This window comes from Kineosporia sp. A_224 (assembly GCF_002198655.1).
Classification (GTDB): Bacteria; Actinomycetota; Actinomycetes; order Actinomycetales; family Kineosporiaceae; genus R-H-3.
In genome coordinates this window covers 54,576-112,246 of sequence record NZ_MWLN01000107.1, presented here as the reverse complement: position 1 = coordinate 112,246, position 57,671 = coordinate 54,576, and the positions used below count along the sequence as shown (strand labels likewise).

The 57,671-nt window shown below is 71.3% G+C and carries 44 protein-coding genes and 1 pseudogene (1 of these 45 only partly in view); 24 read left to right on the top strand and 21 right to left on the bottom strand.

Annotated features, from left to right (window positions below; all coding sequences use genetic code 11):
* Positions 1-356 precede the first annotated feature (356 nt).
* Positions 357-1,160, top strand: a complete 804-nt coding sequence (locus tag EDJALFJO_RS09115; RefSeq protein WP_233149763.1) for a L,D-transpeptidase family protein — start codon at positions 357-359, stop codon at positions 1,158-1,160.
* Between the two features lie 6 nt (positions 1,161-1,166).
* Here EDJALFJO_RS09115 and EDJALFJO_RS09110 read toward each other — a convergent pair whose 3' ends face one another.
* Entirely contained in the window at positions 1,167-1,688 is a 522-nt protein-coding gene (locus tag EDJALFJO_RS09110) for a hypothetical protein (protein ID WP_088284351.1), read from the bottom strand.
* Between the two features lie 92 nt (positions 1,689-1,780).
* Between EDJALFJO_RS09110 and EDJALFJO_RS09105 the strand changes: the two genes are divergently transcribed.
* The gene (locus tag EDJALFJO_RS09105) at positions 1,781-2,647 is read left to right on the top strand and encodes a LysR family transcriptional regulator (protein WP_088284349.1); all 867 of its coding nucleotides are present in this window, start codon (positions 1,781-1,783) and stop codon (positions 2,645-2,647) included.
* Complete coding sequence (locus EDJALFJO_RS09100; protein WP_088284347.1) at positions 2,644-3,180, top strand: RNA 2'-phosphotransferase; 537 nt, start codon at positions 2,644-2,646, stop codon at positions 3,178-3,180. Before EDJALFJO_RS09105 ends, EDJALFJO_RS09100 begins: the two co-directional genes overlap by 4 nt.
* Positions 3,181-3,226: 46 nt before the next feature.
* On the opposite strand, the gene EDJALFJO_RS09095 is transcribed toward EDJALFJO_RS09100, so the two are convergent.
* Positions 3,227-4,852, bottom strand: a complete 1,626-nt coding sequence (locus tag EDJALFJO_RS09095) for a phospholipid carrier-dependent glycosyltransferase (protein WP_088284387.1) — start codon at positions 4,850-4,852, stop codon at positions 3,227-3,229.
* Positions 4,853-4,895: 43 nt separating this feature from the next.
* On the opposite strand from EDJALFJO_RS09095, the gene rsmI reads away from it, so the two are divergent.
* The 4 genes from rsmI to EDJALFJO_RS09075 all read left to right on the top strand — a co-directional run bounded on the left by rsmI (position 4,896) and on the right by EDJALFJO_RS09075 (position 16,998).
* Positions 4,896-5,807: a 16S rRNA (cytidine(1402)-2'-O)-methyltransferase gene (gene rsmI, locus EDJALFJO_RS09090; protein WP_088284345.1), complete on the top strand. Its 912-nt coding sequence runs from the start codon at positions 4,896-4,898 to the stop codon at positions 5,805-5,807.
* A 134-nt stretch (positions 5,808-5,941) separates the two neighbouring features.
* Positions 5,942-6,625, top strand: a complete 684-nt coding sequence (locus tag EDJALFJO_RS09085) for a hypothetical protein (RefSeq protein ID WP_143448397.1) — start codon at positions 5,942-5,944, stop codon at positions 6,623-6,625.
* A 349-nt stretch (positions 6,626-6,974) separates the two neighbouring features.
* On the top strand, positions 6,975-11,765 hold the full coding sequence (locus EDJALFJO_RS09080) for a choice-of-anchor D domain-containing protein (protein WP_088284341.1): 4,791 nt from the start codon (positions 6,975-6,977) through the stop codon (positions 11,763-11,765).
* A gap of 583 nt (positions 11,766-12,348) precedes the next feature.
* Positions 12,349-16,998, top strand: a complete 4,650-nt coding sequence (locus tag EDJALFJO_RS09075; protein WP_158220352.1) for a choice-of-anchor D domain-containing protein — start codon at positions 12,349-12,351, stop codon at positions 16,996-16,998.
* Between the two features lie 273 nt (positions 16,999-17,271).
* Here EDJALFJO_RS09075 and EDJALFJO_RS09070 read toward each other — a convergent pair whose 3' ends face one another.
* Positions 17,272-18,711: an ATP-binding protein gene (locus EDJALFJO_RS09070; protein WP_088284337.1), complete on the bottom strand. Its 1,440-nt coding sequence runs from the start codon at positions 18,709-18,711 to the stop codon at positions 17,272-17,274.
* Positions 18,712-18,746: 35 nt separating this feature from the next.
* Positions 18,747-19,487, bottom strand: a complete 741-nt coding sequence (locus tag EDJALFJO_RS09065) for a response regulator transcription factor (protein WP_088284385.1) — start codon at positions 19,485-19,487, stop codon at positions 18,747-18,749.
* A 390-nt stretch (positions 19,488-19,877) separates the two neighbouring features.
* On the opposite strand from EDJALFJO_RS09065, the gene metG reads away from it, so the two are divergent.
* From metG to EDJALFJO_RS09045, 4 genes are all read left to right on the top strand, one after another.
* Positions 19,878-21,680: a methionine--tRNA ligase gene (gene metG / locus EDJALFJO_RS09060; protein ID WP_088284335.1), complete on the top strand. Its 1,803-nt coding sequence runs from the start codon at positions 19,878-19,880 to the stop codon at positions 21,678-21,680.
* Positions 21,677-21,907, top strand: a complete 231-nt coding sequence (locus tag EDJALFJO_RS09055) for a DUF4287 domain-containing protein (protein WP_088284333.1) — start codon at positions 21,677-21,679, stop codon at positions 21,905-21,907. Before metG ends, EDJALFJO_RS09055 begins: the two co-directional genes overlap by 4 nt.
* A gap of 160 nt (positions 21,908-22,067) precedes the next feature.
* Positions 22,068-22,343, top strand: a complete 276-nt coding sequence (locus EDJALFJO_RS09050) for a DUF1778 domain-containing protein (protein WP_088284331.1) — start codon at positions 22,068-22,070, stop codon at positions 22,341-22,343.
* Positions 22,336-22,821 carry a GNAT family N-acetyltransferase gene (locus EDJALFJO_RS09045; RefSeq protein WP_088284329.1) on the top strand — a complete coding sequence of 162 codons (486 nt, stop codon included), beginning with the start codon at positions 22,336-22,338 and terminating at the stop codon, positions 22,819-22,821. The genes EDJALFJO_RS09050 and EDJALFJO_RS09045 overlap by 8 nt, the downstream gene beginning before the upstream one ends.
* Positions 22,822-22,824: 3 nt before the next feature.
* On the opposite strand, the gene EDJALFJO_RS09040 is transcribed toward EDJALFJO_RS09045, so the two are convergent.
* The 6 genes and pseudogenes from EDJALFJO_RS09040 to EDJALFJO_RS09015 form a co-directional block, all read right to left on the bottom strand.
* Complete coding sequence (locus EDJALFJO_RS09040) at positions 22,825-23,616, bottom strand: ABC transporter permease (RefSeq protein ID WP_088284327.1); 792 nt, start codon at positions 23,614-23,616, stop codon at positions 22,825-22,827.
* Between the two features lie 2 nt (positions 23,617-23,618).
* Positions 23,619-24,338, bottom strand: a pseudogene (locus tag EDJALFJO_RS09035) (ABC transporter ATP-binding protein); the annotation flags it as partial.
* Entirely contained in the window at positions 24,335-24,625 is a 291-nt protein-coding gene (locus EDJALFJO_RS09030) for a hypothetical protein (protein WP_198950147.1), read from the bottom strand. The pseudogene EDJALFJO_RS09035 and the gene EDJALFJO_RS09030, both read right to left, overlap by 4 nt.
* 35 nt (positions 24,626-24,660) lie before the next feature.
* Positions 24,661-27,387 carry a LuxR C-terminal-related transcriptional regulator gene (locus EDJALFJO_RS09025; RefSeq protein WP_088284323.1) on the bottom strand — a complete coding sequence of 909 codons (2,727 nt, stop codon included), beginning with the start codon at positions 27,385-27,387 and terminating at the stop codon, positions 24,661-24,663.
* 49 nt (positions 27,388-27,436) lie between these two features.
* Complete coding sequence (locus tag EDJALFJO_RS09020; RefSeq protein WP_088284381.1) at positions 27,437-28,120, bottom strand: DUF2306 domain-containing protein; 684 nt, start codon at positions 28,118-28,120, stop codon at positions 27,437-27,439.
* The gene (locus EDJALFJO_RS09015; protein ID WP_088284321.1) at positions 28,117-28,806 is read right to left on the bottom strand and encodes a hypothetical protein; all 690 of its coding nucleotides are present in this window, start codon (positions 28,804-28,806) and stop codon (positions 28,117-28,119) included. Before EDJALFJO_RS09015 ends, EDJALFJO_RS09020 begins: the two co-directional genes overlap by 4 nt.
* Before the next feature lie 139 nt (positions 28,807-28,945).
* On the opposite strand from EDJALFJO_RS09015, the gene EDJALFJO_RS09010 reads away from it, so the two are divergent.
* The 6 genes from EDJALFJO_RS09010 (at position 28,946) to EDJALFJO_RS08985 (ending at position 36,434) form a co-directional block, all read left to right on the top strand.
* Entirely contained in the window at positions 28,946-29,812 is an 867-nt protein-coding gene (locus tag EDJALFJO_RS09010; protein WP_088284319.1) for a TatD family hydrolase, read from the top strand.
* Positions 29,813-30,199: 387 nt separating this feature from the next.
* Positions 30,200-31,411, top strand: coding sequence for a resuscitation-promoting factor (locus EDJALFJO_RS09005; protein WP_088284317.1), 1,212 nt, complete (start codon positions 30,200-30,202; stop codon positions 31,409-31,411).
* Between the two features lie 124 nt (positions 31,412-31,535).
* A complete protein-coding gene (gene rsmA / locus EDJALFJO_RS09000; protein ID WP_088284315.1) occupies positions 31,536-32,465 on the top strand; it encodes a 16S rRNA (adenine(1518)-N(6)/adenine(1519)-N(6))-dimethyltransferase RsmA in 930 nt (309 codons plus the stop codon).
* On the top strand, positions 32,462-33,379 hold the full coding sequence (locus tag EDJALFJO_RS08995) for a 4-(cytidine 5'-diphospho)-2-C-methyl-D-erythritol kinase (protein ID WP_088284313.1): 918 nt from the start codon (positions 32,462-32,464) through the stop codon (positions 33,377-33,379). Before rsmA ends, EDJALFJO_RS08995 begins: the two co-directional genes overlap by 4 nt.
* 264 nt (positions 33,380-33,643) lie before the next feature.
* Positions 33,644-34,663, top strand: coding sequence for a helix-turn-helix transcriptional regulator (locus EDJALFJO_RS08990; protein ID WP_233149760.1), 1,020 nt, complete (start codon positions 33,644-33,646; stop codon positions 34,661-34,663).
* A 295-nt stretch (positions 34,664-34,958) separates the two neighbouring features.
* Positions 34,959-36,434 (top strand): phosphoglucosamine mutase, encoded by a 1,476-nt coding sequence (locus tag EDJALFJO_RS08985; RefSeq protein WP_088284311.1) that lies wholly within the window; start codon positions 34,959-34,961, stop codon positions 36,432-36,434.
* Positions 36,435-36,906: 472 nt separating this feature from the next.
* On the opposite strand, the gene EDJALFJO_RS33330 is transcribed toward EDJALFJO_RS08985, so the two are convergent.
* The 6 genes from EDJALFJO_RS33330 to EDJALFJO_RS08960 all read right to left on the bottom strand — a co-directional run bounded on the left by EDJALFJO_RS33330 (position 36,907) and on the right by EDJALFJO_RS08960 (position 44,187).
* Positions 36,907-37,347: a hypothetical protein gene (locus EDJALFJO_RS33330; protein WP_143448396.1), complete on the bottom strand. Its 441-nt coding sequence runs from the start codon at positions 37,345-37,347 to the stop codon at positions 36,907-36,909.
* Positions 37,348-37,470: 123 nt separating this feature from the next.
* Positions 37,471-37,899, bottom strand: coding sequence for a hypothetical protein (locus EDJALFJO_RS08980; protein WP_088284309.1), 429 nt, complete (start codon positions 37,897-37,899; stop codon positions 37,471-37,473).
* The gene (locus EDJALFJO_RS08975; RefSeq protein ID WP_088284307.1) at positions 37,889-40,348 is read right to left on the bottom strand and encodes an ATP-binding protein; all 2,460 of its coding nucleotides are present in this window, start codon (positions 40,346-40,348) and stop codon (positions 37,889-37,891) included. Before EDJALFJO_RS08975 ends, EDJALFJO_RS08980 begins: the two co-directional genes overlap by 11 nt.
* A 111-nt stretch (positions 40,349-40,459) precedes the next feature.
* Entirely contained in the window at positions 40,460-41,458 is a 999-nt protein-coding gene (locus tag EDJALFJO_RS08970; protein ID WP_088284305.1) for a hypothetical protein, read from the bottom strand.
* Positions 41,459-41,507: 49 nt separating this feature from the next.
* Positions 41,508-42,911, bottom strand: a complete 1,404-nt coding sequence (locus tag EDJALFJO_RS08965) for a DUF6884 domain-containing protein (RefSeq protein WP_198950146.1) — start codon at positions 42,909-42,911, stop codon at positions 41,508-41,510.
* Positions 42,912-42,915: 4 nt separating this feature from the next.
* Positions 42,916-44,187, bottom strand: a complete 1,272-nt coding sequence (locus EDJALFJO_RS08960) for a DUF429 domain-containing protein (RefSeq protein WP_088284303.1) — start codon at positions 44,185-44,187, stop codon at positions 42,916-42,918.
* Between EDJALFJO_RS08960 and EDJALFJO_RS08955 the strand changes: the two genes are divergently transcribed.
* The 3 genes from EDJALFJO_RS08955 to EDJALFJO_RS33320 all read left to right on the top strand — a co-directional run bounded on the left by EDJALFJO_RS08955 (position 44,177) and on the right by EDJALFJO_RS33320 (position 49,031).
* Positions 44,177-44,845: a DUF1643 domain-containing protein gene (locus tag EDJALFJO_RS08955; RefSeq protein ID WP_088284301.1), complete on the top strand. Its 669-nt coding sequence runs from the start codon at positions 44,177-44,179 to the stop codon at positions 44,843-44,845. The genes EDJALFJO_RS08960 and EDJALFJO_RS08955 overlap by 11 nt on opposite strands.
* 777 nt (positions 44,846-45,622) lie before the next feature.
* Positions 45,623-47,422, top strand: coding sequence for a hypothetical protein (locus tag EDJALFJO_RS33325; RefSeq protein WP_233149759.1), 1,800 nt, complete (start codon positions 45,623-45,625; stop codon positions 47,420-47,422).
* Complete coding sequence (locus tag EDJALFJO_RS33320; RefSeq protein ID WP_143448394.1) at positions 47,394-49,031, top strand: hypothetical protein; 1,638 nt, start codon at positions 47,394-47,396, stop codon at positions 49,029-49,031. Before EDJALFJO_RS33325 ends, EDJALFJO_RS33320 begins: the two co-directional genes overlap by 29 nt.
* Before the next feature lie 563 nt (positions 49,032-49,594).
* Here the strand turns inward: EDJALFJO_RS33320 and EDJALFJO_RS08945 are convergent.
* The 3 genes from EDJALFJO_RS08945 to EDJALFJO_RS08935 all read right to left on the bottom strand — a co-directional run bounded on the left by EDJALFJO_RS08945 (position 49,595) and on the right by EDJALFJO_RS08935 (position 52,971).
* Positions 49,595-50,320 carry a helix-turn-helix domain-containing protein gene (locus EDJALFJO_RS08945; RefSeq protein ID WP_088284297.1) on the bottom strand — a complete coding sequence of 242 codons (726 nt, stop codon included), beginning with the start codon at positions 50,318-50,320 and terminating at the stop codon, positions 49,595-49,597.
* 315 nt (positions 50,321-50,635) lie between these two features.
* Positions 50,636-52,438, bottom strand: a complete 1,803-nt coding sequence (locus tag EDJALFJO_RS08940; RefSeq protein ID WP_143448393.1) for a hypothetical protein — start codon at positions 52,436-52,438, stop codon at positions 50,636-50,638.
* On the bottom strand, positions 52,435-52,971 hold the full coding sequence (locus EDJALFJO_RS08935) for a hypothetical protein (RefSeq protein WP_198950145.1): 537 nt from the start codon (positions 52,969-52,971) through the stop codon (positions 52,435-52,437). The genes EDJALFJO_RS08940 and EDJALFJO_RS08935 overlap by 4 nt, the downstream gene beginning before the upstream one ends.
* 53 nt (positions 52,972-53,024) lie before the next feature.
* Between EDJALFJO_RS08935 and EDJALFJO_RS08930 the strand changes: the two genes are divergently transcribed.
* The 4 genes from EDJALFJO_RS08930 (at position 53,025) to EDJALFJO_RS08915 (ending at position 56,122) form a co-directional block, all read left to right on the top strand.
* Positions 53,025-53,606 carry a hypothetical protein gene (locus tag EDJALFJO_RS08930; RefSeq protein ID WP_088284293.1) on the top strand — a complete coding sequence of 194 codons (582 nt, stop codon included), beginning with the start codon at positions 53,025-53,027 and terminating at the stop codon, positions 53,604-53,606.
* A 431-nt stretch (positions 53,607-54,037) separates the two neighbouring features.
* Positions 54,038-54,667: a nucleotidyltransferase family protein gene (locus EDJALFJO_RS08925; RefSeq protein ID WP_198950144.1), complete on the top strand. Its 630-nt coding sequence runs from the start codon at positions 54,038-54,040 to the stop codon at positions 54,665-54,667.
* The gene (locus EDJALFJO_RS08920) at positions 54,664-55,071 is read left to right on the top strand and encodes a hypothetical protein (protein WP_198950143.1); all 408 of its coding nucleotides are present in this window, start codon (positions 54,664-54,666) and stop codon (positions 55,069-55,071) included. Before EDJALFJO_RS08925 ends, EDJALFJO_RS08920 begins: the two co-directional genes overlap by 4 nt.
* Before the next feature lie 514 nt (positions 55,072-55,585).
* Positions 55,586-56,122, top strand: a complete 537-nt coding sequence (locus tag EDJALFJO_RS08915; protein ID WP_088284373.1) for a dihydrofolate reductase family protein — start codon at positions 55,586-55,588, stop codon at positions 56,120-56,122.
* Between the two features lie 58 nt (positions 56,123-56,180).
* Here the strand turns inward: EDJALFJO_RS08915 and EDJALFJO_RS08910 are convergent, their stop codons facing one another.
* Positions 56,181-57,377, bottom strand: coding sequence for a DUF2235 domain-containing protein (locus tag EDJALFJO_RS08910; protein ID WP_088284289.1), 1,197 nt, complete (start codon positions 57,375-57,377; stop codon positions 56,181-56,183).
* Between the two features lie 125 nt (positions 57,378-57,502).
* Positions 57,503-57,671, bottom strand: the final stretch of a protein-coding gene (locus tag EDJALFJO_RS08905; RefSeq protein ID WP_198950142.1) for a PadR family transcriptional regulator. The gene runs 476 nt beyond the window's last position; only the last 169 of its 645 coding nucleotides appear in the window; its start codon lies beyond the right edge, outside the window; its stop codon occupies positions 57,503-57,505.

Sequence of the window (57,671 nt, the reverse complement as noted above, 5' to 3'; positions counted from 1 at the left end):
ACATGTTTTTCGTCCGGGGCCCTTCACGATGTCTCGATCAAGTTCAGTGACTCGGGAGGAGTCGCGAGGGACGAGCGACGACGGCTCCCCTCAGCTCCACCGACATTGCAGAGGGCCCGGACGCGTTCTTCGTCCGGGCCCTTCGCGATGGCCCGGGTCCGCCCGGCTGCTCGCGGATCCGCTGACGTGGTCGCAGGGGTGGTTGCAGGGGGCTGCACGTCAGGGCGTGCATCGGCCTGCACCCATGGCTGCATCGACCCGGGCCCTGGCGCGTGCGAGGCCCGGCCGTTCGCCTCTGGGGCAAGGGCTCCGACGCGCCTAGCGTGGAGAGCGGGAACCCGTCGCACAGCGAGGGGATGAGGACGATGCGTTCCTGTGCTGCACGTCCACGCCGGGCCGCGATCGCTGCGGCTGTCTCGACCACCGCACTGTTCTGCGCGGCACCGTCCGCGCTCGACGCCCAGGCGCCGCCACCCGCCGCAGCGACCCTCTCCGAGGTCGCGACCTCGGCCGCCGCGGCTCAGGCCGTCGTCGTGGGCGGCCCGGCCGTCCGGCCGGCCTCCGCCGCGATGACCCCCTGGCGCTCGGTCGCCCGGCCGACGGTGCGCCAGGGCTCCCACGGCGCGGCCGTCGTCGCCCTCCAGGACCGCCTCATGACGCTCCACTACGACGTCGGCCCGGTCGACGGCGACTTCGGCAGCAGCACGCTGCACGGGGTCTACGCGTTCCAGAAGGTGCAGGGCCTGCACCTGGACGGCGTCGTCGGCCCGCGGACCTGGGCCGCGCTCGCGACGCCGCGGGTCCCGCAGCCGCGCCACACGCTGACGGCGTCCGCCGTCGAGATCGACCTGACGCACCGGGTCGTCTACCTGACGAAGGACGGCGCGGTGACGCGGATCGTCGACGCCTCACCGGGGAAGGCGAGCACCCCGACGGTCACGGGCGCGTTCACCATCACCCGGCGGATCGACGGCTGGCGGCAGAGCCCGCTCGGGCTGCTCTGGCGGCCGAACTACTTCCACGAGGGCTACGCGCTCCACGGCTCGACGTCCGTGCCGACGTACGCCGCGAGCCACGGCTGCGTGCGGGTGACCGTGCCCGCGATGAACCGGCTCTGGCCGAAACTGTCTGTCGGTGAGCACCTGTGGGTCTACCGCTGACGGCACTCACGCCGTCGCGAGCGACGCGGTGACGAGCAGCTCGACGTCCCGCCACGAGGGCGTGGGTTGCAGGCCCGGCGCAGCGGCCGCGCGCTGGGGGCCGAAGAGGTACTGGTGCCGGACGACGCCACGGATCGCGGCGTGGACCTCGGGATGGTCGTCGACGAAGTGCGTCAGGCCGAGCTCCTCGCAGTGGATGCGCTTGTCCGGGCGGGTACGGCAGAAGCGGACGTGGTCGGGCGCCAGGCCGGTGCGTCCGTAGAAGTCGTGCCCGTCGAGCCAGCGGAGCGTGCGCTGCTGCACGCGTGGGCCGCACTTCGACACGAGCCAGACGCGCCCGTCGAAGGCGGGGACGAGCCGCGCGATCGTCTCGACGGCTCCCGGCATCTCCGGGGTCGCGAGCATGGTGGCCTCGTCGCCGCTGAAGAAGGCGGTGTCGCCGCCCTCCGGGTGGCTCGAGCCGTCGATGACGACCCGACCGATGTCGATCCCGAGGGCCGGGGGGAGGTGATGGGTGATCGTGTCCATGGTTCGACGATGGCGGATGCGCCTCGACAGGGGAACTATTGATCTGTGACGCACCTATAGGCATGGACTATGACTGCGGTAGGGTCCGCACCATGCTCGGCCGGGACCTGCTCGAGGCGGACGCCGTCCGTGCCTTCGAGGTGTTCGCCGAGCACCGGAGCTTCACGGCGGCCGCCGCGGCCCTGCACCTGAGCCAGCCGTCGCTGCACGCGAAGATCGGGCGGCTGCAGACGGCGCTCGGGGTGCCGCTTTACGAACGCCACGGCCGCGGGCTGCGGCTCACGGTGGCCGGCGAACGGCTCGCGGTCTTCGCCCGGGACGCCGGACGGCGGGCGGACGACCTCGTGGCGCAGCTGCACGCAGGCGCGGCACCGATCACGCTCGCCGCCGGGCGAGGGACCTTCCGCTGGGTCGTCTCCGACGGTCTGCGCCGGCTGGGAGCGACCGGCCGGCCGGTCCGGGTCCGTACCGCCGACCGGGAGGCGGCGCTCGGGGCCGTGACGTCCGGGCAGGTCGACGTCGCTGTCGTCGCCCACGACCGGCCGCCCCCGACGCTGGAGAGCCGTCAGGTCGCCGTCTACCCGCAGACCCTCGTCGTCGCCCGACGGCACCCGCTCGCCCGCCGCGAGAGCGTACGGGTCGTCGACCTCGACGGGCTCGCGCTCGTCGTCCCGCCGCCCGAGCGCGTGCACCGGCGCACCCTCGAGCGGGCGCTCGGTGACGCGGGGGTGAGCTGGCAGGTCGCCGCCGAGGTCGACGGGTGGGACCTCCTCGTGCACTTCGCGGCGATCGGGCTCGGCGCCACCGTGGTCAACGGGTGCGTCCAGCCGCCCCGGGGGCTCGTGGCGGTCCCGATCGAGGACCTGCCCGTCGTCCGGTACTGGGCTGCCTGGCGTCCCGAGCGCGGTGCGCTCGCCGAGGACGTCCTGCAGCATCTCGTTCCCGCGCAGGCGACATGAGCGACGACGACGTCGCCGCGAGCCGCTTCCTCGCGTACGTCCTGCGGCATCGCCCGGACGCCGTCGGCCTCACCCTCGCCCAGGGCGGCTGGGTCGACGTCCCCGACCTGCTCGCGGCCCTCGCCGCGCACGGCCGACCGCTCGACCGGGCTCGGCTCGACCGTCTCGTCGCCGGCCCGGGCAAGGTGCGGTTCGAGCTCGTCGACGGTCGGGTCCGTGCGGCGCAGGGCCACAGCGTGCCCGTCGAGCTCGGGCTCCCGCCGCTCGCGCCGCCGGACGTCCTGTGGCACGGGACCGGGGACGGGAGCGTCGAGGCGATCCTCGCCGACGGGCTGGTCCCGGGCCGTCGCACCCAGGTCCATCTGTCGGCCGACCCCGGGACGGCGCGCGACGTCGGGGCCCGGCACGGCCGGCCGGTCGTGCTCAGGGTCGACGCCGCCGGGCTGCACGCGGCCGGCGGGGTCTTCACGTGCGCCACGAACGGGGTCTGGCTCGTCGACCGGGTCCCGGCGAGGTTCCTCAGCAGGATCTGAGCGGGGCGGGCCGCGACGCGCGGCCCGCCCCGGCGTCGTCAGACCGTCAGATCCAGCTCGGCAGCCACATCCGGTCCTGCCAGTCGTTCTTGGAGATGATCGGCGCGGCGTAGATCGGGTAGAACCACGCGAACGCCAGCGCTGCGAGGACGACGACCGCGCCGGCCGCGAGGGTGCCGACGAGGCGCCGCCGCGCTGCGGCGTCCGGCGGCCCGAGCATCAGCCCCAGCACGTACGTCAGGGCGAGCACGACGAACGGCACGAAGGCCACGGCGTAGAACGAGAAGATCGTGCGCTGCTGGTACTGGAACCAGGGCAGGTAGCCGGCGGCGAACCCGGCGAGGATCGCGCCGGCCCGCCAGTCCCGGCCGAGCGCCCAGCGGACGACGAGCACGGCGACCGCGATCGTCGCGCCCCACCAGATGACGGGGTTGCCGAGGGCGAGCACCGTCTGGGCGCACTCCTTGCCGGCGCAGGTCTTGTCCTCGTACCAGTAGTCGACCGGCCGGGCGAGGATCAGCCAGGACCACGGGTTCGACTCGTACGGGTGCGGCGACGTGAGCCCGACATGGAACGTGTACGCCTCGGCGTGGTAGTGCCACAGGCCGCGCAGGGCGTCCGGGACCCAGCCCGCAACCTTCGACGGGTGCTCGGCGCCCCACTGCCGGAAGTACGCGTCGGTGGAGAGGAACCAGCCGGTCCACGTCGCGAGGTAGGCGGCGAAGAACGCGGGGACCATCGTGACGAAGCCGGTGAGCCCGTCGCGCAGGAACGTGCCGGTCAGCCAGTGCCGCACTCCGACGGCGCGGCGGGCGGACAGGTCCCAGGCGACCGTCATGAGGCCGAACACGGCGAGGAAGTACAGCCCGGACCACTTGACGCCGGTGCACAGGCCCAGGCTCACGCCGGCGGCGATCCGCCACCAGCGGATGCCGAGCCCCGGTCCGAAGAGCAGCAGCGAGGCACCGCCCGAGACCCGGTCGGCGAGCCGGGCGCGGGCGACGTCCCGGTCGACGAGCAGGCAGCCGAACGCCGCGAGCGCCCAGAACATGACGAAGAGGTCGAGGATCCCGGTCCGGCTGTGGACGAAGTGCTGGCCGTCCAGCGCCAGCAGCAGGCCGGCCGTCGTCCCGAGGAGCGTCGAGCGGAAGAGCCGGCGCGCGATCCGGGCCAGCATGAGGATCGAGAGCGTGCCGCACAGGGCCACGGAGAAGCGCCAGCCGAACGGGTCGTCCGCCCCGAAGATCCACTCGCCGAACGCGATCATCCACTTGCCGAGCGGCGGGTGGACGACGAAGTCGGCGGCCGTTCCGAAGACGTCGGTGTTGCCGGTGTTCCAGAGCTTGTCCGGCTCCTTGATGTCCGGGTCGTTGACGAGCTCGTAGCCGACGTCGAGGAGGGACTTGGCCTCCTTGACGTAGTACGTCTCGTCGAAGACCAGGCCGGGCGGCCGCTCGAGGTGCCAGAACCGCAGGAAGCCGCCGATCGCCGTGACGATCAGCGGCGCGACCCAGCCCCAGAACCGGTCGGTGAGCCGCACGCCGAGCAGCCGCGCGGCGAGCGCCTGCTGGGCGGCGAGCAGCGGACCCGGTGGGGGCACCGGCGTACCGGGCTCCTCGCTCTGGGTCGGGTCCGGCCTCAGCGTCTGCGGCGGGGACGTCACCCGCGACATCGTAAGCCGCCCGGCGGCGCGTCCCGGGCACGGGCGGAGGAAGATGCCTCGGGTGACCGACACCGCCGGCCCGGGCCGCCTCGTCCTCGCCGCGACGCCGATCGGGGACGTCGACGACGCCCCGCCCCGGCTGCTGCGCCTGCTCGGCACCGCCGACGTCGTCGCCGCCGAGGACACCCGGCGGCTGCGCCGGCTCACCGCGGCGGCCGGCGTCGCGCCGACCGGACGGGTCCTCAGCTACCACGAGCACAACGAGTCGACCCGGACGGCGGAGCTCGTCGCGGCGGCCCTCGGCGGTGCGACCGTGCTCGTCGTCACCGACGCCGGGATGCCGAGCGTCTCGGACCCGGGGCTGCGCGCCGTCCGGGCGGCGGTCGAGGCGGGGGTCGCGGTGACGGCGGTCCCCGGGCCGTCCGCGGTGCTCACGGCGCTCGCCCTGTCCGGCCTCGCGACGGACCGGTTCTGCTTCGAGGGGTTCCTGCCGCGCAAGCCGGGGGAGCGCCGCCGGGCGCTCGCCGCGCTGGCCGCCGAGCCGCGGACGACGATCTACTTCGAGGCCCCGCACCGGCTCGCCGCGATGCTCGCCGACATGGCCGAGGTGTTCGGCGCCGACCGGGCCGCCGCGGTGTGCCGCGAGCTGACGAAGACGTACGAGGAGGTCCTGCGCCGCCCGGTCGGGGAGCTCGCCGCCTGGGCGGCCGCCGGCGAGGTGCTCGGGGAGATCACGGTCGTCGTCGCGGGCGCGGCGCCCGTCGAGGCCGGGCCGGACGACGTGCCCGGGCTCGTCGTCCGGGTGCACGACCTCGTCGCGGCCGGGACGCGGCTCAAGGACGCCGTCGCCCAGGTCGCCGCGGGCAGCGGGGTCGGCAAGCGCGACCTGTACGACGCCGCCGTCCGGACCCCGCGCGCGAGCGTCACGGACGGTGGCCGGCCGACTCCCCCCACGCCAGGCTGATCGGGACCCAGGTCCCTGGGTGACCCTTGACACTGCCGGACGACCGGGCAGGTCGTGCGGCGGACGACGCCCCGGGCGAAGGGTGCGGCGGACCGGGCGAAGGGTGCAGGGGCGATGGGCGGCAGGGCTTCGACGTGCGTGGGCGCACGATGACGACGCTCGCGCCCGCTCCGCGCCCCGGGACCCCCGCCGCGTCCCCCGCCACAACCCGTGCGCGGACCCGGCAGCAGGCCCGCAGGCGCGCCGTCCGGGTCGACCTCCTCCCCGCCCGGCGCCCGGCGCCGGTGCGCCGGGCCGGCGCAGCCGGCCTGCGCGTCGCGGCCTTCCCGCTCGTCGTCCTGGCCGTCCTCGTCGGGGGCGGGTGGCAGGTCGGCCGGTCCGTCGCCGCCGCCCAGCCGCTGACGACAACCGTCACCTCGCCCGCGGTCACCGCCTCGTGGGGCCGGCTCGTCGTCCTCGGTGCGTCGCAGTACGACCGGCCCGCCGCCGCGGCGGCCGGGGACGTCGTCGTGGTCGACGTCGTGGTCCGGCTCGTGCCCACCGGCGGCAGCGGACGGTTCGACCCGGCGTCCGTCGTGCTCCGGCGTCCGGACGGCCGCGAGGTCGCGGCGACCCTCGGCGCGCTGGCCCCGGTGCGGGTGCCCGCCGACGGCTCCGTGGAGGGCCGCCTCGGGTTCGTCACCGCACCCTTCGACGGCACCCCCGTGCTCGTCGTCCGGGACGGCGGCGCCCCCGGGAAGGTCGTGACGCTCCGGCCCGCGCGGCACGCCGGCCCGGCGCCGGTCGACGCCCGGGAGCCCTGGGTCCGGGACCGCTGACCGACGCCGCCGCGGCGCGGCGCATGGGGTCCTCCGAACGGTGGAGCGGTTCCCTCGGTCGTTCGGCGTGACCTGCAGGTTGTCACCGACGGTGACGTGATCGTCCCCCCGGTTCCCGGGCATGGGCACCCCCGCGGACGGCTGCCAGAGACCTAGGTCCCTCCGCCAGGCTCCTCCACCGTGGCCCACGTGTGATCAAGGACGGGGCGTCCTCGAGCACCGGTTCGACGGCCACGCGCAGGGGCTGACTGCGCGACACGGTCCGGGACGTGCCACGTCCCGGGTCGGCTCGCGACCGCCCGCCTGCGGTCCGGGCAGGGGTTTATGACGGACTGCCAGGAAGGCGACCATGACGACGACCCGGGGCCGGCACGCGACGCGCGGCCGACGTGTTCTCTCCGCACGATCCAAGGTCCTGCGGGCCGTCGCCGCGCTCGTCGCGCTGCCGATGGTCGTCACGGGTCTCGTGACGATCGCCGCGCCGGCAGGTGCGGTGGGCACGGTCGCGCCGACGCTCATGGCCGGCAGCAGCTTCCCGCTCTGGTACGCCGACTCGAAGGGTGACCGCGTCGAGCCCTGCCTCGACGCCGCGGACACGACGTGCATCCTGCCCGCCGTCGGTGACGAGCCGGGCTACGACCCGCGCCTGCCGCTCTCGTTCCCCAAGAACTTCCCGACCGAGTTCTTCTACGCCTACGCGGCGTCGAACACGGTGACCACCCCGGGCTGCGGCACGTCGCCGGCCGGCAAGGCGTCCGTCGTCCTGGCGCTCGAGGGGGCGTTCATCAACGGTGACCCGGCCCCGGGCGACCAGATGGTCTTCGGCCGGATCCGGGTCCGCGTCTCCAGCGGCCTGTGCCCGAACACCGACTACGTCTTCAAGCACCCCTTCGGCGAGGAGTCGATCCGCACGAACGACGCGGGCGCCGTCACCGCGGTGCTCGGCACCGAGGACATCGGCTGCGTCCCCACGGCGACGGTCCCGTGCGACTTCCGCGACGCCCTCACGTCGCGGGTCTTCGGCGCCGGCGACGGCTTCCTGCGGTGGACCGCGGACCCGGCCCTCGCACCCGGCTACCTCGGCGACGGCGTCACCCCGCACGCGATCACCGGCGGTACCGCCGGCAACGAGTTCGCCATCCTCGACAGCGCGCGGACGCCGCTCGACGACGGCAGCGGGAACCCGCTGAGCACCAGCCAGTTCACGGTCTCCGGCAAGCTCGCAGGGCCGCTCGTGTCCGACGGCGCCGACTTCGGCGGTGTCGCCGTCGGGACCAGCCAGACCCGCCCCGTCACCGTGACGAACATCGGGACCACGCCGGTGATCATCGCCCCGGGGGCGGCCACGGTGCTCGGCGACCCCGGCTCCCGCTTCGCCGTCGCGCCGTCCGCCGACGGGTCGTGCGTCAGCCCGGACGGCGACGTCACCGTCCCCGTCGACGGGACCTGCACCCTCGACGTCACCTTCAGCCCCGACGACTACCCCGCGGTGTCCGACATCGTCGACCTGGCCTCGACGGGTGGTCTGCGGTCGCCGCTGTCCATCCACGTCAGCGGCACCGGGATCAACGCGGGCGACGCACCGGCGATCGCCCCGGTCGACCCGCTCGCGTTCGGCGACGTCCGGATCCGGGAGGAGAAGTCCCTCACTGCGACGCTGACGAACAACGGCCTGGCCCCGCTGCGGGTCGCCGGCGTCGCGCTCACCGGTGACGGTGCCTCGCAGTACCGGCTCGCGGCGCAGACCTGCACGACCGGCGGGCGCACGATCCCGGTCGGCGGCACCTGCGACGTGACCGTCACGATGCGGCCCTTCTCCCGCGGTGCGCACGCGGCCGTGGTCGAGGTGACGAGCAACGTCGACAGCGGCCTCACGACGATCGACGTCACCGGGAACGCGACCGGTGGCACGGCAGCGGTCTCGGCCACCGAGGACCCGTACGACGGCTTCCCCCACTGGTACCGCGACGAGAACGCCGTCAAGGTCTCGCAGTGCATCGACCCGCAGGACCCGTACTGCGTCGTCCTCCCGGACGGCGGGTACGACCCGGCCGCGCCGCAGGAGTTCCCGGGCAACTTCCCCGGTGAGTTCTTCTACACGGTCGCCGACTCGGAGCCGGTCACGACGCCGGGCTGCGACGGCGGTCCCGAGGGGACGGCGTTCATCCGGTCCGCGGTCGAGGGCACCTTCGTCAACGGCGCCGCGGCGCTCGACGAGCAGATGGTCTTCGGCCGGGTGCGCATCGTCGTCCGCGGCGGGCTGTGCCCGGACACCGACTACACGTTCGTCCACCCCTACGGCACGTCGACGATCAGGACCAACGAGGACGGCTCGATCAAGCCGATCCAGGGCACCGTCGACATCGGCTGCGCCCCGCTGCCGCCCGCGACGTGCGACTTCTCGGAGGCGCTGAGCAGCCCGGTCTTCGGCGGCTTCCTGCGCTGGGACCCGGCGGTGTCCCCGGCGGCGCCGGCCGGCTACCTCGGTGACGCGGTGACCTTCCACCCCGTGGTCGGCGCGCCGTACCTCGACGAGACCGGGAGCCCCGCGAACTACTTCCGGATCCTCGACCCGGCGGACGGCTCCACCCTCGTCCAGAGCGACACCTTCACGGTCATGGGCAAGCTCCGCGGCCCGCTCGAGGTGACGGACGGCGTGGACGCGGCCGGGCACGTGAACCTCGGCGCGGTCGCCATGGCGTCGACGTCCGGCACGGCGCACGTCGTCTACACGAACACGGGCCTGGAGCCGATCGTGATCGGCGCCGACGCCGTGACGATCGGCGGGACGGACGCGGGCGACTTCACGGTGGCCGGTGACTCGTGCACCTCCGCGACGCTCGCGGTCGACGACACCTGCACGGTGGACGTCAGCTTCTCCCCGACGGCCACGGGCAACCGGACGGCGAACCTCCGGGTCGTCCACTCCGGGCTCAACTCGCCCGTCGTCACGGTGCTCGACGGCATCGGCGGCGCCGAGGGCGACACGGCGGCGATCAGCTTCCAGCCGCGGTCCCTCACGTTCGCCCAGCTCGCCGTCAACAGCGCGAGCGCGGCGGCACGGGTGACGATCTCGAACGTCGGCGGCAGCCTGCCGCTGTCGGTCTCGAACCTTGCCATCGGGGTCGCCCCCGACGACTTCACCATCGTCGGTGACACCTGCCGTGGCCTCGACGACGGCGTCGCCCCCGGCGGCACCTGCTGGGTCGACGTCGTCTTCACCCCGACCCGGGCCGGCGCGATCGGCGGCAGCCTCGTCGTCACCGACAACGCCCCGGGCACGACGCACTCCGTCGCGCTCACCGGGACGGCGTCCGCGGCCGGCAAGGGCATGTCCGCGGCCGTGGACCCGAACGGGTTCCCGCGGTTCTACACGGACGAGAACGGCGTCCGGATCGAGCCGTGCCTCGACACCAACGGCAAGTGCGTCGTGCTCCCGGACGCGACGTACAAGGCGAACCAGCCGCTCGTCTTCCCGACGAACTTCCCCGGTGAGTTCTTCTACGCGGTGGCCGACTCCGACGTCGTCGCCCTCGACGGCTGCGGCGGGGCGACCGAACCGGGGACGGCGCTCCTGCGGGTCGCCCTCGAGGGCACGTTCGCGGACGGCTCGCCGAGCTTCAACGACCAGATGACGTTCACCCGCATCCGGTTCACCGCGAACAGCGGCCTGTGCCCGAACGTGCCCTACCAGTGGGTCTCGCCGTACGGCGTCTTCAGCTTCACGACGAACGCCGTCGGCGGGCTGCCGCGCAACGAGGGCACGATCGACATCGGCTGCCCCGCGGTCGTCGGGACGCCCTGCGTCTTCTCCGACGCCCTCGCCAGCCCGGTCCCGGCCGGCTCGCCGGGGGTGGCGGCCGACCGGGTCGCGCCGAACCTGCCGAAGACGCCGATCGACGGCTTCCTCCGGTGGGACCCGAACCAGGGTGCGGCGGCCCCCGCCGGCTACCTCGGTGACGCCACGACGCTGCACAAGGTCGTCGGCGGCACCTACCGGGAGGCCGGGGCCACCGGGCCCACCAACCGGTTCGAGATCCGCGACCTCGCGGACAACACGATCGCCGGGACCGACCTGTTCGCGGTCTCCGGCAAGGTCGCCGGCCCGCTCTACGCCTCGACGGCCGCGGTCGCCTTCGGGCACCAGCCGTCCGGGACGCAGAGCGGCCTCAGGACGGTCACGGTGACCAACGTCGGGCCCGACGCCACGGTGCACGTCGCCAAGACGGGGCTCAACGCCGACCAGTTCCTCCTGGACGGCACCGGGACCTGCGACACCGAGGTGACGGTGACCGACGGGACGTGCACGATCAAGGTCCGGTTCGCCCCCACGGGTGACTCCGGGTCGCGGGGTCCCGCCCGGCTCGTCATCACCGCGGACGGCGACCCGGCCGCCCGGACGGTCGTCGTCGACCTCACCGGTCTGGCGGACCCGCCGCTCGCACCAGCGATCTCGGTGACCCCCGGGATCCTGTCGTTCAGCACCGTCACGGCGCCCGGGACGGCGGACCGCACGACGACGATCACGAACACGGGGACCGCGCCGCTGCACGTCGGGGCGCTCACGGTGACCGGGGCGGCGGCGACCGACTACAGCATCTTCGCGAACACCTGCGTGGCGGACCTCGACCCCGCGGTGCTCGACGCCGCCGGGGCGGTCCTGACCCCGGCCGGCACGTGCACCGTCACCGTGCGGCTCAAGCCGTCGGTGCAGGGCCCGCGGGTCGCGACGCTGACGATCAACCACAACGCCCAGGGCGGCTCGACACTCGTGTCGCTCACCGGGACCGGGCTCGGGTCGCAGTTCAGCCTGTCGCCGAACCCGATCGGGTTCAGCAACGTGTCGATCAACACGACGAAGTCGCAGACGGTGTCGATCAAGAACACCGGCACGCTCGCCGTGCGGCTCACCTCGGCCGTCGTCACCCCGACCAACCCGGCCGCGCCGCCGGCCACGGTCTGGGGGACGACCAACGGGACGTGCATCGGGCAGGTGATCGCGGCCGGTCGCTCGTGCAACATGACGGTGACCTTCCGGCCGTCGGCGAGGATCGGCTACTCCGCGACCCTCGCGGTGTTCGGCGACACCACGTCCTTGCCGCAGTCGATGTCCGTCAGCCTCACCGGTACGGGCAAGTGACGCCCGTGCCCCGGGCGTAGCCACGGCCGGTCGCGGACGAGCCCCCGGACTCCGCGACCGGTCGAAGGCCCGCACCGGGCCCGGCGGACGAGCGCCCCACTCGTCCACCGGGCCCGCGGGCCGGACGTGGCGACGACAGGTCCGCCCTGTGCCTGTCGCAGCCGCACGAGACCCCCGGACCTGCCCCGGTCCGGGGGTCTCGCCGTCCTCACCAGGGCGGGATCGTGCGGGACGACCGGCGGCTTGTATCACGCTGCGTCGATCATGCATACCCCCCAACTTTCGGCACTGCCACCACCACTGCGCGGCTGCCAAGGACCTCGGTCCCTGGACGAAGGTTCGGTGCAGTGGAAAACCACGCCCTCCGCGGGGCGGTCAGGCGTGGTCGATCTGAGGCAGCACAGTGCGTCCCACCGCCAAGGGCTCGGTCGGTGGAGACGGTTCCCGGACCGCGCAGCAGCCGGTCCGGTGGGGCGAAGAAAGCACCGCGGAGGTGCCCGTGTTCAACAACCCGGCAGTAACGGCGACGGCGCGTGCGCGCCGGTCCACCCGGCTGCGTCGCATGGTCGCCACCGCAGTGGCAGTGCCCCTCGCAGTCCTCGGTCTCGTCACCGTCGGCGCCCCGGCCGCGCAGGCGGCCGCGGTGGCACCGGCCACCCAGACCCTGCCCGGCAGCGGGTTCCCCGCCTGGTACGAGGACAACAACGGCAACCGGGTCGAGGCCTGCATCGAGGCCAACGACCCCAACTGCGTCCTGCCCGGTGCGGAGCCGGACTACAACCCGGCCGCGCCGCTGAGCTTCCCGACGAACTACCCGAGCGAGTTCTTCTACGCCTACGCGCAGTCGTCGAACGTCGCGACCCCCGGCTGCGGCACGTCGCCCGCCGGCCGCGTGTTCGTCACGCTGGCGATCGAGGGCGCCTTCATCGGCGGTGCCCCGAAGGCCGGCGACCAGATGACCTTCGGCCGCGTCCGGGTCCGCGCGACGAGCGGCCTCTGCGCGGGGCAGGCGTACACCTTCCAGCACCCGTTCGGCACGGTGACGCTCACCGCCAACGCGGCCGGCGCGATCCCGGTGAACACCCCCGGCGCGACCGTCGACGTCGGCTGCGTCCCGACCACGCTCGTGCCGTGCAACTTCTCGCTCGCCACCGGCTCGCCGGTCATGGGCAGCACCACCGCGGGCTTCCTCAAGTGGGACCCGGCCGTCGGCCCGGCGGCCCCGCCCGGCTACCTCGGTGACGGCGTCACACCGCACGCCATCGTCGGCGCGAACGGCCCCGGCAGCGCGAACAACCTCACCGTCTCCGGCTCCGACGGCGCCGGTGGCGTCTGGACCGGGACGACGAACCTGTTCACCGTGGCCGGCCGGCTCGCCGAGACCGTGGCGAGCCCGAGCCCGCTCGACTTCGGCGGCCAGGCCGTCGGGGTCCGCAGCACCACCCGCACGGTCACCGTGACGAACCTCGGCAAGGCGACGCTGACCATCCCCAACGGTGGCGTGACGATCGCCGGCCCGGCGAACATCTTCCGGCTCAACGGCACGAACGCCTGCAACCGCGCGGTGCTCGTGCGCAACGCGACGTGCACGTTCGGCGTGAACTTCCAGCCGACGCTCCTCGGCCCGTCCACGGCGAACAGCGTCAACGTCGCCTTCACCGGCGGGTCGCGGTCGCCGCTGAACATCCCGCTGCTCGGCACCGGCACGACGGCCGGCGCGCAGCCGGTCGTCACGGCGACGCCGAACCCGCTCGCCTTCGGTGACGTCCGGATCAAGACGACGTCCACCCTGCCGTTCACCGTGACCAACTCGGGGACCGCCCCGCTGGCGGTCTCCTCGGTGGACTTCGACCTCGCGCCGGGGAGCGAGGCGGACCAGTTCCGGGTCGCCTCCACGACATGCACCGGTGTCACCGTCGCCGCCGGCGCCTCCTGCTCGGTCTCGGTGATGTTCGTGCCCACGGCGCCCGGCCCGCACACCGCGACCGTCCTCGTGGCGAGCAACGTCGTGGCCACGCCGACCCGCGTCACCGTGACCGGCAACGCGACGGGCGGCGTCGCCGCGGTCGCGGCGGACAAGCTCCCCGTCGACGAGTTCCCGACCTGGTACCGCGACGAGAACGGGGTCAAGGTCTCGCAGTGCATCGACCCGAACGACCCGTACTGCGTCGTGCTGCCGGACGCGACCTTCACCCGGGGCCAGCCGCTGAGCTTCCTGCCCGCGGCTCCCGGCAAGGCGCTGAACTTCCCGGGTGAGTTCTTCTACACGGTCGCCGACTCCGACCAGCTCACGACCCCCGGCTGCGCAGGGACGGCGCCCGGCAAGGCCGCCTACCGCAGCGCCATCGAGGGCACGTTCGTCAACGGCGACCCCGTCGACACCGAGCAGATGGTGTTCGGCCGCGAGCGGTTCTTCGTGACGAGCGGCCTGTGCCCCAACACGAACTACACCGTGACGAGCCCGTACGGGCGCACGGTCATCCAGTCGAACGCCAAGGGCGGGATCGCGCGCAACGCGTCGACGGTCGACATCGGGTGCGCCCCGGTCGCGCCGGCGCTGTGCGACTTCTCCGAGGCGCTCAGCTCCCCGGTCCTCGGCGGGCTCCTCCGCTGGGACCCGGCCGTCGCGCCGGCCGCCCCGGCGGGCTACATCGGTGACGCGGCCTCGTTCCACAAGGTCGTCGGCGCCCCCTTCAAGGAGGACGGGGTCAACCCGTCCAACTACTTCAAGATCACCGGCCCCGGCCTGCCGGCCGCCGGCCTGCAGACCTCGCAGTTCTCCGTCATGGGCAAGCTCCAGGGCCCGCTCGAGGCGACCGGCGGCGTCAGCGCCGCGGGCAAGCTCGTCCTCGACACCACGGCCGTGGGCAGCGTCTCCCCGGCCAAGACGCTCACGGTGACGAACACCGGTGTGGCCGTCCCGGGCGGGTCCGACGGCCGGGTGACGTTGTCCGGCATCGCCGTCGGTGGTGTCGACGCCGCGGAGTTCGCGGTGGCCGGCGGCACCTGCACCGCGACGACGACCCTGGCGCCCGGTGACACGTGCACCGTGGACGTCACCTTCGCCCCGGTCACGACGGGCGTCCGGGCAGCGACCCTGACGTTCACGAACAACGGGCTCAACAACCCGTTCGTCGTGCCGCTCGAGGGCACCGGCAGCGACCCGACCGGTGCGGCGATCAGCTTCGCCCCGAGGTCGCTGACGTTCGGGCAGCTGGGCATCGGTCGCTCCAGCAGCGCCGAGACGGTGACCATCTCCAACGCCGGCGGGACCGCGAACCTGCTGGTCGGCGGGTTCACGCTCGGTGGGGCGGCGCCCGGCTCCTACGCCTTCACGAACAGCACCTGCGCCGCCCCGGTGGTGCCGGACGCGAGCTGCACCGTCGACGTCGTCTTCTCCCCGACGGCCGGCGGGGCGCAGAACGCCACGCTGTTCGTCACGGACAACGTCGGGGCGGGGCAGCACTCGATCGCCTTGACCGGCAGCGGGTTCGGCGGTGCCAAGTCGGTGTCCGCGAGCGTCGGCAGGTTCGGCTACCCGACCTTCTACCAGGACTCGAACGGGACGCGGCTCGAGCCGTGCCTCGACCCGTCCAACTGCGTGCTCCTCGGGGTCCCGCAGCCCGACCAGCCGCTGGCTCTCCCGGACAACTTCCCGGCCGAGTTCTTCTACGCCTTCGCGACGAGCGACATCCTCTCGATCCCGGGCTGCAACCCCGGCGACCCGGCGGGCAGCGCGTTCCTCGTGTCCGGCCTCGAGGGCTCGTTCGCGACGACGGCCGGGCCGGTGGCCGGTGACCAGACGACCTTCACCCGGTTGCGCCTGGTCGCCAGCGGGCTGTGCCCGAACGTCGGCCCGGATGCTCCGTACACCGCGGTGACGCCGTACGGGACGTTCGCCTTCACGACCGACGCGAACGGCGCCGTCCGGCCGAACGCGCAGACGCAGGACACCGGCTGCGGCGCCGCCCCGTGCGCCTTCGGGGACGCGCTCGCCAGCCCGGGGGCGGTCTTCGTCAACGCGGCGACGCCGATCGAGGGCTTCCTGCGCTGGGACCCGAACGCGGCGACGCCGCCCGCCGGCTACCTCGGCGACGCGACGAGCTTCCAGAAGGTCATCGGCGGTACCTACGTCAAGCCGGGTGCCACGGGCGCGTTCAACGGGTTCGAGATCCAGGACCCGACGACCGCCGTCCTGGCGAGCACCGACCGGTGGCAGGTGGCCGGCAAGATCGCCGGTCCGCTGGCGCCGGACGCGTTCGCGCTCGACTTCGGTGCCGTCGACCAGGGCCAGTCCAGCCCGACGCAGACCGTCGTCGTGACGAACGTCGGCGCGGACACGGCCGGGGTCACGCCGAGCCTCACCGGCACGGGCGCGAGCCAGTTCGCGATCACCGGCGGTACCTGCGCGACCGGTACCGCCGTCGCCCAGGACGCGACCTGCACGGTGGTCGTCCGGTTCAGCCCGACGACCGGGACCGGGCCGCTCGCCGCGACCCTGGCCCTCAAGCCGGCCACGGGCCCGTCCGCGACGGTCTCCCTCACCGGTTTCGCCAACGAGGTGGCCAGGCCGAGCATCACGGTGACGCCCGGCGTCCTGTCCTACGGCACCGTGACGGCACCCGGCCCGTCGTCGCTCTCGACGACGATCACCAACACCGGGACGTCGCCGCTCGACGTCGCCACCACCACGGTGACCTCCGGTGCGAGCGACTACTCGGTCACGGGCGGGACGTGCGGCATCGCGCCGTTCACCGTCGCCGCCGGGGCGAGCTGCACGGTCGCCGTGCGGTTCGTGCCCACGGCGATCGGGGCGCGGACCGGGGCGCTGACCCTGAGCCACAACGCCGTCGGCGGGAGCACCGTGGTCTCGCTGACCGGCACCGGTGCCGGCGCCACGTGGTCCGTGTCGCCGAGCCCGGTCGGGTTCGGCACCGTGAACCGAGGGACGACGAAGACGTCGACCCTCTCGGTGAAGAACTCCGGTACGGCCAACGGCACGATCGTCGCCGCCACCACGGTCGTCAGCGGTCTGCCCTTCGGGGTGGTCGTCAACCCGGCGACGAGCACCTGCTTCAACGGCACGGCGGTCGCCCCGGGGAAGACGTGCGGCATCAGCGTCACGTTCACCCCGACCGCGGTGCAGACCTACAACGGCACGCTGACCATCGACGGCGGAGCGTCCTCCCTGCCCCGCCTGAACGTGGTCACCCTCACCGGTACGGGCAAGTGACCCTGCCCCGTCCCCACCGGTGACACCGGCCGGCCGCTGAGCACCCCCTGGCCCAGCGGCCGGCCGCCCGGCCCGCAGCACGGCCCGCGTCCGGGCGCCCCACCCGGACCCGGTCCCGCGGGCCGAGCACCGGGTCGTCCGCCGGCTCGCCCTACGCCGACGGCAGACCCACGGTGCGCAGACCCCCTGGCCCGCCCCGGCCAGGGGGTCTTGCCGTTCCCACGGTGCTTGCTGTTCGAGCGGCGCCGTCGAGCGGTACCGCCCGGGGCGGTGTCAGCGCTTGCGGGCGGGCCGCCGCCAGGGCCGCTGCGGGACGCCGTCCGTCGGCACCCGGACGACGAGGGTCGTGCCTGTGCCGGGCGCTGTCCGCAGCGTGTAGCCGCCGCCGGCGGCGCGGGCCGCCCGCGCGTAGAGGGTCAGGCCGAGGTGCCCGTCGGCCGCGGTCGTCGTACCGGCCGGGTCGAACCCGCGGCCGTCGTCGGTGACCTCGAGGACGATGTGGTCGTCCTGCCGGGCGAGCCGGACGACGAGCCGCGTCGCGGACGCGTGCCGGACGGCGTTCCGGATCGCCTCGCGGGCGACCAGGCTCAGCGCCGTGTGGACGTCCCGGCTGTGCGGCGCGACGTCGACGACGTCGCGCTCGACGACCAGGCCCGCCTGCTCGGCCTCCAGGGCCGCCTGGGTGACGACCCCGGCCAGCGGGGTCGCGGCGAGGTCGCCCACGGCGAGCGAGCCGATGAGGCCGCGCAGCACCCGGACGTCCTCGCGGACGATGTCGTTGAGCTGCTGGGCCGCCGCACCGATGTCCGCCTGGCCCTCGCGGTCGGCGACGGCCCGGACGGTGCCAAGGCCGAACCCGACGGCGACGAGGTCCTGGATGACGCCGTCGTGCAGCTCGGCGGCGATCGAGTGCCGCTCGGACTCCGCGGCGTGCGCGGCGAGCCGGGACAGCGTCGCCCGCTCCTCGTGCCCGCGGGCGATCCGGCGGGCGAGGACGACGGCCAGTGGCAGGAGCAGCAGCTCGAGGGCGAGCAGCGAGAGCACGACGAGCGGGGTGATCTGGCTGCGCAGGTTCTCCCGCAGGGCGTCGAGCCGGTCGACGGGCAGGTAGGCCTCGACGAGCACCGGCTCGCCGTCCGCCGCACGGACCCCCGCGTACACCTCGAGGGTCTCGCCGAACCCGGACTCGAACTCGTTCTCCGGCTTGGTGCTCGGGGAGACGTGCGCGTCGAGCCCGAGGGTCTCGAGCACCTCGCGGTCGTCCGGCTCGATCTCGTAGGTACGGCCGATGAGGCGCGGCTCGTCGGAGTACAGCACCCTCGCGTCCGCGGACCAGACCTTGACCCGCAGCACCTCGTGCTCGGCCATCTGCCGCTTGACGAGCTCGTCGAGCCGGGCGATCGCCTGCGGGTCGCCGGCCGCGAGGTCCTTCGTGACGAGCGGGGCGACGGTCAGCTGGGCGAACTTCTGCGTGTAGAAGCCGGCGTCGTGGACGGCACCGTCCCGGGCCACGGACTCCGCGACGACCGACGCCCCGACCCCGACGAGGAGCAGCGCGCCGAGGCTCGCGACCGCGTAGCTGACCAGGGCGCGCCGCACGATCCTGCGGGCCTCGGAGCGGGCGGTCTCCTCCTCCGCGGACAGCGGCGACCTCGGCACGTACAGCGGGTCGTCGAGGGCACGCGGACGCGGCCCGCGCGCGAGCATGGCCATCCGGTGGACTCGGTGGACGTCGTGCGGGGCGTCGGTCAGGACGCCTGGTGCAGGCGGAGCAGCCCGAGCCGGGCCGCGGTGACGACGGCCTCGAGCTGGGAGTGGCAGTCCAGCTTGGTGAGGATCGTCTTCACGTAGCCGCGCGCGGTGTGCGGGCTGATGCCGAGCCGGCGGGCCGCGGCGGTGACGTCGCGGCCGGCGGCGAGCTCCTGGAGGACGTCGATCTCCCGCGAGGTGAGCGAGGGAGCGGCGGCCGTCGTCGTGGACCGCGGGCGGCCGAGCGCGGCGATGAGCCGGTTGTCGACGACCATCGAGCCCTTGCGGGCGCTGCGCAGCGCCTCGAGCACCTCGGCGAGGCCGCCGGTCTTGGCGACGTAGCCGCAGGCACCGGCCTCGGCGGCCCGGCTCACGAGGCTCGGGTCGGTCTCCGCGGTGAGGATGACGATCCGGACGGACGGGTAGAGCGTCGAGATCTCCCGCGCCAGCCACATCCCGTTGCCGTCGGGCAGGTTGAGGTCGAGGAGGACGACGTCCGGCAGGATCCGGCCGACGAGGTCGAGGCCCGTGCTCACGGTCGGGGCGTGCCCGACGAAGACGAAGCCGGTCTCGGCGGCGAGCGCGAAGGCGAGCAGGTCCGCCATCGTCCGGTGGTCGTCGACGATGGCGACGCGCAGCGGCGCGTCCTCGAGCCCGTTGTCGGCGGTGCCCGCAGGGGTCGTCGCCGACCGGTCCGCGGCCTGGCTCGGCAGGTGCTGCGAGTAACGTGTCACGTCCATGATGTGCCCCATCCATCCGCGGGCCCCAGCGGTGTCCCCGCCGCTGCGTCCCGCCGTCCGCCCGGTGCCCGACCGGTGCCCGAAGGCTTGGTGTGCGGACTGTCCCCTTGTCCCGTGACCATGGTGCCTCGACGTCTGACGGTCGTGGCCGTACATGACAGCCGATCTGGGCGCCACGTGAAGATGTAATCTCCAGCGCCGGGACACACGGTGCAGAGCAGACAGAACGCCACGAAATACCGTCACCTTACGTGTTCGCAAGGCGGCTTTCCGTCGATCCTTGGGCCTATCAGTGACCTACGGTGACCTCCGGTCGTCGCGGCGTCGTGAGGCGGGGTGCCGCGGGCGGGGCTGCCCGCGGGGCGGTCCGGCCCTCAATAGGATCGGGCCATGACGCATGTGCTCTCGGCGGTCGCCTGGCCGTACGCCAACGGCCCCCGCCACATCGGCCACGTCGCCGGCTTCGGCGTCCCCTCCGACGTCTTCAGCCGCTACATGCGCATGGCCGGGCACGACGTCCTCATGGTCTCCGGCACCGACGAGCACGGCACCCCGATCCTCGTCCAGGCCGAGCAGGAGGGGCTGACCCCCAAGGCGCTCGCCGACCGCTACAACCGCGTCATCGTCGAGGACCTGCAGGGCCTGGGCCTGGCGTACGACCTCTTCACCCGGACGACGACCCGCAACCACTACGCGGTCGCGCAGGAGCTGTTCCGCGTCGTCCACAAGAACGGCTACATGATCGAGAAGACGACGACGGGCGCGATCTCGCCGTCGACGGGCCGCACGCTGCCGGACCGCTACATCGAGGGCACGTGCCCGATCTGCGGCTACGACGGTGCCCGCGGCGACCAGTGCGACAACTGCGGCAACCAGCTCGACGCCGCGGAGCTGAAGAACCCCCGCAGCCGGATCAACGGCGAGACCCCGAAGTTCGTCGAGACCGAGCACTTCTTCCTCGACCTGCCGGCGCTGTCGGAGACCCTCGGCGCCTGGCTGCAGACCCGCAGCGACTGGCGGCCCAACGTCCTGAAGTTCTCCCTGAACCTGCTGGACGACGTCCGGCCGCGGGCGATGACCCGCGACATCGACTGGGGCATCCCGGTCCCGCTGCCCGGCTGGGAGGACAACGCCGCCAAGCGGCTCTACGTGTGGTTCGACGCCGTCATCGGCTACCTGTCGGCGTCGGTCGAATGGGCCCGCCGGACCGGGGACGACGACGCCTGGCGGCTGTGGTGGAACGACCCCGACGCCCGGTCGTACTACTTCATGGGCAAGGACAACATCACCTTCCACAGCCAGATCTGGCCCGCCGAGCTCCTCGCCTACAACGGCAAGGGGAACAAGGGCGGCAGTCCCGGCGTCCTCGGTGAGCTCAACCTGCCGACCGAGGTCGTCAGCAGCGAGTTCCTCACGATGGAGGGCAAGCAGTTCTCCTCCTCGCGCGGCGTCGTCATCTACGTGCGCGACATGCTCGCCCGGTACCAGCCGGACGCCCTGCGCTACTTCATCGCCACCGCGGGCCCGGAGACCCAGGACACCGACTTCACGTGGACCGAGTTCGTCCGCCGCACGAACGACGAGCTCGTCGCCGGCTGGGGCAACCTCGTCAACCGGACGGCGTCGATGATCCACAAGAACCTCGGCGCGATCCCCGAGCGCGGCGTCCTCGCCGAGGCCGACCACGCGCTGCTCGCCACGACGGAGGCCGGGTTCACGAGCGTCGGCGACCTGCTCGGCACGCACCGCCAGAAGCAGGCGGTCGCCGAGGCGATGCGGGTGGTCTCCGAGGCGAACAAGTACCTGTCCGACCAGGCGCCGTGGAAGCTGAAGACCGAGGACCCGGAGCGGATGAAGACCGTGCTGCACGTCGCGGCACAGGCGATCTCGGACTGCCGGACGATGCTCTCGCCGTTCCTCCCGCACAGCGCCCAGGCCGTCCACGAGGCGTTCGGCGGCGTCGGCACCGTCTCGCCGATGCCGCAGATCCGCGAGGTCGAGGACCTCGACGGCGGGCCCGGCTACCCCGTCCTCATGGGGGACTACACCCGCGGCAAGACCCTCGCCGAGTGGAAGCCCGTCCCGATCGTGCCCGGCACCCCGGTGCCGGCCCCGGTCCCGGTCTTCACCAAGCTCGACGACTCCGTGGTCGCCGAGGAGATCGCCCGGCTCGAGGAGAAGGCAGGCGCGTGAGCGACGGTCCCGCGCCGAAGGTCCAGGGCCCGGCCTCGTACTTCCCCTCGATCGAGAAGAAGTACGGCAAGCCGGTTGCGCACTGGAAGGCGCTCGTCGTCGAGCGGCTCCCGGCCAGGCACATGGACCTCGTCGCGTTCCTCAAGAACGAGCACGGCCTCGGTCACGGGCACGCCAACGCGATCGTCGCGCACACGCTCGCGGAGCGGGCGTCGTCCTCTGACTGAAGACTTCCGTCGCTCCACGGAGCGGGAGTCTTCAGTGTGTGGCCGTTGTGACGGTGGTCGGAACCGGCCGTCGCCGGCGCTGCAGTGCCTGCTCGGCAAGCGGCTGGCCCCGACCGCCCCGGATGCCGTACGTTTGTACGTACGACGACGAGGGGGAGCGATGGCGGCGGACGCTCGGCTGGAGGTGCGGGTCAGCGCGCACACCAAGGAGCGGCTGGCCCATGTGGCAGCGCTCGTCGAGCGGCCCGCCAGCGATCTGGTGCGGTCGGCACTGGAGGAGTACCTGGAGCGTGTTCTCGAGGAGCACCTTGCCGTGACACGTATCAGAGCGGACGTCTTCGACGCGCTCATGGGGACCCTCCACGAGCAGGACGTCCCGAACGAGCCTCTCCGTCGCGCCGCAGCGCGGGCCGGTGGGACCGTCGTCCGTGACTGAGTCGTTCGACCCGTCGCACGACGTGTCCGCGTTCTCGTGCGGCAGGCCGGTGCTCGACGACTGGCTGCGCGAGTCCGCGGCCGGAGCCCAGGCTCGGAAGGTGGCCACGACCTTCGTCAGGACGACGCCTGGTTCCAAGGCGGTCGTCGCGTACTACAGCCTCGGGGGGCACCTGGTCCTGCGCGAGGATCTCCCGCGCGCGGTCGGGCACGGAAGCCCGCGTCACGTCCCGGCGGTCCTCCTGGCCAGGCTCGCCGTCGACAGGTCTCTCCAGGGCAGCGGCGCTGGGGCCGACCTGCTGGTCGACGCGCTCGGCCGGGTCGTTGCCTCGTCTCGTCTCGTCGCGGCGCGGTTCGTCGTCGTCGATGCTCTCGACGACGACGCACACCGCTTCTACGAACACTTCGGCTTCACCTCACTGGACGGACGACGCCTTGTCCGCAAGGTCAGCGCCGTCGAGAAGGACCTGCACGCGTGAGCGCTACTTGACCTCGGCGCGCACGACGGCGACGAGACCGACGACGAGCGGGGCGAGCAGCCAGAGGGCGGCGCTCGCTGCGAGGTGCTCCCACTGCGCCGCGGTCATGGTGCCGTCGACGAGCGTCCCCTGGGCGTAGCGCAGGTCGACCCAGGGCTGCACGGTGCGGAACCAGGCCTGCGAGCCGGCGAGGACCACGGCCAGGGCCGGCAGCACGAGCGCGTAGACGAAGTACGCGACGACCGCCCCGACCGAGCTGCGCAGGAGCACCCCCAGCACGAAGCCGACGAGGACGCCCAGCACGTTCGAACCGACGATCGTCAGCATGCTCGTCGCGGTGACGTCCCAGACCGGGGCGATGCCGGCGGACGACGTGCCGGCGAGGTTGCCCAACGCCGCGGCACCGAGGGCGAGGGGCACGGCGGCGACGGCGACGCCGACGCACGCGACCGCCTTGGCGGCGACGACCCGGCCGCGCCGGGGCACGAGCGTGAACGTCGTCAGGCCGCTGCGCTGGCTCCACTCGGAGGTCACGGACAGGATCGCGACGACCGGCAGGACGACGGTCAGCGGGTAGTCGACGGCCGTCGTGAACGCGCGGTACGTCATGCCCGCGTCGGACGAGAGCGCCGCGACCGCGGCGGTGGCGAGGAGCGCGAGCAGCCCGACGCCGGCGACGAGCCAGAACCCGGACCGGGTGTCGAACAGCTTGCGCACCTCGGTCGTCACGATGCGGCGCAGGGGGATCGGTGGGTACCCGGCCGGTGCTGCGCCGGGTGCGACGTCGAGGGTCACGCGAGGGCTCCTTCGGTGAGGTCGAGGAACAGCTGCTCGAGGCCGCCGCCGCCCGCCGCGGGCCCCGCGGCGCGCAGCAGGTCGGCCTTCGGCCCGCGGGCCACGACCCGGCCGCGGGCGAGGACGACGAGGTCGTCGGCGACGACCTCGATCTCGTGGATCAGGTGGGAGGAGAGCAGGACGGTCCCGCCCCGGTCGGCGAAGTCGCGCAGCAGCCCGCGCATCCAGCGGATGCCGCCCGGGTCGAGCCCGTTCGCCGGCTCGTCGAGGACGAGGACGGCCGGGTCGCCCAGGAGCGCCGTCCCGATGCCGAGGCGCTGCCGCATCCCGAGTGAGTAGTCGCGGACCCGCCGCGACGACTCCTGCGGCGTGAGGCCGACGAGGGCCAGCATCTCCTCGACCCGGTCCCGGGGCAGGCCCATGGTGCGCTGCGCGATCGTCAGCGTCTCCCGGCCGGTGCGCCCGACGTGCTGGGCGGACGCGTCGAGGAGCACCCCGACCTCGCGCCCCGGGTCGGGCAGGTCGACGTACCGGCGACCGCCGACGGTCGCCGTCCCCGACGTCGCGGTCGAGAGCCCGACGAGGATCCGCAGGGTCGTCGACTTGCCCGCCCCGTTCGGGCCGAGGAAGCCGGTCACCCGGCCGGGCCGGGCGGTGAAGCTCACGTCGTCGACGGCCGTGAAGCCGCCGTACCGACGCGTGAGCGCGTCGACGGCGATCACGACGTGACCCGGTCCGGGGAGGACGCCGCCGCGTCGGGGACCTGCTCGACCGAGACGAGCGCGAGCCCGGTGTCGCGGACCTTCTGGAGCACGCCGTGCAGCGCCGCCTGGTCGGTGACGGGGCCGGCGATCCGGGTCGTGCCGTCGCCGAGCCGGTCGAGCGTCAGGCCGTCGAACCAGGCGGCCCACCGGCCGGCGAGGTGCCCCCGGACGCGGATCTCGTAGTGGCCGGCGCCGGGCCGGCCGGGGCCGGCGGGGTCGCCGTGCGGGAGGTCTGTGTCGTCCATGCCCGCAGGCTAGGAACGGATGTGGTGAGCCCGGATCACCACATGTGGTGGTTGTGCCGGGGAGCCCCGGGCGAGAGCAGGTCGAGCTCCTGGGCGCGGCGGACGGCGGCCCGCCGGCTGTTGACGCCGAGCTTGGCGTAGATGCTCTTCGTGTGCGTCCGCACGGTGTTCAGCGACACGACGAGCTCCCCGGCGATCTCCGGCCCGCTCAGCTCGGTCGCGAGCAGCCGCAGGACGTCGCGCTCGCGGTCGCTGAGCGGCTCGACGAGCCCCTGCCGGGCCGGCGGCCGCGGGGCGTCCGTGCCGCCGGCGGCGAGCAGCCGCGCGGCGTACCCGCTCGCGGGGCCGCGCCCGGCGGCCGACCGGAGCAGCGCGGCCAGCGGCGGCCCCTCGTCGAGGAACAGCCGGACGTAGCCTTCCGGCCCGGCGAGGGCCAGCGCGCGCCCGAGCGGCTCGAGGGCTCCTCGGAGGTCGCTGCCGGCCCGCGCGGCGAGGGCCCGCAGGACGAGCACCTCGACGAGGCTGCCGGTGCGCCCGCCCGCCTCGGCCGCCGCGGCGAGCCGGTCGAGGAGCGTCGTGGCGGCGGCGAGGGCGTCGCCGTCCCCGTCGGCGCCGTGCCGGGCCAGGAGCGCCCGGGCCAGGGTCACGTGCTCGTACTCGCGCAGGTGGTCCGGCGCGTCGTCGACGGACAGGTCCCGCCCCCGCACCCAGTCGAGGACCTCGGCGAGCCGGCCCTGCGCGAGCAGGGCCCGGGCCCGGACGGCCGCGACGGGGCGCACGTCCGGGGACATGTCCCCGACGTAGCGCCGCTGCGCCTCGCCGAGCAGGGCCAGCGCCCCGGCCGGGTCGCCCTGCACCTGGAGCAGCCGGGCCCGGACGACGCGGCTGCGGTACGCGTTCTGCGGCAGCCCGTTGTGCTCGCCGAGGGCCTCGGCCTGCGTGAGGAGCCGCTCCGCCTCCGCGAGGTCGTCGTGCTCGAGGTGCAGGGCGGCGAGCCCGACGAGCATGTCGGCCGTGCCGCGCAGCGGCGGGGCGCCGTCCGGCGGTCGCAGCCGCAGCGCCTGCTCGTAGGTGCGCCGCGCCTCCCGCAGCCGGCCCTGCGTGACCTGGATGTCGGCGAGGGACAGGGAGCAGCCGAGGACGTCGGAGGCGTGCCCCGCCCGCTCCAGGCTCACGAGGCACCCGGAGTACGCGGTGACGGCCGCGTCGAGGTCCCCGGTGACCCAGGAGGCCAGCCCGACGAGCGCGGTCGCCGCGCCCCGGGCGATGTGGTGGTCCGCCTCGAGCAGCTCCAGGGCCCGCCGGGCGTGGGCCACCGTCGCGGCGGGGTCGCCGAGCGCCAGTGCGAGACCGGCCCGGTGGACGGCGATCCCGGCCGGGACCCGGCGCAGCTCCTGCTCGTCCCGGGCGCGCGGGTCGTCGGCCAGCGCCTGCTCGGCGTCGCGCAGGTGCCGCTCGACGCCCTCGACCTCGCCGGTCGACAGCAGCGCCCCCGCGAGACCGTTGGCGAGGACCGGCCGCGCCCGGACCAGCCCGGCCGGCAGCTGCTCGATCCAGTGCCGCAGGGCGGCCTCCTGCCGGGTGCGGCGCGCGTCGGTCATCGCCAGCTCGACGAGGTCGGCCGCGCGGTCGAAGTCCTGCGCGGCCGTCGCGTGCCGGATCCCCTCGGCGGGGTCGCCGTTCCCGGCGTACCAGTCGCTCGCCCGGCGGTGGAGCGTGCGGACGAGGTCGGGGGACTCCTCGGCGAGCCGGGCCCGCAGGACGTCGCCGAACAGGTGGTGGTAGCGGTACGCCCGGCGGTGGTCGTCGAGCGGGACGACGAAGAGGTTGCCCCGGTCGAGGGCCTCGAGCGCGGCCCGGCCGCCCTGCTGCCCGGTCACGGCGTCGCACAGCGGGCCGGTGAGCCGGGCCAGCACGGACGTCTGCAGGAGGAAGTCGCGGACCGCCGGCGGCTGGCGCTGCAGGACCTCCTCGACGAGGTAGTCGACGACGTAGCGGTCGTCGCCGGTGAAGCCGGCGACGAAGCCGGAGACGTCCTCGCGGCCCTGCATCGACAGCGCCGCGAGCTGGAGGGCGGCGATCCACCCCTCCGTGCGGTCGTCGAGGGCGGCGACGTCCCGGGCCGTGACGGGCAGGCCCATGACCCCGACCAGGTAGGCGGTGGCCTCGTCGGGGGTGAAGCGCAGGTCGGCGGCGCGGACCTCGACGAGCTCGCCGCGGGCCCGTAGCCGGGCCAGCGGCAGCGGCGGGTCCGCGCGGCCGGCGAGCACGAGCCGCACGCGCGGCGGCAGGTGCTCGAGGAGGAACGCCATCTCCTCGTGGACCTCCCGGGCCTCGACGAGGTGGTAGTCGTCGAGCACGAGCACGACCTCGCCGCCGGGGACGGCGAGGTCGTTGAGCAGGGTCGTCAGGACGAGCCGGATCTGCACCGGCCCGCCGTCCCCGAGGAGCGCGAGGGCGTCCGCGCCGGCCTCCGGCGCGACCGACCGCAGCGCGGTGACCACGTAGGTCCAGAAGGTGACGGGGTCGTCGTCGCCACGGTCCAGCGACAGCCACGCCGCCCGCCGGCCGAGCGGCGGCGCCTCCTGCTCCGCGAGCCACTGGGCGAGCAGCGTCGTCTTGCCGAAGCCTGCCGGGGCGCAGACGAGCACGACCTTCGCCCCGGCCGCGCCGTCCAGCCGGCCGTGCAGCCTGGCCCGGGGCACCACCCCGGCCCGCGGCCGCGGCAGGTACAGCTTCGTCTGGAGCAGAGGGGCCGGCATGACGTCTCCCGTCGCCGGGCGTCGCGGCGGGGGGCTCCCGCCGCGGCCGTCACCGCGTCCGGACGCCCACAGTATCTCCGGGGGCGTCCCCGAGGACGGCGACGGCCGTGGTCCGGCCGGGCCGTGGGCGGCGGATGACGATCTCGGCGACGACCGCGTTGAGCACCCATCCCGCGGTGAGCGAGAGCGCGGTGCTCAGGTCACCGGTGCCGAAGAGCGCATTGCCGATGCCCTGCGTGAACGTCTGGGTGCCGGCCGCCACCGCGAGCGCGTAGGCCCGGATCATCCATGCGCGGTGGGCGGGGATGTCCCGGCGGCGGACGGCGGTGACGCCCAGGACGACGCCCGCGGCGACCGCCGTCCCAACGACGAACCGGACGACCTGGAGCAGCACGCCGCCCGGCGCGTCCGGGTAGAACAGCGTCATCCACACCCCGGAGAGGGCGACCACCGCGCCGGCGACGACGGCCGCGCGGCCGTTGCGACGGTGCCGGTCGGGGTGCGCGCGGCGCTGCCGGGAGGAGAGCTGGAACGCCCCGAGGACGGCGTAGACGGCCGCCGCGACGACGTGCAGCACGAGCGGCACCGGGACGGCGTGCACCCGGGGGTTGTCGGGGAGCAGCCGCGGGCCGCCGAGGATCTCGACGACCCGCAGCGACCCGGCGCCGAGCGGGAGGGCCACCAGGGCCACCAGGGCCAGCGGGACCCGCCAGCCGCCTGCGGCGCGCGTCACCCGGCGACCCTCTCGGCGGGCACCGGCGCGGTGCCGGCGGCGGAGGCGGCGGTGGTGGTGGTGCGGCCCAGCCGCCACAGCGACCAGCCGAGCGCGATCATCGCGATGCCGTTGGGGAACGCCAGCAGCCGGAAGAACGCGTCGGGCATGAAGGTCAGGGCCGCCGAGACGACGCCCCCGACGGCGAGGAGCAGGCAGGCCCAGCGGGCGAGGACCCGGGCCCGGTACATCGCGACGCCGAGGAGCAGACCGCCGCCGAGGTAGGCGACGCCCTGGAGCTTGATCACGGTGGCGAGGTGGCCGATGTCCCCGACGGCCTGGCCGCCGGTCGCCACCGCGGTGACGTCGTCGACGTACGCCGGGACGGCGGCGGCCACCGACGGCAGGACGTACGCCGCGACGAACGCCGTGCAGGCGATGAGCAGGTAGCCGGCGGCCAGCAGGAGGTAGCCGACGAGCCCGAGGACGCCGGCCTGCCGCACCTGGCGCAGGTACATGCCGGTGATGCCGAGGAGCGCCAGGGCGGCCATGACCACCTTGAGGCTGTCGCGGACGAGCATCTCGGTGCTCGTGACGGTGACCGCGTCGAGGTGCGGGTGGGCGATCTGGACGCCGATGAACAGCAGCCCGGAGGCGACGGCGGCCAGGCCGGCGGACCGGCTGAGGGTGGTGGGGGAGAGCGTCATGTCGGGTCCTGTTCCGATCGTCCGGGGGACTGCGGGTGCTCGGAACGTAGGCGGAGAGGTGGTGGGCGGTCCTCACCACATGATGTGAACGAGGTGGTGACATAGCGAGGTGGTGACATAGGGACGGCAGAATCGGGGCGTGGCCTTCTCCCGTCCGCCGGCGCCCGAGCCGCTGCCCCTGCCCGTCGTCGACAACCACGCCCACCTCGACCACACCCGTGGCGGGGACGAGCCGTTCGACGTCGCGGACGCGATCGCCGCCGCGGCCGCGGTCAACGTGACGCGGCACGTGCAGATCGGCTGCGAGCTCGAGTCCGCGCGGTGGACGGTGGACGTCGTCGACCGGTTTCCGCAGGTGCTGGGCGGCGTCGCGCTGCACCCGACGGAGGCGAGCAGGATCGTTGCGGCACAACCGGATCCGGCGTCCGGGCGGAAGGCCCTCGAGAGCGCCTTCGCCGAGATCGAGGCGCTCGCGGCGCACCCGCGGGTGCGCGTCGTCGGGGAGACCGGGCTCGACCACTACTGGGTGGACGCCGACGACACGGCCGGCCGGGCGGCGCAGGTCGAGTCGTTCGCGCGGCACGTCGACCTCGCCAAGCGGCTCGGCAAGGTGCTGCAGATCCACGACCGGGACGCCCACGACGCCGTCCTCGACGTGCTCGCCGCCGAGGGCGCACCCGCGCGCACCGTCTTCCACTGCTTCTCCGGCGACGCCGCGATGGCGAAGGTCTGCGCCGACAACGGGTGGTTCCTGTCGTTCGCGGGGACCCTGACGTTCAAGAACGCGCAGGACCTGCGCGACGCGCTGCGCGCCGTCCCGCTGGAGCAGGTGCTCGTCGAGACCGACGCGCCGTACCTCACCCCGGCCCCGCACCGCGGAAAGGTCAACGCGGGCTACCTCGTGCCGCTCACGGTGCGTCGCATGGCGGAGGTGCTCGAGGTCGACCTGGAGGTGCTCTGCGCCCGGCTGGACGCGACGTCCGAGGCCCTGTACGGACCATGGTGAGCACGGAGCGCGAAACACCAGTCACACCAGTCACATCGGCCTCGTGGGACACCCCGCGGGAGGCTCTCGAACACCACGCCGACACGCGCGACACGGCGATGGAGGTCATCTTCGCGTAACAACCGCTGTGACCTCGAACACCCGGAGCAACCCTGCCCTGACCTGCGAAGACTCCGGAGTGTCAGGTCGTGCGGCGTGTCGTGGGCCGTTCCCGCGACGCTGTGTGGCTTGGTCCCCGGTCTCGTTTCGATTACGTTGGCGCCCGACAGCCGGGGTCGGTCGACCTCGGGGGCAACGCGCGACGCGCACCGCACCGCCACCGGGACGACGTCCCCACGGCAGGGAGCGCGTACCGGGGGCACGCAGGCGTCCTCCACCGTCGCACGGATGCGACGAGACGAAGATGCGCCCCCGGTCGCCGTGCTCGGACATCGCAAGGTCTGGAGCGTCGTGCTCAACGTTCTCATCGGCAAGCCCGGCAAGAGCCGCGTCCTGCGGCTCGGTGCCCAGGCGGCCGTCCTCACCGCGGTCGTCGGCGGCACCGTCGCGTTCGCGAACCAGGACACCGACGTGGACCTCACGGTCGACGGCAGGACCACGCTGGTCTCCGAGGACGCCGACACGGTCGGCGAGCTGCTCGCGGCCCGTGGCATCCGGCTCGGCGCGCGCGACGTCGTCGCCCCCTCGCCGGCCGCGAAGATCGAGGACGGCGACGACGTCGTCGTCCGGTACGCGCGCCAGCTCGAGGTCTCGGTCGACGGCAAGACGCAGACCTTCTGGACGACGGAGCTCACCGTCGACTCCGCGCTGCGGGCCGTCGGCATCCGCGCCGACGGGGCCCGGCTCTCCGCCTCGCGCTCGCTGCCGCTCGGGCGGCAGGGCCTCGCGCTCGTCGTCACGACGCCGAAGAAGGTGACGCTCGTCGCCGACGGCAAGCGCGCGAAGGTCACGACGACGGCCCCGACCGTCGGCGACCTCCTCACCGAGCAGGGCCTCACGCTCGGCAAGGACGACACGCTCTCGGTCCTGCAGTCGACGCCGACCGTCAAGGGTCTCGTCGTCGCCGTGACCCGGATCGACAAGAAGACCGTGACGAAGACCGAGAAGGTCTCGTACGCCACGAAGTCCGTGAAGAGCGCGAAGCTCTACAAGGGCGAGAAGAAGGTCGTCACCGAGGGCGTCCAGGGCAGCCGCACGGCGACCTACGCCGTCGTGCTCGCGGACGGCAAGGTCGTCAGCAAGAAGCTCGTCGACGCGACCGTCACGAAGAAGCCCGTGACGCAGGTCGTCCAGGTCGGCACGAAGGCCCGCCCGGCCTCGTCGTCCGGCGGCGGTGGCGGCGGCTCCGTCGCGGGCGCCGACAGCCTCAACTGGGCCGCGCTCGCGCAGTGCGAGTCCGGCGGCAACCCGTCGATCGTCAGCTCGAACGGGCTGTACCACGGGCTCTACCAGTTCAGCGTCTCGACGTGGCGCGCCGTCGGCGGCTCCGGCCTGCCGAGCCAGGCGTCGTCGTCCGAGCAGACGTACCGCGCGAAGCTGCTCTACAAGCGGGCCGGCGCCGGTCAGTGGCCGGTCTGCGGCCGCAAGCTCTTCACCTGACGCCTCCGCTCGTCGTCCCGCTCGGCACCCTGCCCGTCAGCACCACCCGCGGCCCCGGCCGCGACGTCCCGCGCCCGGCGGACCCTTCGGTCCGCCGGGCGCGGCCGTCTGGGAAGGTAGCCCCATGTCCGACCCGGTCGTGCCGCAGCCCGCGGCGCGCGACGCCGTCGCGCTGCTCGGCGCCACCGACGTCCGCCGGCTCGCCGAGGCCCTCGGGGTGCGCCCGACGAAGACGCTCGGGCAGAACTTCGTCCACGACGCGAACACCGTGCGCCGGATCGCCCGCCTCGCCGGGGTCGGCCCGGGGGACACCGTCGTCGAGGTCGGGCCCGGCCTCGGCTCCCTGACCCTCGCCCTGCTCGCGACCGGTGCGGACGTCGTCGCGGTCGAGATCGACCCGGTGCTCGCGCGGGCGCTGCCGGGCACCGTCGCGGAGCGGGCCCCGGACGTCGCGGACCGGCTCGTCGTCGTCGAGGCCGACGCGCTCGCCGTCACCGCGCTGCCGGCCGGCCCGACGACCGGCTCGGCGCCGTCCGCGCTCGTCGCGAACCTGCCGTACAACGTCGCCGTGCCCGTCGTCCTCCAGCTGCTCGAGCGGCTGCCCTCGCTGCGGACCGGGCTCGTCATGGTGCAGCTCGAGGTGGCCGACCGGCTCGCCGCCGGGCCCGGCGACAAGCCGTACGGCGTCCCCTCGGTCAAGGCCGCGTGGTACGCCGACGTCCGCCGCGCGGGGACCGTGCCGCGCGGCGTCTTCTGGCCCGTCCCGAACGTCGACTCCGGCCTCGTCGGGTTCACCCGCCGGGAGCCGCCGACCACCCCCGCCCCGCGCGCGGAGGTCTTCCGGTGCGTGGACGCGGCGTTCGCGCAGCGCCGCAAGACCCTGCGCGCGGCGCTCGCGGGCTGGGCCGGCTCGGCGCCCGCCGCCGAGACCGTCCTGCGGGCCGCCGGCGTCGACCCGTCGGCACGCGGCGAGATGCTCTCCGTCGAGCAGTTCGCCGCCGTGGCCACCGCCCGGCTGCAGGCCGCCGGGGATGCCCTAGGGTCGGACCGATGACCACGAGCCACCCGACCGCCCGCGGCGTGACCGCCCGAGCGCCGGGCAAGGTCAACCTCGCGCTCGTCGTCGGCCCCCTGCGCGACGACGGGTTCCACGAGCTCGTCAACGTCTTCCACGCCGTCTCGCTCGTCGACGACGTCACCGCCACCCCGGCCGACGACGTGAGCGTGAGCGTCGAGGGCGTCCACTCCGAGGGCGTGCCCCGCGACGCGACGAACCTCGCCGTCCGGGCGGCGCTGCTCCTCGCCGAGCGGGCCGGCGTCGACGACGGCGTGCACCTGCACATCAAGAAGCAGATCCCCGTCGCGGGCGGGATGGCCGGCGGCTCGGCGGACGCCGCGGCGGCGCTGCTCGCGTGCGACGCCCTGTGGCAGACCGGGATGTCCCGCGACGACCTCGCCGGGCTCGCCGCCGAGCTCGGCAGCGACGTCCCCTTCGCCCTCGTCGGCGGCACCGCCGTCGGCACCGGCCGCGGCGAGCGGCTCACCCCGGCGCTGGCCCGCGGCGAGTACGAGTGGGTCGTCGCGCTCAGCGAGACCGGCCTGTCGACGCCCGTGGTCTACGGTGAGCTCGACCGGCTCCGGACCGGCCGCGACGTCCCCGCGCCGACCGTGCCGGACGGGTTCATGCAGGCGCTGCGCTCCGGGGACGCCGAGGCGCTCGGCGAGGCCCTCGAGAACGACCTGCAGCCCGCCGCGTGCTCGCTCGCCCCGGCCCTCGAACGCACCCTCGAGGTCGGCCGCGAGTACGGCGCGCTCGGCGCGATGGTCTCCGGCTCCGGCCCGACCGTGGCCTTCCTCGTACGCGACCACGAGCAGGCCCTCGACATCAGCGTGGCGCTCACGGCGTCCGGCGCGGCGGACGACGTGCGTCGCTGCCGCGGGCCGGTGCCCGGCGCCCGGCTGCTCTGAGGACCGGCGATGGCGCACCTGCTGAACGTCGAGTCCGTCACCGTGGCCTTCGCCGCCCGGACGGTGCTCGGTGCCGTCTCGCTCGGATAGGGCCGGAGCCCGTCGGATTTCCGCTCAGGCACAGCGGGTAACCCCACAGGAACTAGGCGCTGCCCGGCTGATCATGCACCGACAGTTCGTGTAGATTCGCGCGGATCAGATGGATGTAGCGGCCTGACGCGCTCGCTGCAGGCAGGACGATCACCTCGTGGGCCGGTGTAGAAGGTGAAGGGGCGCGGCCTGATCAGACGGGAGGCGAAGCTCATGCTCGAGGCGCTAGGTCTCAGTGTGTTGGCGGACCTGGTCTACCGCGCGATGCTCAGGGACCCCGACTACGGAGTAGCTGAGTTGACGGTGGCGCTAGCCATTGAGGAGCGGGATGTCCGAGCTGCCCTCGACGAGCTGGCCGACATGATGTTGGTGCGATCGTCCAGGGACCGACCAGGGGTGATGCGTGCTGTCAGCCCCGAGGTGGGGCTTGCTGACCTCGTACAACGGCAAGAGGTCGAACTCGCGCAGCGCCAGGCTCAGGTCGCCGCGGCCAAGGCCGCGGTTACGACGCTCGTCGCGGAGTGTGCCGATTCCACCTTGAACGGCATGGGTGGGGAGCGGCTGATTGGCCTTGACGCTATCCAGCGTCGCCTGGAGCAACTCGGAAGGACAATGGCCAGCGACTGTCTCGCCGTGCATCCTGGTCCGGCTCAGCGTCCTGAGGACTTGGAAGCCGGCCGCTCGCTGGATCGTGATGCGCTCGCTCGGGGTGTGGCCTTTCGCACGCTGTACCAGGACAGTGCGCGGAATGACGCAGCCACTGTGGCCTATGCGCACTGGTTGCTGGAGTTGGGCGGAGAGGTGCGCACCGCCCCCGTGCTCCCGCAACGGATGGTGATCGTCGACCGGTCCCAGGCATTGGTGCCGATTGACCCAAGCAATAGCCGCACGGGTGCTCTATACGTGACGGAACCCGGAATCCTTCGATCACTCTTGGACCTGTTTGAGGTGGCTTGGGCCACCGCCGTGCCGCTCGGCGCGTTGCGCGAAAGGGACGAAACGACCGGGCTGACCACAATGGAGCGGGAGATCCTGCAACTGCTTGCCGCGGGACTAACTGACGAAGGAGTAGGTCGCCGCCTTGGCGTGTCGCTGCGGACCGTGCGACGGATAATGGCTTCCATCATGGAGCGTCTGCAGGCTTCGAGCCGGTTCGAGGCGGGGTTGAAGGCTGCTCAACGGGGCTGGCTATAGAGACACGGCCGCTCATATGAACGAGGCTGCACAGTTCACCGTCAGCCTCTTGCGCCAGTCGCGTCGTAGCACGAGCCATAAGGAAGCGTGCTAGCGGGGGCCACAGCCCGAGCGGCGAGGTCAATCTTCGTCGTTTGGAAAGAGCGTTCGAACGAGTAGATCGCGGTAGGGAGGCCAAGCGGCAACCCCGGTCCGCCCATACCGGTAACGTCGATATTGTTGACGAACACTTTGGTTGACTTCGCGCGGCCCCGTGCCGCAATGCTTCCAACTTCATGCCGGTGTTGCGTCGGTCATGGTAGCGACTCGGCAGGTGGCCCTTGCTGCTCGTGAGAAGTCAGGAGGACCAGAAGTTGCGATCGACCGACCTAGGAGGAGGAGTGCAGTGGTTGAGAGGAGATTGTTCGGAGCGGACGGCATTAGAGGGCTTGCGAACCACGTCGTTACTCCCGAGTCTGCCTTGGGGCTTGGAACTGCAATCGGCACCCTGGCCAGTGAGGCGCTCAGCAGAAGGCCCCGAGTCGTGGTTGGTTGGGATCCCCGTCCCTCAAGTGACCTATTGGTCGCAGCAGTTAGTGCGGGAATAGCTTCCGCTGGGGCGGATGTACTTCAGATTGGCGTGGTGCCAACCGCAACAGTGGCATTCTTGACGCCACACCTGGGGGCCTACTTTGGGATCGTGGTCACAGCCTCGCATAATCCATTGGAGGACAACGGATTGAAAGTCTTTGATCGCGAGGGCTGGAAGCTGAATGACTCCGAAGAAATTGTCATTGAGCAAATGCTGGAGACGCGTCCTTTAGGAGTTCGCCCCCTCGGTAGATCCGTGGGTCGGATCATCGAGTGTTCGGGTGCTGTGGATCGGTATGTCGACGACTTGACGAGTGGATCGGTCGATCTGAGTGGCCTGCGCGTCGCGTTGGACTGTGCGAACGGCGCCGCAGCGCTTCTAGCTCCTGAGATCTACAGGTTTATGAACGTAGAGGTGGTTGAGGTTGCTAGCGAGCCGAGTGGCGACTTCATTAACATGGGTGTCGGCTCGACTAATCCAGAGTTTGTGCGCCACCAACGTGTTTCCAATGATTGCGCCCTCGGCATCGCGCACGATGGCGACGCTGATCGAGTGCTACTCATCGATGAGATCGGCAGGGACCGGACGGGCTCCGACATTCTCGCTATTCTTGCCACACAGATGCATCGACGCGAGGCGTTAGCGCCACCGCTTGTCGTGACAACAGCGATGTCGAACTCCGGGCTTCGTCACTCATTGCGCGACCTAGGCATCGAGGTCCTTGATGCGCCGATCGGCGACCGGAACGTCGCGGCGATGATGCGCACACGGGGCGCCGTTCTCGGTGGCGAAGAGTACGGACATATCATCTTAGCGCAGCAGGCGACGACAGGTGATGGCATAAGGACCGCAGTACAAATGCTTCGCCTGATGGCAGAGTCAGGGGACGACCTGTCCCGGCTCGCCGAGTGCTGGTCGCCTCTGCCGCAAGAGATTGCGCATGTTCCGGTGGATGGTCGTGACTTTCTGGACACGGCGACTGCCGTGTCATCGAAGATTCGGGAACTCTCGAATGCTGTGTCATCGCAGGGCGGGCGACTGATGGTCCGCATGTCTGCTATCGAGCCTGTTGTGCGAGTGATGTGTGAGGGACAGGATGGCGCGTCCGTAGCCGAGGTGGTTTCGGAGGTCGTGGAGCTAATTCGGGGGGAACTTGATCGCCGCAAGTCTGCTGCGATCAATGAGGTGATCGCAGGTTGATGGATCAGTTCGGGTCAAGTAGGGACTCTGCATGTGGACATGAAAGGTTCCGCAAGCTTGAGTCTCACTAAATCCGGTCTCCGGACATGCCGGAATCCCACTGTCCCGACCGGACCCACCCAGGGTCGTGGGGATGGGGCCCGGCGGGCGGCGATCGTGTTCGTTCGCTGGCTGCAGCTGCTGCGCGGGCCGGTCGGGTCGCAGAAGGTGTCGTTCGTGCCGACCGCCGACTCCGCGCTCGGAACTGGGATCTTCGGTATAACTGACTCTCGCGGTCAGTTGATGGTGCTCGGGTCGCCTGGGGTGAGTCACGCGTGCCGCCTGGCTCGACAGCTCGGCAGAACCTCGCCCGGTCCAACTGCCTCAGACTGAATTGTGACTCGGATCACGGCAATTGACGCGGAGTTCAGCATCGCTGAGACAGTCGGCGCCGGCGGTCGGCGCCGGCGGATGGTTCTGCTGGCGGTGCATGTCATTGACGTTCCGGGCCGGAGTCCTGAGCGCCTAACGCGGTACCCCGCACTTGACGACTCGGGCGTCCCAGGTGACGATTTCCCGCTTGCCCGAAGAAGTACCCAGAAATACAAGAAAAGAGTTCGCGAGGATTTTCGGTATCTCCGTGTTGTAGAACATTGAGAAGACAATAAAGAATCCGAAGAGAAGCAAGGCGCCCCACAAAGACCGCGACGGGGTCTCGAGTCAGCAATGACAGCGATACTCTGGTGCGCTGTTCAAGTATGGCAACGCGCAACTCCTCATGCTCCAATGCCTCTTGAATCTTGTTCTCGTATTCGAGTTTCACCCTCTCGACATCGGCGAGTGCCTGAGTGAGGTTACAGCCTTGCGCCGGAGGTTCGAATCCCTCGCCATCCGCAACGTTGATCAGGTCCGTGACCTGCGGGTTTGCGGCCACTCGTTGATGGTCGTGATGTTTCGCGACGTCGCTTGTTCGGTGCAGGCTGGGGTGAGTTGCGGAGGATGGGCGGAGGCAGGGTCGTTCTGCTTGGCCGGCGCTGCCCGACCGAGAGCTGATCCGTCACCTAGTCGGTCGGGCTGTGGGTGTCGAGGCGGTCACGGTTCGGTGGGCGATCTGGTCGACGAGGTTGACGTGGTGGCGGACTTCGGCCCAGGTGGGGGAGAGCTCGTAGGCGTGCTGGTGGCAGCCTTGCGAGAGCCCGGCCCAGGCGATCTCGGCGATCGTGCCGGTCTCTTGGTCGACGAGTGTTCGCAGGCAGATGAGCCGGACTCTCATTCCTGCGTCGGTGAGGGCGTGGCCGCGGGAGACGAGCGCGGAGTCGACGACGTGCTCGAGGGCGGTGCGGGCGAAGACGGCAGCGGCTCTGGTGCGTCGGCGGGCGGGCAGTTGCGTTGTCCCGTCGAGGGCGGCGCGGGCAGCGACCAGGTGCCGCTGTGCTCGCGCCAGAAGGGCGAGCCCGACTGCCGTCGCGTCGGGATCAGTGGCCATGGCCGGCCAGTTCCCGCACGACCGTGCGGACGTCGTCGATTGCGTTGAAGGGGCTGCCGTCGAGGCCGTTGTGGACGCCGGAGGTGCAGACCTTGAGGGCGTTGCGTCGTCCGGGGGTCGTGCGCCAGCTGTCGAGGGTGCCTTGGGTCTGTCCGGTGAGGGCGAGCAGCAGTCTCAGCCGGGTGGTGAGGGTCGCCGTCCATCGGTTCTCGACGTCGGTGCGGCCGGTGCCGGTGAGGAGCTGGGCGCGGAAGTACGTGTCCCGGCAGGCGGTCTCGAGGGCGAGTCTGCAGAGTTCGGGGACGACGCTGGCGATGACGTCGGCCGGGACGCCGCTGTCTTTGGCGACTGCGTAGGCGTCCTTGAGGTAGCGCTCTGCGGGGTTGGAGCTTTCGTGGACGACGACGGCTGAGCCGGCGTCGCGGGTGACTTCGAGGATCCGGGCGGGGATCTGGAGGCGGCGGACGGCTTCGGGGAGGCGGTCGTCGTGGGTGAGGACGACGACCTGCCGGTCCTGGGCGGTTTGCTGGAGGACCTGGGCGAGGCCGTCGACCTTGGCGGGGTCCATGGCCTGGACGGGGTCGTCGATGACGAGGAACCCGAACGGGCTGTCGGCGGCGGTGGCCCGGGGCAGGAACAGTGCGAGGGCGAGGGCGTGGAGCTCGCCCTGGCTCATGACGCCGAACGCGCCAGCGTCCTGGCCGTCGACGGAGGCCACGAGCTCGACGCGGCGGCGGGTGTTGGCGCCTTCGAGGGTGAGGGCCCCGAGGTCGACGTTGCTCTCCTGGCGCAGCATCGACCAGATCTGGCGGGCGCGGTCGGCGAGCGGGGCGAGGCGGGCGTTGCGCAGCTCGTTGGTGTTCGTCTTGAGCCACTTCTCCGCGGCCTTGAGGTGAGCGACAGTGTCTGCGGTCTGCTCGGCCTGCCGAGCGAAGCCGAGCCACTCGGCCACTCGGACGGCGAGCGGCTGCCAGGCGTCCTCCCGGGCGGCGACCGCCGCGGTCGAAAGTGCGACAACCTCGTGGACGGCGACCTCGACGGCCGCGTGGTGGGTTTCGACGTCCGCGACGGGAGAGTTTTCGTCGGTGGACGCCGCCCGCAGCTCCGCCCATGCGTCTGCCAGGCGGGTGAGTGCGTCGGCGAGGTCGGGCAGGCCGTCGGGCGCGGGCGTGATAACGACGTGCGGTGCGGCGGGGACGGCCCGCTGCAGCGCTGTCCGGGCGGCCGAGCTGTCGCCGTCCGCTTCGGCGAGGGCGTCGGCGAACAGGCCGGCCTGGTCGATGCTGGCGCGGGCCCGGTCGGCCCAGGCCGGGTCGAGGGTGCCTTGCCCGCAGACCGGGCAGAGTCCTTGTCCGTGCTGTTCGAAGTGCTGGACGGCGGCGCGCAGCAGGGTGGTGGCGCCGATCTCAGCGGCGCCGGCGGCGGCGAGCGCGTTGGCCCGCTGTGCGGTCGCTGTGTCGAGGTCGATGCGGGCCTGCCGCCACGGGGCCAGACCCGGGGCCTCCACGCGGGCCAGGGCGCGTAGCGCGGCGAGGTGCGGATCGGCTGGTGCGGCGCCGGTGACGAGTGCGGACAGAGCGGCCAGGTCGGGCTTCTTGCCCTTCATGAGCGCCAGCGCCTGGGGGCCGCGCGGGTCGGGGCAGTCGGTGAGCTGAGGGGCGAGCTGCTTGGCGACGGCGGTGGCCTGGGTGGCCGGCTCGGCGAGGGACTTTGCGCGGGCGGTCAGGAGCTTGCCGGCGTCCTCGAGGCGGTCCAGGCCGAGGATCCCGGACAGGGCGTCGTGGAGCTTGCTCGGCTCGGCGAACAGGGCGCCGAGCTCGTCGTAGGACAGGAACGGCCGGAACAGTTCCAGGTCGCGGGACCACCCGAAGGAGTCGAGGTCGCCGCGCTTCTCACCGGGGCGTTGGGTCCACGTCTTCACCGCACCCAGGTCGGCGCCGCCCGCCCACTCGGCACCGACCGTGGTCGTGCCCTGCCCTTCCTCGGCGAGCTCGACGAGGATCGAGGTGGTCTGCGGCTGATGCAGGTTGCGCCAGGACTCGCTCCACACCGCCGTCCGCTTGCTCCACCGGTAGCTGTGCCGGGTCAGCGCGACCTCGAGTGCCTCCGCGAAGCTCGACTTGCCGCAGCCGTTGCGGCCCGCGACCACGGTCAGCCCCGGGCCGGGATCCAGGGTGAGGGTCGAGGCCGGCCCGATCCCGCGGAAGCCGGTCACGGTCACCCTGGAAAGGTAGGCGCGCGCTGCGGTGGTCGGATCGGCGGTCGAGTCGGCGGCGGGCTGTGGCGTCGGGGCGGGCGGCGGGACGGCGGATGCAGCGGTGCCGGCGAGCGCGTCGTCGAGGTCGTCCGGGCCTTCGAGGGCCGCCAGCACGAGGAGCTTCGCGGGATCGGCCAGGCCGGTGTCCGCGGTGGCCCGGTCGAGTACCGCGTCGATGAGCGCGTCGCTCACGAGACCTCCTCGTCGTGGTCATCGAGGCTGTCACGGTAACGATCCACCGTGGTCACGGTCCGTCAGATGACGGAAGAACCTCCAGCGGCTGTCACGTTCGCGGGCGAACGGTCACAGCTCGCTCGTGCGCCGGACGCCGCTGCGCAGAACGTCAAGGCGGGTGTACCGCTGCCCGAGCGTCCAGGCCCACGGCTTGCCCGAGGCGGTCGTCGTGTCGTTGACGACCGGCTGGGGCAGACGGATCGTGGCCGCGTCGTCCGGGCCGGTGAGGAGCAGGACGTCGTACGCGTCGCCGTCCACCCTCGTGCCGGCGGCCAGCAGTGCACGGATGACCGTGGCGACCTCGTGGTCTCCGGTGTCGTCGCGGCGTGCCGCTTCGTGGTCGGTGAACGGGACGGCGACCTCGTGCCGCAGGATCCGCGGGACGACCGGCTGGATCTGTCCCTCGGCGTAGAACGCCAGGTGGGTCAGGCCGTCGCGGAACGCACGGTTCGGTTGGCAGACGTAGGCGCTGATCCGCTGGTACTCCGGCCACGCCGTCCGAGCGGCCACGACGACGGTGTCGTCGCTCGACAGCAGGCCGTCGGTCTCGTAGAGCCGCACGAGCTCGTCGAGCAGGAACCTCGTCTGCTCCCCGAGCAGCCGCCGCGGGTCGGTGACAGCCTGGTTGATCGCCTCGGCCAGGTCACGGAACCCGACCCACAGCACCCGCGGCCGCACCGTGTCCTGGACGCCGTCCAGCACGGAGAACCACGCCGGGCGCACCGGGTCAGGGGTGAGGGCGAACAGCAACGCGTCCGGGTCGGACTCCAGCAGCCGGGCGTGGCCGCGCAGCTGCTGCCGGTCGTGGCCCTCAGCGTTGTACCCGCCGCGCACGGTCTTGGTCTCGAATAGCCAGGTGAAGTGCCCGGAGATCCGCGCGTCCGGCACCGAGGTGTCCCCGGTGATCTGGTTCTCGAACGACACCGTCCGCAGCTCGCTCCCGGCCCCGGACGCTGCCCCGAGCAGGTCTGTGACGAGCGCGAGATCGATGCGCTCGAACACCGCCATCGTGGACGACGTCACCCGGTTCTCACCGGCGCGGTAGGAGGACAGCAGCGGGTTGGCCATACCGAACCTCTACCACCACGCAGCGACAACCGTGGCGTCGACGTCCACGTCAGCGGTCGCGTGCGCGCCGCAGCTCACTGATGCGGGCACGCAGCGCGGTCCTCGGCATGCCTTGGAGGTTCAGCGGCGGGTCCAGCTCGGCCAGGACGTCGTCCTCGAGTCGGCCGAGGGTGTCGGCGTCCTCGACGACCACAGGCGCCACCTGCAGGTGGGCATGGATCCACTCGGTGAGCCGGGCGTCGTCCTCGGACGTCATGGCCAGCGGGCCGCGCAACAGCCCGGCAAGGGTGCGGCGGAACGTGGAGAGCTCGGCTCGCCCGCCGAGGTGCATACCCGCCAACCGGGACCAGAGCGTGTTCGTCGAGCGCTTCCCGCTCGGCCAGCGGGTCGCCCCGGCCAGGCCGGCATAGATCAGACCCTCGTGCACGGGTAGACCCGCGCCACGGGTGAGGTCCGCGGCCCCGTCGGCGTCGACCCACCAGGAGTACAGGCCTGGGCCGGACAGCTGCGACCGTCCGGCGGCGAGCAGCGCGCCGGGTGTCATCCGGTGGGCCGGGTCGGTAAGCACGGCGACCAGGCGAGCTGCTTCGGCCGGGTTCGCCGGGGGCGACTCGCGGGTGAACGGCCCTTGGTCGCGCTCAGGCGCCTCGACGTCGTCGTCCGCGGTCGTCTCGTCGTCGACGAGGTCCCAACCGGCGACGTCGCTGGCTGGCCCGGCTCCGAGGACGCTCGTGTACCAAGCGATGGTCTCGCCGACACCGGCCGGCGGGACGGGGTTCGTCGGGACCGCGGCGTGGGAACGCAGGGGCGCGTCGAGGGCCGATCGGTAGTGGTCGCCGGCGTGAACCTCGACATGGCGGTCGGCCAGCGGGCCGACAGCGGCAGCGAGCTGCTCCACGACGAACGCGCCCCACGCCGTCCGGTACGAGCGCGGTTGGGCGCCCAGGTACAGGTCGTAGGTCGCGATGACTTCGTCTGGGGCGACCAGGCCCCAGCGGCTGCTCAGGACGAACCATGGCAGGCCCGAGGCTTCTGCGTAGCGGCGGCGTTGCCGGAACAGCGGCGAGACGTAGAGGTCGCGTGCCGGTGCCGAGTGGTCGAGCTTCGTCTTCACGCAGCCAATGAGAGCGATGTCCGCGCTGTGGGTCTGGCTGGTGGTCGCGGGGACGGCGATCTGCGCGGCAGCTTCGACTTCGATGGGCGCGGACGTCACTGTCAGTCGGTAGAGGCCGCGGTCCACGCGATGCAGCGGCGTACCGCCCGGGCTCTTCGGTCCGCCGGTGGCGTTGACGGTCATCCCCTGGATCACCGGCCCGATGGTGCTGTCCCCTCGAGCGGGGTCGAGGCGGTGCACCTCGCGGACCAGGGCGTCGCGCGTGAAGGTCCGGCCGCCGGAGCCGAGGCGGTGGGCGGCGTCCAGTACGAGCTGCCAGGTCGGAAGGTGTGCGGCCATGAGCTCAGCCCCTCTCAGTTCGGCTGTGTTGCGGTGCGTGGAGGTCGTACACCTGGATCGTCGCCCCGTAGGGCTCGCCCGGTCGGACCGTCCGCTTGCTGGCGACCAGGTAGTCGACGCGTTCGTCGTCCGCCTGGGGTGGGTCGAACCGGCCTGGGCGGGTGCCGAGGATCGCGCCCATGGCGTCCAGGGTTGACTTCACCAGGTTGTCGATGTCCCAGGCCTCGTTCACGGTGCTGGGCTGCGGAGTGCGGAAAGCGATCGACACGGCGAACCGGGTGTTGGCGGGCTGGACGCCTCTTGCCTCGAGCTGAGCGGCAACCGCACGGACCCAGGCCGTTGTGGCGCTGGAGCTGAAGGACGACGGTCGCTCGGGGACGTCGAACGCGACGAGGAGCCGCCCCGGCATTAGCGGCTCAGGGAACGGGACGTTCGGCTGGGTCACCCTGCTCTCGGATGGTCCCACCGTCGGGATCGTCGATGGTGCCTTGGCGGCAACCGATGGCACTGCGGGACTGCCTATCTCGGCGTCGAGGGCTGCTGCAATCTCAATGGTCACCGGAGTCAGGATGTAGCCGCTGGCAAGATCGCCGAACACTCGGACACCCTCGGGGTGATGCCGGCTGTACCGGGCGATGTAGGCGCAGACCACGGCGTCGACGCTGTCCTCCACGGCGCGGAGCTGGCTCTTGGTCGAGGCACTGGCCACGGCAGCGCGGATGCTGTGCCAGGCCGGGGAGTGCGCGACGAACAGGGGTGCAGGTGCGGTGGCGAGACTCTCGAGCAGTCCGAGGAGCCGGCCGAGCTCCGCCCGGAGGTGCTCGAGGTCGCGGCCGGGCTTGTCCTTGTAGGTGATCACGCTGGGCAGGTGGAACAGCGAGACGATCGCCGGGTGCGGGTAAACCTCGACGGCGCGCCTCGGCGCAGTCGACGCAGGGTCGACCTCGAGGGCCAGCATGGTCGTAAGGCGCTCGGCCCGAGTGCCGTGGGCGAAGGAAGGGTTCGCCGTGTTCGCCGAGTGGCAGGAGGCGTTGAACCGGCCGAAGTGCCGGCTGATGAGGCGCTCGCAGGGGCGGGCACCCGACGGGTTCCGGACGACGATCGGGGCGTCGATCGCGACGAGCGCCGCCTGGGCGGTCCACGGGCGGAGCCAGTCGAGGATCTCGTCATCGGTGCGGACCTGCCGGGCGTCGAGCAGGTTCCCGGACTCGTCGAGCGCGGCCAGCCCCGTCCAGGCCGTCGTCCCCCACGCCAAATCAACGCCGATGTCGAACATGCGCCGTCCCCACCCCGCCGTCGCGTCCTCATCGACGCGTCATCGAACCGTACCTGCCATCCCTGACAGCAAAGTCGATGAAATCATCAAGAGTGTGGCCACGGACCCTTTCGACGAACTCGCTGCGCTGCCCGGCGTTGCTCAGCGCGGAGGCCTGTCGCCCGCGGGTCTGCCGGAGCGCTACCTCTACTCCGAGGACATGAACTACCGATACGCATTCGGACGCTGGTGGGGCGAGCAAGACCTGGCGGCCACCGCGGTGTGGGTACTCCTGAACCCGGCGACAGGCGACACCGAACAGCGGCGCCGCCCGACCCTCGAACGCTGCATCACCTGGTCCCGCGACGCCGGGCACACCGGAATCGTCATCGTGAACCTGTTCGCCTACCGCGCGACCGACCCGCGGTCCTTGCGCACAGCCGCCGACCCGGTCGGCCCGCACAACGATTCAGCGCTTGCCGCCTTCACGGCGGCCGGCGCCCGGACCCTCGTCGCGTGGGGCGCGCACGGACGCCTGCACCGCCGCTCCAGCCAGGTCGCCTCACTCCTGACCAATCCGACGTGCCTGGGAACGACTCGAGCCGGTGAACCCCGTCATCCGCTCTACGTCCGTGGCGACACCGCGATCACCACCTGGACGGTGCGCTCGACCACCTGAGGAGGGACAACCCCCCAAGTCCCCGGCGCCTGGGCGGATGAGGGTCGGCAGGTCGCTCGTCAGCTCAAGCACCGAGCGCGAGGTGACGTCCGTCGGGTGCCGGCCCTCGCACCTCGTCGATCTACTGCGGTCGCACCTCGTGAACTACTATGGGGATGGAGAACAGCGCGCGTTCTGGGGCGCCTAACTCGCGGATATCCAGCAGGTCACGACACAACCATCTGGCAGCGTGCCCGCACCTCCACTCCTACGCCAGGCGAACTCAAGGCTGGACTCGCTCGCCGACCCCACGATCTCCGCCATGCCGTGGTCTCGACCTGGCTTGCAGTTGGCGCGGATTCCGCGCGAGTAGCGGACTGGGCCAGCAATGGCATTCAGGTCTCGCACCGCGTGTATCCACGTCGTGCAGGATGATGGTCGCCCTCGCGCCAGTCGCTGACCGTATGGCTCAAGTTTGCCGCCCGATGTTAGCAATGCCGGGACGCAGCATGGTCAATGCGTGCATACTCAATGACGCTGAATCGGCCAGATGCAATCGCACCCGTCCCGGTGGACCGAATGCGGACGTGGGGCGAAGAGGACTAGGGGGTCCCAGTGCAGGCGAGCGCGGCGTTGCGCGAGGCTATTCAAAGCCTTCCGAGCCCGGGATCACCTTCTCGGCTGTCCGCGGACGGTGCCGCAGTTGGCTTGTCGTTCCTCGATACCTCACTCAGGCTGAATCACGTCAGGCGCCTCACCGAACGCCTCACCGTCGTAGAGCACAAGGCGGCACGGCGTGTGACCGAAGTCGACGTCAGTTTGCGCCTTCTGAACGCGGGTCAGTTGGAGGCGGCCGAGCTGTATCAGAACCTACGAACTCAAGCCGGCTTTAGGCCGGACGCGCTAGAAGGCGGAGCCGATCGTCCGGAAGTGTGGATCCCCGTGGCACGGCTTTCTCGCCGAAGCGTGTCACCGATCGACGTCTTCGATGCAGGAGGGCAGCGACTACCACGCCTGACCCAGTACGAGAGTTCGAGACTCATGGCGTCAGGCTTGTACAGGCTCTTCCGTGCGATTCTTCTTAGCCACCCACACGCGCGGCAGCCCAACTCGGATCTCAGCCGGTTTCTGTTTCGCAACAACGAGCCGCGATGGCTTCTTCAGTCAGCTCTCGTCACGCTCCTCACGGAGCGCGCCCAACCTGGCCAACGCTATGAACGGGCGGCGACGGAGTTCACTGTGATTGGGAGAGGAGCGGAGCACAAGGCTACGGCCCTCAAGATCCTCGATGAGTATGCTGAAGCACTGCAGGACTACTTCGCCCTCCTGCAAGTCGCGCTCAGCGAGTACCTCTTGGTAGTTGCGCTCGATGGCCGCATCAACGAACATGTGCTCACGTATGAATCGCCCGTGGAAGCGACCGAACCGCGTGCAACGTCCAGGCTGTCGCGGCTTACTCGCTCTAAGTATGTGGTGTCGTATAAGACGCAGATGCCTTCTACACTTCGTTCGTACCACTTCATAGCAGAGGCTGAGCCTGGCATACATATCACTCGACTGGTCCTGAAGAGCGACTCAGATCTTCGCGTCGGCGCCGAGGTCTGCGAGGACCTCAAGTGCCTCGCAGGTGAATTGGATGCGGCGAAACGCAGCCCTAAGGGGCACGGGTACCAGAAGTTGCTTGAACTCGAGGCACAGACCACGCTTCGAAGACTAGCCGACCTTGTGCGCCGCCGGCGCTGGGAGGCCGAGGCCGCACAATCCTCGTTGCCGGCCAGCCGGATTCCTGCATGTGACGACCTGGCCTGGGCAGCCGCGTCGGGCGAAGGTACTACCAACGCTAACGGCGACATTGTCAGTTCGATTCTAGAGCACCCGATCCTGATTGACCCACAAGTTCTTCGGCAGGCGGCTGATGAGATCGTTCAACAGCAGTTGGTCCATGATCTATCTGTGGAAGACGACCCAATCTCCAATCGTGCGCATGCATACTGGCGGCGACTTCACTCGCGGCTGCAGAACACCGCACAGATACAAATGCGGGTGACCTTCATCATTGAGGATGCGACGCCCGCTAGCTTCCGTGACGCCATGACCTACTGCTTGTCATTGGCAGCTATCGTACTCTCGTTAAACTGGGTCATGCTCGGTATTCCGCCCACATCCATGGCTATCCCGATCTCGGAGATGCCTCGCGGTGGCGATACAGATGCGATAATCGCGGTACTGCTTCTGATCCCGGGATTCCTATACGCTCGCCTGAGTTTACCTGATCGTCATTCCATCGCTGGACACCTGCGTGCAGGGCCTCGTTTGGCTGCGAACATGTCGCTGATTACCACTGCTTTCCTGGCGGCGAACATCGCTGCTGGCGTCGACGGAATAGCTCTGCAGGTCGTGTTCATCCTGGCGGAAGTCGTCCCACTAGCCATTGGCCTGGGCCTGATGCTGCTTCTCCGACACTCGGCCTCGCCGGAACGGTCTGGTGCAGCGGGGTTACCTCGCTGGGCGTACAGTGCCAATCAGCTGCCTGGTGACGTAAACCCTCACGTCGTGTTCTTCACATCCGGTGTACTTCCCCGAGGCGACGATGTCTGAAAGCAAACAGGCTGGTGCGCACGATCCGACTCCTGCACTTGCGCTGGCTGATCTAGCGCGTGCTGGCTATCTCAGTATGCGCCAACCGTTCATGCAGGTGGACTTTGAGGTGCATCATCTCAAGGATAGGCCCGGATACTTGGACGATCTCCTTAGGGCGCCGACATTGCGCGGGGACGGGGGAAGTCAATCGCGCGGCAAGCATCGCGACGTCGGGACTTTCATGGAGACCCTTTCTACAAGCAGCTTCGGCGTTGGCCTGGTGGTGGGAACTCGCACGGGCAAGGCCCTCGGGGAATTTGAGTCCAAGCCGCATGATGGCAGCTCGCCGGTGAAGGTGGTGTCCCAGTCGACGCCGGATGGCCTGGTGTTTCTCGGGACAGCCAAACCGAACCTCACATTCCTGTATGAAGCGTCGCGAGTCTTCGAGGGAATCATCGTTCTAGATGATCAGCCCAAGAGGGTCTTCGTGCGTGACGGACTACTCATAAGGAAGGTTGTGGCCTTCATTGCGCAACTTGCGGCGGAAACGGCGCACGCGCCGATCCTGTCGCTCCAGTCGCCCGTCCAGATTCCCTCTGCAAGCTGGGAGGGAGAACCGGGGCGACTGCCGCGGAGCTCGTCGTTGGCGGTGCGATTCGCTATTGCCCTGCAACAGCCCTCAACTCAGCTGCGACTTCGCCTAGGACATTTGGTTGAACGCTACTGTGAGGAGAATGGTCTTGGTCTGTGGCTCTCAGACACTCGGCCGGGATACCGAAGCGGCAACTGGTTCCTCATAAAGGGGCTCGACCGGGCTAAGGCCGCAAAGCACGCCGACCCAACTTTCGACCGGGTCGGAGGGCATGGCCTGGAACTGTGTATGCCTATGACGCTGGTTGGGCCCGCGCGCGTAGGGTCGACAGACGCGGTGCTCAAGTACTTGAGCCGTTTCTCATCGGCGTCGGTTCTGGGATGTTCGATATCATCGTTGGATGACCTGGCGTTTATACACTTACAGCTGGCCGTTCTAGGAGAGCCGGCAAGTGCGCGTGAGCGGCTCTCTCAAAGAGTTGCTGATGCCACTTCCGGTGAGGACAACACGCTCGGGGCGCTGGAGCGCACTTTGGACGTCGTTCTTCAGGGTGACCGGCCATACGCGGATAACGAGGGCGATGCATTGCTCCTGAATAGGGTCGGCGACTATCAGGTTTTAGTCGGGCCCGCAGTCGACCTCGACGTCGCGGGAGGTAAGGTCAGAAAGTTGGGTATCTGGGTCTCGTGGCGCTGGCAGTCGGCGAACGCCGACCTGTTCGCTCCCCTGACAACCTTGAATGACGCGGTGCGTGCGCTGGGCCTGTCGAACGGTGAAGCGCCCAATATCGAGTACTTGGTGTGCCGCCACGTTGGTGACTCGGTACTACGAGCCAAGGGAAAGCTTGCGCTCATGTCTGATCAAGTTGATGCATTGTTCCCGAATACTGCGTATGAACTGGGTGTCTCTCGGTTGTGCGTCAGCTTGGAAGACGCTTGGAGGGCAGCCATCGAGGACGCGGACGTGCCCGGGGTGAGCGATGTGACTGTCTCGTGGCGTGAGTATTGGCTGGGACACTGGACGGCGCCTGCATAGAGGAGGGGCGAGAGTGAACGCACTTCATAAGGTATGTTGGCCCCCGAGTCAATTGTGGGCGCCCGCGGTCTCGAACAGAGAGGCGGCCGCGTGTCCGTGGGTGCATCCGCGCGCGGCGGACGGCGGCGAGTCGTGACCACGACCGACTGCAACGCCGGGGCCGTCACGGTCGCCGATGGGTCCGGCCATCCACAGTAGGCACTGACGCACGACAGTCTTTCGCGGACAGGCCACGGAGACGAGACGCCGGATCTGCGCATCGCTCCTAGTCAGAGCTTGTTTGGTGCCCTGTCTTGAAAATCGTTGATCTTGGTACCAACCTTGATCCGTGGGTTCGAATCCCACGCCCTCCGCTCAACAAATAGTGCCTCTGGCCAGGCAGTTTGTCGAGTTGGGGGTAGCGACGACGTCGTGTCGGCGGCCGGCTTCACTACGGCCTCTGACTCCTCGGCGTCGGATGCTGCGGACAATGCGCGGACACCGTCTCGTCAGACCGTTGCCGGTCCCCGCCACCAGGGCGGTGAATTTCGATGAGCAACCGTGGCGAGTTTCACCGAGCGCCATCAGAACCGGGCGTGCAGGCCGGCGAGCGAGCGGAGGGCCTCGTTCCTCTCGCGGATGCCGTCGTGCTCGGCCAGGTCGGCGGCGATCGCGAGCGGGGAGCCCGCGACGGCGTCCAGGCCGGCGAGTGCCGGGCTCGAGGAGGCGAACGGGACGACGTGGAGGATGACGTTGGCGCGGGAGCGGGCAGCGGGGGACAACAGGTAGTCGTCGACGAGCCCGTCGAGCTCGTCGGGGTGCACGTAACCTTCTGCGACGGCGGCGACGGACATGTTCGACGCGGGGAGCGAGACGCCGCTGAGGTGCACGCGCTGGTCGTCGCGCAGCGCTGGCAGGTCGCGGGGGGAGGCGGCGAACAGTCTCCGCTCGGCTCGGTTGCCCAACGCGCGGACGAGGTGGACCGCGACGTCGTCGGGGTCGTCGGACGAGGTGTGGGAGAGCAATAGCCGCAACCGTGACCGTGCCCGGGACCGCGCCGACGGGCTGAGACCAGCCGAGGCCCCGCCCTCGCCGGCGACGAGGAGCAGATCCCACGCCGACTTCGATGACAGGGGCCGCCCTGGCCCGGCGTGGCGTTCGATGCGGCGCAGGTCGTCCATCTCGAGGACCCACTGGTGCCCGATCTTCTCCGCGGGCAGGCTGCCGTCCCGGATCCGCTGGTGGATGCGCTGCGGGTGGACGCCGAGCATCTCGGCGGCTTCGGCCACACTCATCTGTGCATTGGCCATGTCGGCACCTCCCCGGACGTCGTTGCGGGTTGCGGGAAGTCTATAGATCTTTATAGAGATCCGGCAATGGTCCGACCGGTGGCGCCCCGAGCGGGTCGAGCATGCCGCGTCCGCGCGCCGTCCTCGCGGCAGCCCAGGCTTCGTGTGCGGAATCGTCTCCGGACGTGCCCTCGCTGGCGTAGAAGATCGGCGAGGTGCTGGACGTGCGCCGTCCTTGTGGAGTCTCGAGGCGGCGTTCGACGGGATCCTGGTCGGCGCATCGGCGTAGTGGTTCCGCGTCGACGCCGGTGGGGTTCGTCGATGGCGCGGGTTTTTTCAACGGGTGCGTGTCTTGCTGCGGAGCGAGGTGGCCTTCGCGGCGCTGTCGAGTTCCTGGCGGAATGCGACGTGCCGTGGGTAGCGGGCGCGGACTTCTGACATGTAGGCGGCGCCTTGGTCCGGGGATCGGGTCGTGAGGGCTTCGGCGTGGGCGAACGTGAGGGCGGCGGCTCGGGAGTAGGCGCTGCGGTGCTTGTTCGACACGATGGCGTCGATCCGTGCGTCGGTGACGCGTTGTGCGATGTCGATCAGGTCGGTCGGCTGCGACGCGGTGGCGAGCCGGGTCGTGAGAGCTTCGGTGAGGAGCGCGGTCAGGGTGGGCCGCTCGCGGGCGGGTGTGCTTGCCCGGCCGGTCGTCCACGGGTTGTCGTTGTCCGGCGTGCTGGTCCGGAAGAGCCGCTCGTGGTCCTGGGTGTCGTGCAGGGTGTCGATCGCGGTGAATGTCGCGCGCAGCAGGCCGTCCCGCGGGATGGCGGTGGCGGCGGCCCACAGACAGGGCAGGACCACCGGGCCCGGATGTGCCAGCCGTGACCAGCCGAGGGGTTCGGATGCGGTGAGCGCCGCGACCGCGGGGTCGAGGAGGCCTGCGAGCAGCAGCACTTCGCAGCCGAGGCGGTCCGGTCCGGCACCTGTTCGGGTGGCGGCGTCCAGGACCTGCGCGGCTTCGACCGTCAGGGCGTCGTCGAGCAGTTGGGCGGTGCGCGCGTCGTCGACCATGGCGATCAGCCGGTCGTGGCTCGGGAGCGCGCGCCAGGCATCCTGTCGGGCGCGGACGGCGCCGGGCAGGTCGTTTGTGGCGGCGCACAGGTCCGCGAGGCGGTCGTTGAGCCCGGCCAGGAGGCCCGGCTCCAGACCGGGCAGCGTGACTGCCTCGCGGGCGGCGTCGGCCGCGTCGCCCGGGCGACCGGCGGCGGCCAGGGCGTCGACGCGGATCCGGCTGATCCCGCCCTGGTGGGGTCCGGGTCTGCGGGCCAGGTCGGCGAGCGTGTCGAGACCGTGGTGCAGGTGGGCGGCCTCGGCGAGCAGCCGGACGCGTTCCCGGGCCGGTGGCCCGTCAGCGCCGCCGACGAGCTGGTCGATCCAGGCGGGCAGGAAGCCGGCGAGGTCCGGCAGCGGAACCGGGCGGGTGTCGGTGACCTGGGCCAGGCTCAGGGGTTCGGGACTCCACGGCAGCGTCGACCAGGCGACGCCGAGTGCGTTCGCGCGGGCCGCTGCCGGGGTCGTCTCGTACACGCAGCGCACGTAGCGGGCGAGGGCTTCGGGGACGTCGGTGGCCTCCAAGGACCAGATGTCCAGCGTGATCTCGGCCAGGGTTTCGGGCAGTCCCGGTGGGTCAGGCCGGAACAGGTCGAGCAGCAGGTCGTACACCTCGCGTGAGTGCTGCGCATCGGCGGTGAGGAAGACCTCGGAGGCCTCGGCGAACAGGGCGTCGGCATCGGCCACCCAGGCCGGGACAGGCTGCGCGTCGTCCCAGCCGTACCGCCCCTGCCAACCGTCGTCCCAGCCTTCCTCGGGGTCGTCGTAGTCCCCCGCTGCGACCCGGGCCGCGAAGTCGCGCACCCGCTGCGGCAGCCCGTCGTCCACCTCACGGTGTTCGGGCCGGGCCGTTGCCGGGCCCGTCAGATCTGTCGGGTCCGTCGGGTCAGGGAAGATCGCGAGGAACGCCGCGCGCTCTGAGGTGGGGAGCCGTTCGGCGTGCGCGAGGAGCAGCCGGGTCAGGTCGTCCCGGGAGAGCGGGGCCAGACGGGACCGCAGGTCGGCCACGAAAGCCCCGAGCGTTAGGCCCCGCCCGCTGCTCATGAGCTCTCGTCCGGCTGGACGAGGCGCAGCGCCGGGCGTGACGTGCGCTCGCGGAGATGGGCCTGCAGCGCACGATCCGGGAAGACGTGGGTCTTGTGCAGCGGCCCGCACGGGGTGTGGGCCAGGCGCACGGCGAGCGCAGTCAGGCCTGCAGGCCCTGCACCGTCGCGGTGGGCGTCGGCGAGGAAGCTGAACTCGGTGAGCATCCCGATGGTGCTGCGGTTCGCCGTCTTGGCCAGCACACAGGTATCCATCGCGTGGATCTCGGCCTCGATGAACTGCGTCGGCGCGGCGTGCGCGGCCAGGACCGCAGCGAGGGCGCCGGGGAACCTCGCGCACAGGGCGCGAGCCGGGGCCAGGGGCAGCAGGACCGGCAGCAGGGTGGCCTCGTTGACGAACAGTGCGACCGGCGACCGCCACCGCAGGACGGTCGCGTACCAGGCGCCGAGCGATGTCGTCGACGGCGGTGCCTCACCGGCCGCGGGCGGTCCGAGCTTCGCCAGCAACCTCGCCGTGGCGTGGACGACGAACACGACACCTCCGCAGATCCGTCCTGGCCGGCCGCGGGCGACGCTACCGTTTGCGAGTGACCTCGCCGCGGCTCGACGAGTTGCACCGGATGCTCGACCGTGAACGGGAACGGCCGCTGGGCGGGCTCCGCGACCGGTCGAACCGTGTTCTGGCGCCGGTCAGCGAAGGCCTCCATGCAGCCGGTGACAACCTGCTGCGCAAGGCGGTGCGGGCCCTGTCCTCGGGCGACGTAGACCGGGCCCGACGGTACGTCGAGCGGGCCGTGGACCTGCCGTTCGACGAGCACGAGCGGATCGGACCCGCCTGGTTCTCGGCCTCGATGCTGCTCTTCACCGCCATCTCCGACCGACTCGACGTCACCCCCGAGGGCGACGACTCCTGGCTCACCGCGGCCGAGCAGGTCCAGCAACGCTGCGACCCGGCGGCGGAACCGGCCCTGCTCGGTGCCCTGGCCGCGATCGCCCACGACGCCGAGCTGTCACGGTCCGAGCTGCGGCGATGCCGCCGTCTCGTCGGGGCTATTCCGGCCGACGCCTGGAACGAGCACGAGCCTGTGGATCGCCAGGACCGGCTCAACGCCATCCTGGCCGTCGTCGCCGCGACGGTCGACTACCGGCGCCAAGCCGCCGTTCGCTGACCGGGCCTGACGGAGAACGTTCGTCGGCCTGGGGAGGACGCCGTTCCTCTATGCGTTGCTTATGCAACGCATAGAGGAACCAATGGCGGGAGGCGGTCCTGTCGTCCCCGGACGATGAGGCGTAGTTGTCCGACCCCGAGGGCTCGAGGAGTTGTGGCCGACTCGGAGGTGGTGCCATCGGCCGAGGCTGCAGACACGGTCGGTGTCAGCCAGCAGGAGGTGCGCCGCGCCCTGGATCGCGCGGCGTGGGTCCTGGTCAGCAGGCAGATGGTCATGCTGCACGCGGCGACAGGGCGGCGAAGGGGTCGCGTGCGCGGCCCTACGGTAGCGACGTGCATCCACAATCACGAACGACTGACTGCTCAAACAGACGTATGACATAAATAACGGTCACTAAGCTACGATGACTGCTCATGGAGCTCTCGAGGCCGATGCGGGTCGTCACCGCCGCGCTGGACGGCGACCTCCTCGCCGTGCTTGCGGGGGCCGATCACGCGTTTACCGGCCGGCAGCTGGCGCGTCTGGCAGGTGCGAGCAGCGAGGGGGCCCGCCGGGCGTTGGCTCGGCTCGTGGAGCAGGGCATCGTCCTGCGGGAGCCGGCGGGGGCCGCGCAGATGTACAGGCTCAACCGTGAGCACCTGGCTGCGACCGCCGTTCTGGCTCTGGCGCATCTGCGGTTCGCGCTGCTGGACCGGCTCAGAGGCGTCCTGGGCTCGTGGGAACGTGCTCCTGCGTATGCGGCGCTGTTCGGTTCCGCGGCCCGCGGTGAGGAACGGGCCGACAGTGACCTGGACATCCTCGTGGTCCGACCCGGTGGCCTCGCGACTGATGACCCGAGGTGGCGGGGCCAGATCGCGGACCTCGAGCGTGACGTCGCCCGGTGGACCGGGAACGACACCCGCGTCCTCGAAGTCGGCGTGAGCGACGCAGCGAACGCCGAGGAGGAGTCCGTCATTGACGACGTCCTGCGTGACGGGATCCCCCTGGCCGGCGATGTCGCGGCCCTGCGCCGACTGCGTGTCCGGCACCGTCGGACCCGGTCGCTACCCTCCGTCCGGTGAGCCCGAACCGCCGCGCAGACGCCGGCTACGCCGTAGGGCGTCGCGCCAAGGCGGTGCAGTTCATGACCGCCGCCGACGAAATCATGGACCTGGCCGACGATGCGGCAGACATCGGCGACGCCTACGTCACCCTCTGCGTCCATGCCGGCATCGCGGCAGCGGACGCCATCACCGCTCACCGGCTCGAGCTCCACCACTCCGGGGACAACCACGCCGAGGCTGTCGCGCTGCTGCGCCAGGTCCGACCCGACGGTGCAGAGCTGGCCGCGCACCTTGCTGCACTGCTCGGGCTGAAGACGAAAGCCGGATACACCCACCGACCCGTCTCTGGTCAGGAACGCGTCCAGGCCGGACGACGAGCCCACGCTCTCGTCGACTCGGCCAGGGGCCTACGCCTGGCCTGACCGCGGGACCGCGTCTGCGCACCAGCGAGTGCGTCAGCGAACCCGCGAACCGATACTCGCGAAACCGGCGCAGCGTGGCTGGACATGTCCCGCCCGCCACGGCAGGCAACGACGCGCGACAGTCCTTCGCGGACAGGCCACGGAGACGAGACGCCGGATCTGCGCATCGCCCCTGGTCAGAGCTGGTTTGGTGGTCTGTCTTGAAAACCGTCAGGGCGGTACCCAACCCGTCCTCAGGGGTTCGAATCCCTTGCCCTCCGCTCAAAACACGTCGTGCCTCTGAACAGGCAACGTGTCGAAGAAGGCGTAGCGGCTACGTCGTGCCGGTGGTCGGCTCAACTGCGGCCGCGTCGGCCGCACCGATCGGCACAGGAGACTGTCCAGCGGCAGTGGGCGACCTGCGGCTGGTGTGGGCCCGCCGGCTGTGTCGGCGAGGGTGGTTGCCCGGACCGATGAGTTCGGGCCGCCGGAGCCGTCTACCGTGCGGGGTCAAGGTCTCTTGGAGGTGTCGGACGTGCGCAAGGTGGTTCTGTACGAGCTGTTGTCCCTCGATGGCGTCGCGGACGAGCCCGATCGGTTCTTCGCCGACTGGGACGACGCGATGGATGCCAACCTTGCGGCCGTCATCGCGACGCAGGACGCGGTCATCCTCGGTCGGCGCAGCTACGACGAGTGGGCCGGGTACTGGCCCAGCAGCGACATCGAGCCGTTCGCGACCTTCATCAACGGAGCAGCGAAGTACGTCGCGACGTCGACTCCGTTGGAGCCGAAATGGGCGAACACGGAAGTCATCGACGGCGACCTTGTCGAGTTCGTGCGTGATCTGAAAGGCGAGGCTGGAGCCGACATCGGCGTGCACGCGAGCATCGAGGTCGCGAAGGCGCTGCTCGTTGCGGGCGTCGTCGACGAGCTGAGGCTGGTGATCGCACCGACCATCGCGGGCACCGGACGCAGGCTCCTCGACGGCGTACCTGCGACACGGCTGGCATCCGTCCGAAGTACGGTCTCACCGACGGGTTCCGTGCTCGCGGACTACCGCGTCATTGGGTGAGCGGGCAGCCACTCACGTACATCGGCTGCCACGTGCATGAGAGTGGTCCGGGCGCGGCTCAGAGGTGGGGTACCCCGGTCTTGCAGAGGTGCACCGGGCCGGGGACCGCGTGGTGGCGGGCGGCAGTGCAGTGCACGTGGACCACGCCTTCGCGGCGGGACAGCGCGGGCTTGCGCCCCCCGGTGCTGCCCCACCCGGGAACCCTGGCCGGCCACAGCCGGCCGTTGTCGATCTCCAGACGGGGCACCTGCTCGACCGCCCGCCAGCGCGGTGTCCAGGAGGGGTGGACGACGGGTGGGCTCGGTGGATCGCCGTCCTCCAGCAGGTCGACGCCGGAAGGGGCGAGGACCAGCCCGCCCTCGACCGCTGCGGCCTCGCTCGTCATCCAGCGCAGGGCGATCCGGGCGGTGACGGCGTGCTCCTCGCCGCCACCGCCGATGTCGCTGTGCGCGCCCCGGAACCAGACCTCCAGCACGTCCTGGTCGAGGATCCGCTGCCGCGCCTCAGGATCCAGCCGGGACATCGCCCGGCCCGGTTCCCGGTCGACGTCGAGACCGCCCCAGGTGGTGGGGGTGAACCAGGCCCGGCGCTCGTCCAGGGCCAGTGCATGCCGGACGTGACGGACATCCGGGTTGTGCCGCAGGTGCGGCAGCCTCACCGGCAGCAGGCCGCCGTACGACTTGACGGTGTCCCACACGCCGAGGAAGTGCACCGGGCAGTTCTGGTTGAGGCCTTTGAGCGCCTCGATCCGTGCGGCGCCCCTGCCGTCAGGACGCATCTGCCGGAACACCGTCCAGGCCTGTTCGAACCGCACGCCGCCGTCGTCCCCGGGCCTGGGCAGGCCGCACCGGTACAGCAGCCCGGCGAGTGCCCGGACGGTGAACGCGCCCCGGCTGAAGCCGAACAGGAACACCCGGTCCCCGGGGGAGTACTGCTGGGCGAGCGCCAGGTACAGCTGGCCGACGTTCTCCTTCAGGCCGTAGCCGGTCGCCTGCGCGCGCAACCGGTCCCAGCCGGCGCGGAACCCCGTGCCGGGCGCGGTCTCCTGGACGAGCAGCGCGTCACGGTCGGCGGCGCTCTGCAGCCAGTCGACGGCACCGGCCGGGTCCTCCGCGGTCCCGATGCCCTGGTCGTAGATGGCGATCTGGCGATCGCAGTCCAGGGTCAGCAGGCCGATCAGGGCGCTGACGTTGCTGGCTTTGTGGTGCAGGGAGTTCCCGGTCCCGTCCGAGCAGACCACGAGCGTGCGGGCCATGGTGTCCTCTCGATCGTCGTCCTGCCGGCTGGGCTCGAGATCATAGGGCGAGCGACCGGCCGCATCTCAGGCGCGGGTCGGATGCTGCTGCGTTGGCCGAGGGTTCGACACGGGGCCTCTCGGGGTCAGTCTCTCCTCTCCCGTGCCGACCATCCGGCACGCTCTGCGATGGCGGCGAGGTCGTCAGGGCCGGCGGCGGCCGCGGCGGGGTCCTCGGGCCAGCCTTCGACCTGTTCGCGCGCCCAGTCCGCCCAGCGGCCGACCATGGCGTAGTACTCGGTGAAGAAGGCGCCG

Bases quoted from the DNA above. Each gene is read 5' to 3' on its own strand.
- EDJALFJO_RS09030 (WP_198950147.1), bottom strand. From the start codon at position 24,625: ATGGACGACACAGACCTCCCGCACGGCGACCCCGCCGGCCCCGGCCGG.
- rsmA (WP_088284315.1), top strand. From the start codon at position 31,536: ATGTCCGACCCGGTCGTGCCGCAGCCCGCGGCGCGCGACGCCGTCGCG.
- metG (WP_088284335.1), top strand. From the start codon at position 19,878: ATGACGCATGTGCTCTCGGCGGTCGCCTGGCCGTACGCCAACGGCCCC.
- EDJALFJO_RS08980 (WP_088284309.1), bottom strand. From the start codon at position 37,899: ATGGCCACTGATCCCGACGCGACGGCAGTCGGGCTCGCCCTTCTGGCG.
- EDJALFJO_RS08985 (WP_088284311.1), top strand. From the start codon at position 34,959: ATGGTAGCGACTCGGCAGGTGGCCCTTGCTGCTCGTGAGAAGTCAGGA.
- EDJALFJO_RS08960 (WP_088284303.1), bottom strand. From the start codon at position 44,187: ATGTTCGACATCGGCGTTGATTTGGCGTGGGGGACGACGGCCTGGACG.
- EDJALFJO_RS09100 (WP_088284347.1), top strand. From the start codon at position 2,644: ATGAGCGACGACGACGTCGCCGCGAGCCGCTTCCTCGCGTACGTCCTG.
- EDJALFJO_RS09025 (WP_088284323.1), bottom strand. From the start codon at position 27,387: ATGCCGGCCCCTCTGCTCCAGACGAAGCTGTACCTGCCGCGGCCGCGG.
- EDJALFJO_RS09005 (WP_088284317.1), top strand. From the start codon at position 30,200: ATGCGACGAGACGAAGATGCGCCCCCGGTCGCCGTGCTCGGACATCGC.
- EDJALFJO_RS08970 (WP_088284305.1), bottom strand. From the start codon at position 41,458: ATGGCCAACCCGCTGCTGTCCTCCTACCGCGCCGGTGAGAACCGGGTG.
- EDJALFJO_RS09080 (WP_088284341.1), top strand. From the start codon at position 6,975: ATGACGACGACCCGGGGCCGGCACGCGACGCGCGGCCGACGTGTTCTC.
- EDJALFJO_RS08955 (WP_088284301.1), top strand. From the start codon at position 44,177: ATGTCGAACATGCGCCGTCCCCACCCCGCCGTCGCGTCCTCATCGACG.
- EDJALFJO_RS09070 (WP_088284337.1), bottom strand. From the start codon at position 18,711: ATGGCCATGCTCGCGCGCGGGCCGCGTCCGCGTGCCCTCGACGACCCG.
- EDJALFJO_RS08940 (WP_143448393.1), bottom strand. From the start codon at position 52,438: ATGAGCAGCGGGCGGGGCCTAACGCTCGGGGCTTTCGTGGCCGACCTG.
- EDJALFJO_RS09015 (WP_088284321.1), bottom strand. From the start codon at position 28,806: ATGACGCTCTCCCCCACCACCCTCAGCCGGTCCGCCGGCCTGGCCGCC.
- EDJALFJO_RS08925 (WP_198950144.1), top strand. From the start codon at position 54,038: ATGCGGGTCGTCACCGCCGCGCTGGACGGCGACCTCCTCGCCGTGCTT.
- rsmI (WP_088284345.1), top strand. From the start codon at position 4,896: ATGCCTCGGGTGACCGACACCGCCGGCCCGGGCCGCCTCGTCCTCGCC.
- EDJALFJO_RS09110 (WP_088284351.1), bottom strand. From the start codon at position 1,688: ATGGACACGATCACCCATCACCTCCCCCCGGCCCTCGGGATCGACATC.
- EDJALFJO_RS09050 (WP_088284331.1), top strand. From the start codon at position 22,068: ATGGCGGCGGACGCTCGGCTGGAGGTGCGGGTCAGCGCGCACACCAAG.
- EDJALFJO_RS09065 (WP_088284385.1), bottom strand. From the start codon at position 19,487: ATGGACGTGACACGTTACTCGCAGCACCTGCCGAGCCAGGCCGCGGAC.
- EDJALFJO_RS09115 (WP_233149763.1), top strand. From the start codon at position 357: ATGAGGACGATGCGTTCCTGTGCTGCACGTCCACGCCGGGCCGCGATC.
- EDJALFJO_RS08945 (WP_088284297.1), bottom strand. From the start codon at position 50,320: ATGGCCAATGCACAGATGAGTGTGGCCGAAGCCGCCGAGATGCTCGGC.
- EDJALFJO_RS08995 (WP_088284313.1), top strand. From the start codon at position 32,462: ATGACCACGAGCCACCCGACCGCCCGCGGCGTGACCGCCCGAGCGCCG.
- EDJALFJO_RS08910 (WP_088284289.1), bottom strand. From the start codon at position 57,377: ATGGCCCGCACGCTCGTGGTCTGCTCGGACGGGACCGGGAACTCCCTG.
- EDJALFJO_RS08965 (WP_198950146.1), bottom strand. From the start codon at position 42,911: ATGGCCGCACACCTTCCGACCTGGCAGCTCGTACTGGACGCCGCCCAC.
- EDJALFJO_RS09095 (WP_088284387.1), bottom strand. From the start codon at position 4,852: ATGTCGCGGGTGACGTCCCCGCCGCAGACGCTGAGGCCGGACCCGACC.
- EDJALFJO_RS09105 (WP_088284349.1), top strand. From the start codon at position 1,781: ATGCTCGGCCGGGACCTGCTCGAGGCGGACGCCGTCCGTGCCTTCGAG.